The organism is Enterobacter cloacae complex sp. 402C9, from assembly GCF_050030745.1.
Lineage (GTDB): Bacteria > Pseudomonadota > Gammaproteobacteria > Enterobacterales > Enterobacteriaceae > Enterobacter > Enterobacter intestinihominis.
Genome location: NZ_JBLGUW010000001.1, coordinates 1,325,139 through 1,382,809, shown reverse-complemented (window position 1 = coordinate 1,382,809; position 57,671 = coordinate 1,325,139). Strand labels below are relative to the sequence as shown.

At 54.5% G+C, this 57,671-nt stretch carries 52 protein-coding genes and 7 tRNA genes (2 of these 59 cut by a window edge); 41 read left to right on the top strand and 18 right to left on the bottom strand.

Going from position 1 to position 57,671, the window contains the following annotated elements; genetic code table 11:
* The 3 genes from chiP to nagE all read right to left on the bottom strand — a co-directional run.
* On the bottom strand, positions 1 to 868 hold the 5' portion of the coding sequence (gene chiP, locus ACQG1K_RS06580) for a chitoporin ChiP (RefSeq protein WP_367075664.1). 530 nt of this gene lie to the left of the window's left edge; 868 of the gene's 1,398 nt are visible here — the first part of the coding sequence; its start codon is at positions 866 to 868; its stop codon lies off the left edge, out of view.
* 447 nt (positions 869 to 1,315) lie between these two features.
* On the bottom strand, positions 1,316 to 2,983 hold the full coding sequence (gene glnS / locus ACQG1K_RS06575) for a glutamine--tRNA ligase (protein ID WP_015571127.1): 1,668 nt from the start codon (positions 2,981 to 2,983) through the stop codon (positions 1,316 to 1,318).
* A gap of 169 nt (positions 2,984 to 3,152) precedes the next feature.
* A complete protein-coding gene (nagE, locus tag ACQG1K_RS06570; RefSeq protein ID WP_367075666.1) occupies positions 3,153 to 5,102 on the bottom strand; it encodes a PTS N-acetyl glucosamine transporter subunit IIABC in 1,950 nt (649 codons plus the stop codon).
* 325 nt (positions 5,103 to 5,427) lie between these two features.
* On the opposite strand from nagE, the gene nagB reads away from it, so the two are divergent.
* The 12 genes from nagB to ACQG1K_RS06510 all read left to right on the top strand — a co-directional run bounded on the left by nagB (position 5,428) and on the right by ACQG1K_RS06510 (position 12,292).
* Complete coding sequence (gene nagB, locus ACQG1K_RS06565; RefSeq protein ID WP_003858663.1) at positions 5,428 to 6,228, top strand: glucosamine-6-phosphate deaminase; 801 nt, start codon at positions 5,428 to 5,430, stop codon at positions 6,226 to 6,228.
* A 54-nt stretch (positions 6,229 to 6,282) separates the two neighbouring features.
* Positions 6,283 to 7,431, top strand: coding sequence for an N-acetylglucosamine-6-phosphate deacetylase (gene nagA / locus ACQG1K_RS06560; RefSeq protein WP_003858664.1), 1,149 nt, complete (start codon positions 6,283 to 6,285; stop codon positions 7,429 to 7,431).
* Positions 7,432 to 7,439: 8 nt separating this feature from the next.
* On the top strand, positions 7,440 to 8,660 hold the full coding sequence (gene nagC / locus ACQG1K_RS06555) for a DNA-binding transcriptional regulator NagC (protein WP_022647442.1): 1,221 nt from the start codon (positions 7,440 to 7,442) through the stop codon (positions 8,658 to 8,660).
* Between the two features lie 45 nt (positions 8,661 to 8,705).
* A complete protein-coding gene (nagD, locus tag ACQG1K_RS06550; protein WP_003858667.1) occupies positions 8,706 to 9,458 on the top strand; it encodes a ribonucleotide monophosphatase NagD in 753 nt (250 codons plus the stop codon).
* A 250-nt stretch (positions 9,459 to 9,708) separates the two neighbouring features.
* Positions 9,709 to 11,373, top strand: coding sequence for an asparagine synthase B (gene asnB / locus ACQG1K_RS06545; protein ID WP_015571128.1), 1,665 nt, complete (start codon positions 9,709 to 9,711; stop codon positions 11,371 to 11,373).
* A gap of 225 nt (positions 11,374 to 11,598) precedes the next feature.
* Positions 11,599 to 11,675, top strand: a tRNA-Met gene (locus ACQG1K_RS06540).
* Between the two features lie 8 nt (positions 11,676 to 11,683).
* Positions 11,684 to 11,768: transfer RNA gene (locus tag ACQG1K_RS06535), tRNA-Leu, on the top strand.
* A gap of 23 nt (positions 11,769 to 11,791) precedes the next feature.
* A tRNA-Gln gene (locus ACQG1K_RS06530) sits at positions 11,792 to 11,866 on the top strand.
* Between the two features lie 32 nt (positions 11,867 to 11,898).
* Positions 11,899 to 11,973 (top strand) — tRNA-Gln (locus ACQG1K_RS06525).
* A gap of 17 nt (positions 11,974 to 11,990) precedes the next feature.
* A tRNA-Met gene (locus ACQG1K_RS06520) sits at positions 11,991 to 12,067 on the top strand.
* Between the two features lie 41 nt (positions 12,068 to 12,108).
* Positions 12,109 to 12,183 (top strand) — tRNA-Gln (locus ACQG1K_RS06515).
* A 34-nt stretch (positions 12,184 to 12,217) separates the two neighbouring features.
* Positions 12,218 to 12,292 (top strand) — tRNA-Gln (locus tag ACQG1K_RS06510).
* Between the two features lie 546 nt (positions 12,293 to 12,838).
* Here ACQG1K_RS06510 and ubiF read toward each other — a convergent pair.
* The gene (ubiF, locus tag ACQG1K_RS06505) at positions 12,839 to 14,014 is read right to left on the bottom strand and encodes a 3-demethoxyubiquinol 3-hydroxylase (protein WP_032624659.1); all 1,176 of its coding nucleotides are present in this window, start codon (positions 14,012 to 14,014) and stop codon (positions 12,839 to 12,841) included.
* Positions 14,015 to 14,149: 135 nt separating this feature from the next.
* On the opposite strand from ubiF, the gene miaB reads away from it, so the two are divergent.
* The 10 genes from miaB (at position 14,150) to rihA (ending at position 24,400) form a co-directional block, all read left to right on the top strand.
* Positions 14,150 to 15,574, top strand: coding sequence for a tRNA (N6-isopentenyl adenosine(37)-C2)-methylthiotransferase MiaB (miaB, locus tag ACQG1K_RS06500; protein WP_003858672.1), 1,425 nt, complete (start codon positions 14,150 to 14,152; stop codon positions 15,572 to 15,574).
* A gap of 163 nt (positions 15,575 to 15,737) precedes the next feature.
* On the top strand, positions 15,738 to 16,784 hold the full coding sequence (locus ACQG1K_RS06495) for a PhoH family protein (protein ID WP_022647440.1): 1,047 nt from the start codon (positions 15,738 to 15,740) through the stop codon (positions 16,782 to 16,784).
* Positions 16,781 to 17,248: an rRNA maturation RNase YbeY gene (ybeY, locus tag ACQG1K_RS06490; RefSeq protein ID WP_003858677.1), complete on the top strand. Its 468-nt coding sequence runs from the start codon at positions 16,781 to 16,783 to the stop codon at positions 17,246 to 17,248. The genes ACQG1K_RS06495 and ybeY overlap by 4 nt, the downstream gene beginning before the upstream one ends.
* 84 nt (positions 17,249 to 17,332) lie before the next feature.
* Positions 17,333 to 18,211: a CNNM family magnesium/cobalt transport protein CorC gene (gene corC, locus ACQG1K_RS06485; RefSeq protein WP_003858679.1), complete on the top strand. Its 879-nt coding sequence runs from the start codon at positions 17,333 to 17,335 to the stop codon at positions 18,209 to 18,211.
* Positions 18,212 to 18,216: 5 nt separating this feature from the next.
* The gene (gene lnt / locus ACQG1K_RS06480) at positions 18,217 to 19,755 is read left to right on the top strand and encodes an apolipoprotein N-acyltransferase (RefSeq protein WP_367075671.1); all 1,539 of its coding nucleotides are present in this window, start codon (positions 18,217 to 18,219) and stop codon (positions 19,753 to 19,755) included.
* A gap of 383 nt (positions 19,756 to 20,138) precedes the next feature.
* Entirely contained in the window at positions 20,139 to 21,044 is a 906-nt protein-coding gene (locus ACQG1K_RS06475) for an amino acid ABC transporter substrate-binding protein (RefSeq protein ID WP_022647438.1), read from the top strand.
* Between the two features lie 155 nt (positions 21,045 to 21,199).
* Complete coding sequence (gene gltJ / locus ACQG1K_RS06470; protein WP_015571133.1) at positions 21,200 to 21,940, top strand: glutamate/aspartate ABC transporter permease GltJ; 741 nt, start codon at positions 21,200 to 21,202, stop codon at positions 21,938 to 21,940.
* Positions 21,940 to 22,614 carry a glutamate/aspartate ABC transporter permease GltK gene (gltK, locus tag ACQG1K_RS06465; RefSeq protein WP_022647437.1) on the top strand — a complete coding sequence of 225 codons (675 nt, stop codon included), beginning with the start codon at positions 21,940 to 21,942 and terminating at the stop codon, positions 22,612 to 22,614. Before gltJ ends, gltK begins: the two co-directional genes overlap by 1 nt.
* The gene (locus tag ACQG1K_RS06460) at positions 22,614 to 23,339 is read left to right on the top strand and encodes an amino acid ABC transporter ATP-binding protein (protein WP_006809622.1); all 726 of its coding nucleotides are present in this window, start codon (positions 22,614 to 22,616) and stop codon (positions 23,337 to 23,339) included. The genes gltK and ACQG1K_RS06460 overlap by 1 nt, the downstream gene beginning before the upstream one ends.
* A 119-nt stretch (positions 23,340 to 23,458) precedes the next feature.
* The gene (gene rihA / locus ACQG1K_RS06455; RefSeq protein ID WP_063201377.1) at positions 23,459 to 24,400 is read left to right on the top strand and encodes a pyrimidine-specific ribonucleoside hydrolase RihA; all 942 of its coding nucleotides are present in this window, start codon (positions 23,459 to 23,461) and stop codon (positions 24,398 to 24,400) included.
* A 67-nt stretch (positions 24,401 to 24,467) separates the two neighbouring features.
* Here rihA and ACQG1K_RS06450 read toward each other — a convergent pair whose 3' ends face one another.
* Positions 24,468 to 24,950 (bottom strand): zinc ribbon-containing protein, encoded by a 483-nt coding sequence (locus ACQG1K_RS06450; protein ID WP_032621827.1) that lies wholly within the window; start codon positions 24,948 to 24,950, stop codon positions 24,468 to 24,470.
* 214 nt (positions 24,951 to 25,164) lie between these two features.
* Between ACQG1K_RS06450 and leuS the strand changes: the two genes are divergently transcribed.
* From leuS to lipA, 14 genes are all read left to right on the top strand, one after another.
* On the top strand, positions 25,165 to 27,747 hold the full coding sequence (leuS, locus tag ACQG1K_RS06445) for a leucine--tRNA ligase (RefSeq protein ID WP_015571136.1): 2,583 nt from the start codon (positions 25,165 to 25,167) through the stop codon (positions 27,745 to 27,747).
* A gap of 14 nt (positions 27,748 to 27,761) precedes the next feature.
* On the top strand, positions 27,762 to 28,331 hold the full coding sequence (gene lptE / locus ACQG1K_RS06440) for an LPS assembly lipoprotein LptE (RefSeq protein WP_022647432.1): 570 nt from the start codon (positions 27,762 to 27,764) through the stop codon (positions 28,329 to 28,331).
* Positions 28,331 to 29,362, top strand: a complete 1,032-nt coding sequence (holA, locus tag ACQG1K_RS06435) for a DNA polymerase III subunit delta (protein WP_063138041.1) — start codon at positions 28,331 to 28,333, stop codon at positions 29,360 to 29,362. Before lptE ends, holA begins: the two co-directional genes overlap by 1 nt.
* Complete coding sequence (gene nadD / locus ACQG1K_RS06430) at positions 29,355 to 30,020, top strand: nicotinate-nucleotide adenylyltransferase (RefSeq protein ID WP_063853988.1); 666 nt, start codon at positions 29,355 to 29,357, stop codon at positions 30,018 to 30,020. Before holA ends, nadD begins: the two co-directional genes overlap by 8 nt.
* A 268-nt stretch (positions 30,021 to 30,288) precedes the next feature.
* The gene (gene rsfS, locus ACQG1K_RS06425; RefSeq protein WP_003858696.1) at positions 30,289 to 30,606 is read left to right on the top strand and encodes a ribosome silencing factor; all 318 of its coding nucleotides are present in this window, start codon (positions 30,289 to 30,291) and stop codon (positions 30,604 to 30,606) included.
* A gap of 3 nt (positions 30,607 to 30,609) precedes the next feature.
* The gene (rlmH, locus tag ACQG1K_RS06420) at positions 30,610 to 31,077 is read left to right on the top strand and encodes a 23S rRNA (pseudouridine(1915)-N(3))-methyltransferase RlmH (RefSeq protein WP_003858701.1); all 468 of its coding nucleotides are present in this window, start codon (positions 30,610 to 30,612) and stop codon (positions 31,075 to 31,077) included.
* Positions 31,078 to 31,105: 28 nt separating this feature from the next.
* Complete coding sequence (gene mrdA, locus ACQG1K_RS06415; protein WP_015571138.1) at positions 31,106 to 33,007, top strand: peptidoglycan DD-transpeptidase MrdA; 1,902 nt, start codon at positions 31,106 to 31,108, stop codon at positions 33,005 to 33,007.
* 2 nt (positions 33,008 to 33,009) lie between these two features.
* Positions 33,010 to 34,122, top strand: coding sequence for a peptidoglycan glycosyltransferase MrdB (mrdB, locus tag ACQG1K_RS06410; protein WP_022647428.1), 1,113 nt, complete (start codon positions 33,010 to 33,012; stop codon positions 34,120 to 34,122).
* Positions 34,123 to 34,138: 16 nt separating this feature from the next.
* Positions 34,139 to 35,245 carry an endolytic peptidoglycan transglycosylase RlpA gene (gene rlpA, locus ACQG1K_RS06405; protein ID WP_367075677.1) on the top strand — a complete coding sequence of 369 codons (1,107 nt, stop codon included), beginning with the start codon at positions 34,139 to 34,141 and terminating at the stop codon, positions 35,243 to 35,245.
* A 139-nt stretch (positions 35,246 to 35,384) separates the two neighbouring features.
* Entirely contained in the window at positions 35,385 to 36,596 is a 1,212-nt protein-coding gene (gene dacA / locus ACQG1K_RS06400) for a D-alanyl-D-alanine carboxypeptidase DacA (RefSeq protein ID WP_003858714.1), read from the top strand.
* Positions 36,597 to 36,703: 107 nt separating this feature from the next.
* Positions 36,704 to 36,967, top strand: a complete 264-nt coding sequence (ybeD, locus tag ACQG1K_RS06395) for a DUF493 family protein YbeD (RefSeq protein WP_003858718.1) — start codon at positions 36,704 to 36,706, stop codon at positions 36,965 to 36,967.
* A 94-nt stretch (positions 36,968 to 37,061) separates the two neighbouring features.
* Positions 37,062 to 37,703 (top strand): lipoyl(octanoyl) transferase LipB, encoded by a 642-nt coding sequence (lipB, locus tag ACQG1K_RS06390; RefSeq protein ID WP_367075679.1) that lies wholly within the window; start codon positions 37,062 to 37,064, stop codon positions 37,701 to 37,703.
* 291 nt (positions 37,704 to 37,994) lie between these two features.
* Positions 37,995 to 38,948 carry a YbeF family transcriptional regulator gene (locus tag ACQG1K_RS06385; protein WP_022647425.1) on the top strand — a complete coding sequence of 318 codons (954 nt, stop codon included), beginning with the start codon at positions 37,995 to 37,997 and terminating at the stop codon, positions 38,946 to 38,948.
* Positions 38,949 to 39,154: 206 nt separating this feature from the next.
* Positions 39,155 to 40,120, top strand: a complete 966-nt coding sequence (gene lipA, locus ACQG1K_RS06380) for a lipoyl synthase (RefSeq protein ID WP_006809637.1) — start codon at positions 39,155 to 39,157, stop codon at positions 40,118 to 40,120.
* 80 nt (positions 40,121 to 40,200) lie between these two features.
* Here the strand turns inward: lipA and tatE are convergent, their stop codons facing one another.
* Together tatE and ACQG1K_RS06370 are read right to left on the bottom strand one after the other, a co-directional pair.
* Positions 40,201 to 40,404: a twin-arginine translocase subunit TatE gene (tatE, locus tag ACQG1K_RS06375; protein ID WP_022647424.1), complete on the bottom strand. Its 204-nt coding sequence runs from the start codon at positions 40,402 to 40,404 to the stop codon at positions 40,201 to 40,203.
* A gap of 128 nt (positions 40,405 to 40,532) precedes the next feature.
* Entirely contained in the window at positions 40,533 to 41,321 is a 789-nt protein-coding gene (locus tag ACQG1K_RS06370) for a deaminated glutathione amidase (RefSeq protein WP_022647423.1), read from the bottom strand.
* 67 nt (positions 41,322 to 41,388) lie between these two features.
* Between ACQG1K_RS06370 and crcB the strand changes: the two genes are divergently transcribed.
* The gene (crcB, locus tag ACQG1K_RS06365) at positions 41,389 to 41,772 is read left to right on the top strand and encodes a fluoride efflux transporter CrcB (protein ID WP_017382474.1); all 384 of its coding nucleotides are present in this window, start codon (positions 41,389 to 41,391) and stop codon (positions 41,770 to 41,772) included.
* A gap of 219 nt (positions 41,773 to 41,991) precedes the next feature.
* Here crcB and cspE read toward each other — a convergent pair whose 3' ends face one another.
* The 7 genes from cspE to ACQG1K_RS06330 all read right to left on the bottom strand — a co-directional run bounded on the left by cspE (position 41,992) and on the right by ACQG1K_RS06330 (position 49,454).
* Positions 41,992 to 42,201, bottom strand: a complete 210-nt coding sequence (gene cspE, locus ACQG1K_RS06360; RefSeq protein ID WP_002439184.1) for a transcription antiterminator/RNA stability regulator CspE — start codon at positions 42,199 to 42,201, stop codon at positions 41,992 to 41,994.
* 190 nt (positions 42,202 to 42,391) lie between these two features.
* Positions 42,392 to 42,967: a lipid IV(A) palmitoyltransferase PagP gene (gene pagP / locus ACQG1K_RS06355; RefSeq protein ID WP_367075682.1), complete on the bottom strand. Its 576-nt coding sequence runs from the start codon at positions 42,965 to 42,967 to the stop codon at positions 42,392 to 42,394.
* A gap of 161 nt (positions 42,968 to 43,128) precedes the next feature.
* Positions 43,129 to 46,245, bottom strand: coding sequence for an efflux RND transporter permease subunit (locus ACQG1K_RS06350; RefSeq protein ID WP_126292018.1), 3,117 nt, complete (start codon positions 46,243 to 46,245; stop codon positions 43,129 to 43,131).
* A complete protein-coding gene (locus tag ACQG1K_RS06345) occupies positions 46,242 to 47,441 on the bottom strand; it encodes an efflux RND transporter periplasmic adaptor subunit (RefSeq protein WP_199126047.1) in 1,200 nt (399 codons plus the stop codon). Before ACQG1K_RS06345 ends, ACQG1K_RS06350 begins: the two co-directional genes overlap by 4 nt.
* The gene (locus ACQG1K_RS06340) at positions 47,438 to 48,694 is read right to left on the bottom strand and encodes a TolC family protein (protein WP_426760313.1); all 1,257 of its coding nucleotides are present in this window, start codon (positions 48,692 to 48,694) and stop codon (positions 47,438 to 47,440) included. The genes ACQG1K_RS06345 and ACQG1K_RS06340 overlap by 4 nt, the downstream gene beginning before the upstream one ends.
* A gap of 11 nt (positions 48,695 to 48,705) precedes the next feature.
* Complete coding sequence (locus ACQG1K_RS06335; RefSeq protein ID WP_023299583.1) at positions 48,706 to 48,999, bottom strand: copper-binding protein; 294 nt, start codon at positions 48,997 to 48,999, stop codon at positions 48,706 to 48,708.
* 53 nt (positions 49,000 to 49,052) lie between these two features.
* A complete protein-coding gene (locus ACQG1K_RS06330; RefSeq protein WP_063201394.1) occupies positions 49,053 to 49,454 on the bottom strand; it encodes a hypothetical protein in 402 nt (133 codons plus the stop codon).
* Positions 49,455 to 49,794: 340 nt separating this feature from the next.
* On the opposite strand from ACQG1K_RS06330, the gene dcuC reads away from it, so the two are divergent.
* Positions 49,795 to 51,162 carry an anaerobic C4-dicarboxylate transporter DcuC gene (gene dcuC, locus ACQG1K_RS06325; RefSeq protein WP_017382481.1) on the top strand — a complete coding sequence of 456 codons (1,368 nt, stop codon included), beginning with the start codon at positions 49,795 to 49,797 and terminating at the stop codon, positions 51,160 to 51,162.
* Between the two features lie 94 nt (positions 51,163 to 51,256).
* Positions 51,257 to 52,066: a ribonuclease I gene (rna, locus tag ACQG1K_RS06320; RefSeq protein ID WP_023299580.1), complete on the top strand. Its 810-nt coding sequence runs from the start codon at positions 51,257 to 51,259 to the stop codon at positions 52,064 to 52,066.
* Here the strand turns inward: rna and ACQG1K_RS06315 are convergent.
* Positions 52,060 to 52,686 carry a flavin reductase family protein gene (locus tag ACQG1K_RS06315; protein WP_426720898.1) on the bottom strand — a complete coding sequence of 209 codons (627 nt, stop codon included), beginning with the start codon at positions 52,684 to 52,686 and terminating at the stop codon, positions 52,060 to 52,062. The two genes, rna and ACQG1K_RS06315, sit on opposite strands and share 7 nt — an antisense overlap.
* 262 nt (positions 52,687 to 52,948) lie before the next feature.
* Between ACQG1K_RS06315 and rnk the strand changes: the two genes are divergently transcribed.
* Positions 52,949 to 53,359, top strand: a complete 411-nt coding sequence (rnk, locus tag ACQG1K_RS06310) for a nucleoside diphosphate kinase regulator (protein WP_022647414.1) — start codon at positions 52,949 to 52,951, stop codon at positions 53,357 to 53,359.
* A gap of 139 nt (positions 53,360 to 53,498) precedes the next feature.
* Here the strand turns inward: rnk and ACQG1K_RS06305 are convergent, their stop codons facing one another.
* A complete protein-coding gene (locus ACQG1K_RS06305) occupies positions 53,499 to 54,737 on the bottom strand; it encodes a zinc-dependent alcohol dehydrogenase (protein WP_015571156.1) in 1,239 nt (412 codons plus the stop codon).
* A 179-nt stretch (positions 54,738 to 54,916) separates the two neighbouring features.
* On the opposite strand from ACQG1K_RS06305, the gene uspG reads away from it, so the two are divergent.
* Complete coding sequence (gene uspG / locus ACQG1K_RS06300; protein ID WP_022647413.1) at positions 54,917 to 55,345, top strand: universal stress protein UspG; 429 nt, start codon at positions 54,917 to 54,919, stop codon at positions 55,343 to 55,345.
* Positions 55,346 to 55,404: 59 nt separating this feature from the next.
* Here uspG and ahpF read toward each other — a convergent pair whose 3' ends face one another.
* Together ahpF and ahpC are read right to left on the bottom strand one after the other, a co-directional pair.
* Entirely contained in the window at positions 55,405 to 56,970 is a 1,566-nt protein-coding gene (gene ahpF, locus ACQG1K_RS06295; RefSeq protein ID WP_048965630.1) for an alkyl hydroperoxide reductase subunit F, read from the bottom strand.
* Positions 56,971 to 57,157: 187 nt separating this feature from the next.
* Positions 57,158 to 57,671: the 3' portion of an alkyl hydroperoxide reductase subunit C gene (gene ahpC / locus ACQG1K_RS06290; protein ID WP_014882974.1), read on the bottom strand. It continues 50 nt past the right edge of the window; the window shows 514 of its 564 coding nt (coding positions 51–564); its start codon lies beyond the right edge, outside the window; its stop codon occupies positions 57,158 to 57,160.

Genomic DNA, 57,671 nt, shown 5'->3' with positions numbered 1-57,671 from the left:
CGGTGCCGTCATAAATATCATTTACGCTGCCATCGCTGACCTTGTCGCGCGTACCGTAGAACTGATAGCTGGTGCTCAGCGGGCTACCTGCGATATCAAATTTGTAGCTGGCTTTAGCAAAGTACTGATCAATATAACCTTCAGCCTGACCAAAAGCCGCTTCCAGCACCAGATCGTTTTTGAAGTCGTACTTCGCCCCCAGCGAGTGGAGATAATCAACTTTGGTTTTTTTATCGTTTTGATAGAACTTGTCCATCTCAATGTGCCACGGCGCTTTGTACTCGTTGGTCCACATATAGGAGAAGCTCAACGCCCCCGCATCGCCGTTGTCAAAATTAGCACCGGCTTCCGCGCCCTGATAGGTACCTGGCATAAAGCTCCAGTGCGGCGCTAACAGCGTCTGACCGGTTGGCTGGATATAACCACCACGCGCCCAGACCGGGCCATATTTGAATTTTGCAGCCGCTTTATACAGGCTGATTCCGCTTTTATCGCCGGACCAGTCTTCGTCGTAAGCTTTATTGCTGGAGGAGAACGCAATTTCGTTCGGATGGCCGCTGTCGCCATTTTCGGCCATTTCAATTGCGGTGAACGCTGCAATATCGATCCCGAACATATCGGCGGCATATCCCGACTGGAAATCCAGGTTGGCGTTCCAGGTCGAGTGAGAGAGGTTAGTTTTGTATTTATCTTCAGTGACGTCTTTACGGTCACGCTCACGTTGCCAGTAATAAATACCGCCCGTAAGGGTGGAATCTTCAATGAAACCTGCTGCTTTTGCCTCTGGCGCAACCACCAGGCCCGACATTGCTGTCACACCGGCGATAGCCAGCGCCAGCGCACTACGTTTGCCACTGAACGTACGCATAGATTATTCCTCTTTGACGAATTAAAACGCCTTAAACGGCGAAAAACAGAAAAGACCAAATGGTCAGGGGTAGTCAGAAATACCCTCGAATTAACTACCGTCTTTAGGTTATTTTTCGCGACGCGAATTATCAATGCTTTTAATCAGGCAAAAGTCAGGATTATGACGAAGAGCACATATTTCGTAGTGCTTTGTAACATTTACCGTGAAGCGAGTACTGGCGGGGGAATACGCTAATTTTCAGTAAGTAACATTGAGATTGACAATATATTTTTCAGCGTTTCTGTTTTTGGAAAACAACAAACTTTTTTTAAATAAAATAAGTAGCACCACATTGACCTGGAATGTTGGCTTTAAAAGATTATCCCGATGCTTAACGACATGATCGTTAAATAAAAAAACGCCGCATTACGCGGCGTTTGTTTCTCATTGACCAGAGCAGCGTTATTATTCGCCGATCTTAGTCCAGGTATCACGCAGACCCACGGTACGGTTAAATACCGGTTTTTCTGCCGTGCTGTAACGGCTGTCCAGGCAGAAATAACCCTCACGTTCGAACTGGAACGCTTTACCGGCTTCAGCGGCTTTCAGAGACGGCTCGGCATACCCCTGCTTGATAATCAGAGACTCAGGGTTAATAACCGCCAGGAAGTCTTCCGCTGCGCCTGGGTTAGGCACGCTGAACAGACGGTCGTAGAGACGGATCTCAACCGGCAGCGCATGCTGCGCGCTCACCCAGTGGATTACGCCTTTCACTTTACGGCCATCCGCCGGATCTTTGCTCAGCGTCTCTGCGTCGTACGTACAGAAGATGGTCGTGATGTTACCTTCCGCATCTTTCTCTACGCGCTCGGCTTTGATTACATAGGCGTTACGCAGACGTACTTCTTTGCCCAGCACCAGACGCTTGTACTGCTTGTTCGCTTCTTCGCGGAAGTCGGCACGATCGATCCAGATTTCACCGCTGAACGGCACGTCGCGGGTGCCCATTTCCGGTTTGTTCGGATGATTAGGCATAGAGACCAGTTCGCTCCCGCCCTGCGGATAGTTTTCGATAACCAGTTTCACTGGATCGATCACCGCCATCGCGCGCGGCGCGTTTTCGTTCAGGTCTTCACGAATGCAGGATTCCAGAGACGCCATTTCGATGGTGTTGTCCTGCTTGGTGACGCCGATACGTTTGCAGAACTCACGAATGGAGGCGGAGGTGTAGCCACGACGACGCAGGCCAGAAATGGTCGGCATACGTGGGTCGTCCCAGCCTTCAACGTGCTTGTCAGTGACCAGCAGGTTCAGCTTACGCTTGGACATCACGGTGTATTCCAGGTTCAGACGAGAGAACTCGTACTGACGCGGATGCACAGGAATGGTGATGTTATCCAGCACCCAGTCGTACAGACGACGGTTGTCCTGGAATTCCAGCGTGCACAGAGAGTGCGTAATGCCTTCCAGCGCATCGCTGATGCAGTGGGTGAAGTCGTACATCGGGTAGATGCACCACTTGTTACCGGTCTGGTGGTGTTCTGCGAACTTAATGCGGTACAGCACCGGATCGCGCATCACGATGAACGGAGACGCCATATCGATTTTGGCACGCAGACACGCTTTACCTTCTTCAAAGCCACCGGCACGCATTTTTTCAAACAGCGCCAGGTTCTCTTCCACGCTACGATCGCGGAACGGACTGTTCTTACCGGGCTGAGTCAGCGTACCGCGGTATTCACGGATTTCGTCAGCAGAGAGCTCGTCGACGTATGCCAGACCCTTGTTAATCAGTTCAACCGCATAGGCATACAGCTGATCGAAATAGTCTGAGGAGTAGCAGATATCGCCTGACCAGTTGAAGCCCAGCCATTGCACGTCGTTTTTAATCGACTCAACGTATTCGATGTCTTCTTTTACTGGGTTGGTGTCATCGAAACGCAGGTTGCACTGCCCCTGGTAGTCTTGCGCAATACCAAAGTTCAGGCAGATCGATTTGGCGTGACCAATGTGCAGGTAGCCATTTGGCTCCGGCGGGAAACGCGTGTGGACTGTGGTGTGCTTACCACTGGCCAGATCTTCATCGATGATCTGACGAATAAAGTTACTCGGGCGGGCTTCTGCCTCACTCATCGTGGATTCCTCAAAGCGTAAACAACGTATAACGGCATATGATCTTATAAGCCGGACGTAGTGACAACCCTTAAAACGTCCCGGAAGAAAATAATGGGGGCAATTGCTGCAAAAAAAAGCGGCGGAGGATATCCCCCGCCGCTAAAGGCATAACTCTACTCAGGAGCGATTACTTGCCTTTAATCTCATACAGTTGCGTTTGGCCTGCAACTACCTGCCCCTGCGCCTGGATCACCAGACCGCTGAAGTCGTCGATGTTGCTGCACACTACCGGGCTTATCATGGAGCGCGCGTTGGCGTTCAGGAACTCCAGATCCATTTCCAGAATCGGCTGGCCTGCCGCCACTTCAGCGCCCTCTTCCACCAGGCGAGTAAAGCCCTGACCGTTCAGCGCAACGGTATCGATACCCATATGGACAACGATCTCCGCGCCTTTTTCCGTTTCCAGGCAGAACGCGTGGTTGGTGTTGAAGATTTTCACGATAGTACCGGCTGCCGGAGAGACCACGGTTTTGTCCGTTGGTTTCACCGCCACGCCATCACCAACCGCTTTGCTGGCGAATGCTTCGTCAGGCACCTGCTCAAGCGCAACAACGTCACCTGTCACCGGAGAAACCAGCGCAGCGATGGTCACCGCATTTGGCACAGCCTGCGGTTTTGCAACCGGCGTGTCAGCCACTGGCGCGTTATCCGTTGAGGCGGCAGCGACCGGCCCACGGGCAACCACTTTTTTCATTTCATCGCCGATAGATTCGGCTTTCGCACCCACGATAACCTGGATGGTTTGTTTGTTCAGCTTCACCACACCAGACGCACCAAGGCGTTTGCACATTGCATCGCTCACGCGCGCGGAGTCGCCCACGGTCAGACGCAGACGGGTAATACAGGCATCGATCGCTTTCAGGTTGTCGGTGCCACCCACAGCGGCAATATAGCTAGTTGCCAGCTGGGTTAAACCCTCTTCGGTATTGCTGTTGGCTTCACTGGTCACAACATCATCTTTCGTATCTTCGCGGCCCGGCGTCTTCAGGTTAAACATACGAATAACCGCGCTGAACAGAACGAAGTAGATAACGAAGAAGATCAGGCCCATCACCACCAGCATCCAGACGTTGCTGCTTGCCGCCGGCAGGTTGTACATCAACACATAGTCGATAGCGCCTGCGGAGAAGGAGAAGCCTGCATGGATACCCAGAAGGGTGGCAACGAACAGGCTGATACCGGTCAGGATCGCGTGCATCAGATACAGCAGCGGAGCCAGGAACATGAACAGGAATTCCAGTGGCTCGGTCACGCCGGTCAGGAAGGCGGTGATCGCAACGGACAGCAGCATCCCGCCAACCATTGGGCGACGCGCTTTCGGCGCAGCCAGGTACATTGCCAGCGCGGCGCCAGGCAGACCAAACATCATGATTGGGAAGAAGCCGGACATGAACATGCCCGCGGTGCCGTCGCCTGCGTAGAAGCGGTTGATATCACCGTGGAATACCGCGCCAGCCGCGTTGGTGAACTCACCAATCTGGAACCAGGCGATGGTGTTCAGTACCTGATGCAGACCGGTTGGGATCAGCAGACGGTTAATGAAACCGAAGATGCCCGCGCCCATTGCGCCCGCAGACACGATCCACTCGCCACCCGCATGGATAGCATGCTGAACCGGTGGCCAAACGTAGCCAAAGATGGCGGCGAGGATCAGACAGAAAAAGCCCGTCGCAATCGGCACAAAACGTTTACCGCCGAAGAAGCTCAGGAAGTCAGGCAGTTTGATACCCGCCCAGCGGTTGTACACGGCGCCACCGACCAGACCGGTAATGATACCCGCCAGTACACCCATGTTGATTTCCGGGTTGATGGTTACCATCGCTTTCGTGAGGATGAAGTAACCTACCGCCCCTGCCAGTGCCGCAGCACCGGCGCTGTCTTTTGACCAGCTTGACGCCACGCCGATGGCGAAAATCAGCGCAAGGTTGTCAAAAATGGCGCCGCCTGCCTGGGCAATAAACGGCACATTAAGAAGATCGGGTTGCCCGAATCGCAGCAGCAATGCTGCAACCGGTAGCACGGCGATAGGGAGCTGCAAAGCCCTACCGAGGCGCTGGAAAAAACCTAAAATATTCATCCTATTCCCCCTACGAGACCCTTTGTTAAGACTCGCGCATAAACTATGTTTTTATTGTGTCACGAACGATAGATACTGTTGATGATTCACTGGCAGTGTGAGTGTGTGAAAAATTAATTCGTATCGCAAATTAAACACCTATTTTTTGTGATTATTGTCACCAAATATCGTATTAAACCCTCCCTTTCACTGGCTAACCACGAAAACTTATTTTATCATTCAAAAAATCAAGACGGATTGATCCGGCCTGAAAGGTTCCAGGTTACGCTTAGTTCAGGTTGCACTAATCATCCGCCCACTTTTACTTAAACTTTAGAGGTGAATAATGAGACTGATTCCCCTGGCAACAGCTGAACAAGTCGGAAAATGGGCTGCTCGTCATATCGTTAACCGCATCAACGCGTTCAAACCAACAGCCGATCGTCCTTTCGTACTCGGTCTTCCAACCGGTGGTACTCCCCTGACCGCGTATAAGGCTTTGGTTGAAATGCACAAAGCGGGCCAGGTTAGCTTTAAACATGTTGTGACCTTCAACATGGACGAATATGTCGGCCTGCCAAAGGAACATCCGGAAAGTTACCACAGCTTTATGCACCGTAATTTCTTCGATCACGTTGATATTCCGGCTGAAAACATTAACCTGCTGAATGGAAACGCGCCTGATATTGACGCAGAATGCCGTCAGTATGAAGAAAAAATCCGTTCCTACGGTAAAATCCACCTGTTTATGGGCGGCGTAGGCAACGATGGTCATATCGCGTTCAACGAACCGGCATCTTCACTGGCTTCCCGTACCCGTATTAAAACGTTGACCCATGACACGCGTGTGGCTAACTCCCGCTTCTTTGACGGCGACGTCAATCAGGTGCCGAAATATGCGCTGACCGTGGGTGTGGGTACACTGCTGGATGCCGAAGAAGTGATGATTCTGGTGCTGGGCGCAGTGAAAGCGCAAGCGCTTCAGGCTGCCGTTGAAGGCAACGTGAACCATATGTGGACGATCAGCTGCTTACAGTTGCATCCAAAAGCGGTTGTCGTGTGTGACGAACCGTCCACCATGGAGCTGAAAGTGAAAACGCTGAAATACTTCAACGAGCTGGAAGCTGAGAACATTAAAGGTCTGTAATTGAATAACCGCCTCTTTTATCAGGGGCGGTCGCTTTTTTAACCGGGGGTCGATATGTACGCTTTAACCCACGGTCGGATTTATACCGGCCATGAAATTCTGGATGACCATGCGATTGTAATCGCCAATGGCCTGATTGAACGTGTTTGCCCGCTGGCGGAACTGCCGCCGGAGATCGAACAACGTTCCCTCAATGGAGCAGTAATCTCCCCCGGTTTCATCGACGTACAGCTTAACGGCTGCGGCGGTGTCCAGTTTAACGATACCGCAGAGGCGGTAACGGTTGAAACGCTGGAAATCATGCAAAAAGCCAACGAGAAATCGGGCTGCACCAGCTATCTGCCAACGCTGATTACCAGCAGCGATGACCTGATGAAACAGGGTATCCGCGTCATGCGCGAATACCTGGCAAAACATCCGAATCAGGCGCTGGGTCTGCACCTGGAAGGACCATGGCTGAATATGGTCAAGAAAGGCACCCATAACCCGAACTACGTGCGCAAACCGGATGCCGAGCTGGTGGATTACATGTGCGCCAATGCCGATGTGATCACCAAAGTGACGCTGGCACCGGAAATGACCGGCACGGACGTTATCAGCAAACTGGCCGCCGCCGGGATTGTGGTATCTGCGGGCCATTCGAACGCGACGCTTAAAGAGGCGAAGGCCGGTTTCCGCGCAGGCATTACATTTGCCACACACCTTTATAACGCGATGCCGTATATTACCGGTCGCGAACCGGGACTCGTTGGCGCAATTCTGGATGAACCAGACGTCTACTGCGGCATTATCGCCGACGGCTTGCATGTCGATTACACCAACATCCGCAACGCCAAGCGCCTTAAAGGCGACAAGCTCTGCCTGGTCACGGATGCTACCGCTCCGGCAGGAGCGAATATTGACCAGTTCATTTTTGCTGGTAAAACAATATACTACCGGAATGGACTGTGTGTGGATGAGAACGGCACGCTGAGCGGTTCTTCTCTGACGATGATCGAAGGGGTACGTAACCTCGTTGAACATTGCGGCATTGCGCTTGAGGAAGTGCTGCGCATGGCCACGCTTTATCCGGCGCGCGCTATTGGCGTCGATAAACAGCTCGGCGGTATTGCGCCAGGTATGGTTGCAAACCTGACGGCGTTCACACACGATTATAAAATTATTAAGACCATCGTTAATGGTAACGAGGTCGTCACTGAGTAAGTAAAAGTATGACACCAGGCGGACAAGCTCAAATCGGTAATGTCGATCTCGTTAAACAACTTAACAGCGCGGCAGTTTATCGCCTGATTGACCAGCACGGGCCAATCTCACGCATTCAGATAGCCGAACAAAGCCAGCTTGCTCCCGCCAGCGTGACAAAAATTACACGTCAGCTTATTGAGCGCGGCCTGATCAAAGAAGTGGATCAGCAGGCCTCCACCGGCGGCCGCCGCGCGATTTCCATCGTCACTGAAACCCGCAATTTTCAGGCCATTGGCGTTCGCTTAGGACGTCATGACACCACGCTTACGCTCTACGATCTGAGCAGCAAGGCCATTGCCGAAGAGCATTACCCCCTTCCTGAGCGCACGCAGGAGACGCTCGAACACGCGTTACTGAATACCATTGCGCAGTTTATCGAAAGCTGTCAGCGCAAGATCCGTGAACTCATCGCCATCTCGGTGATTTTACCCGGTCTGGTTGACCCGGAAAGCGGCGTTATTCGCTACATGCCGCACATTAAGGTAGAGAACTGGGGGCTGGTTGAGGCGCTGGAAAAACGCTTCAAGCTGACCTGCTTTGTTGGTCACGATATCCGCTCGCTGGCGCTGGCGGAGCACTACTTTGGTGCGAGCCAGGACTGCGAAGACTCTATTCTGGTGCGCGTTCACCGTGGTACAGGTGCGGGTATCATCTCGAATGGCCGCATTTTTATTGGTCGTAACGGTAACGTAGGCGAGATCGGTCATATCCAGGTGGAACCGCTTGGCGAGCGCTGCCACTGCGGTAACTTTGGCTGTCTTGAAACCGTTGCCGCCAATGCCGCCATTGAACATCGCGTCCGCCACCTGCTGGAGCAGGGTTATCAGAGCCGCGTCACGCTGGGCGACTGTAAGATCGGTGCCATCTGCAAAGCGGCAAACAAAGGCGATGCGCTGGCCTGCGAAGTGATCGAACAGGTAGGACGCCACCTGGGTAAGACCATCGCCATTGCCATCAACCTGTTTAATCCGCAAAAAGTGGTGATTGCCGGCGAGATCGTTGAAGCCGAAAAAGTATTACTGCCTGCCATTGAAGGCTGCATCAATACCCAGGCGCTGAAGGCATTTCGCCAGAATTTGCCGGTGGTGCGATCTACGCTCGATCACCGCTCGGCAATTGGCGCATTCGCCCTGGTAAAACGTGCCATGCTCAACGGGATCCTGCTGCAACATTTGCTGGAATCCTGATCGGACCTTATAGTAACGCCTTCTTTTTTTGATGTCGGATTGTCCATGACCATTAAGAATGTAATTTGTGATATCGACGGCGTGCTGATGCACGACAACGTTGCCGTGCCAGGTGCTGCGGAGTTTCTTCACCGCATCATCGACAAAGGAATGCCACTGGTTCTTCTCACGAACTACCCTTCACAGACTGGTCAGGATCTGGCAAATCGCTTTGCTACCGCGGGTGTCAACGTCCCGGACAGCGTGTTTTATACCTCTGCGATGGCGACCGCGGATTTCCTGAAGCGTCAGGAAGGCAAAAAAGCCTACGTGGTTGGCGAAGGCGCGCTGATCCACGAGCTGTATAAAGCGGGCTTCACCATCACCGACGTGAATCCGGACTTTGTCATCGTGGGCGAAACGCGCTCCTTTAACTGGGAGATGATGCATAAAGCAGCCTACTTTGTCGCCAATGGTGCACGTTTTATCGCCACTAACCCGGATACGCATGGTCGTGGTTTTTATCCCGCCTGCGGTGCGCTGTGCGCCGGTATCGAAAAAATCTCGGGTCGTAAGCCGTTTGTTGTCGGTAAACCGAGCCCGTGGATCATCCGCGCCGCACTGAATACGATGCAGGCACACTCAGAAGAAACCGTCATCGTGGGCGACAACCTGCGTACCGATATTCTGGCTGGCTTCCAGGCGGGGCTTGAAACCATCCTGGTGCTTTCTGGCGTTTCACAGCTTGATGACATTGATACGATGCCGTTCCGGCCAAGCTGGATTTACCCCTCTGTCGACGAAATCGACGTTATTTGATTCAGAACCACGCCCCAGGGCGTGGTTTTTCATTTCTGCCGCCTGAAAATATCACTTCATCTAACGAAATCAGCTCTTCATTGAGAAATCATCAATAGAATGGCTTAATGCATACTCTTTTTTTAAGATTCGGCAATTGCCATTGCACTTTTTACGTTTTCATCGGTAAAACGCTTGCGCCCCCTCCCCTTTTTGCGGCATTTTCATAAGCAAGCAACATCACAACGCAACAGGGTTAACGGAGAAGGTTATGTGTTCTATTTTTGGCGTACTGGATATTAAAACTGACGCGGGCGAACTGCGTAAAAAAGCACTCGAATTGTCCCGCCTGATGCGCCATCGCGGTCCGGACTGGTCAGGCGTTTACGCCAGCGATAAAGCGATTCTGGCTCACGAACGTCTTTCCATTGTTGATGTCAACGCTGGCGCACAGCCGCTGTATAACGAGAAAAAAACGCACGCGCTGGCTGTTAACGGTGAAATTTACAACCATCAGGCGCTGCGCGCTGAGTACGGCGATCGCTACGCGTTTCAGACCGGCTCAGACTGCGAAGTGATCCTGGCGCTGTATCAGGAGAAAGGCCCGGAGTTCCTCGACGACCTGCAAGGTATGTTCGCCTTCGCGCTGTACGACAGCGAAAAAGACGCTTACCTGATTGGCCGCGACCATATTGGTATTATCCCGCTGTACATGGGACACGATGAACACGGTAACTTCTACGTTGCCTCAGAGATGAAAGCCCTGGTACCGGTGTGCCGCACCATCAAAGAGTTCCCGGCAGGTAGCTACCTGTGGAGTAAAGACGGCGAGATCCGCCCGTACTATCAGCGCGACTGGTTTGATTATGAAGCGGTGAAAGACAACGTGACGGACAAAGCCGAACTGCGTCAGGCCCTGGAAGAGTCAGTGAAAAGCCACCTGATGTCAGACGTACCTTATGGCGTACTGCTCTCCGGCGGTCTGGACTCCTCCGTGATCTCCGCGATTACCAAGAAATTCGCCGCACGTCGCGTGGAAGATCAGGAGCGCTCTGAAGCCTGGTGGCCGCAGCTGCACTCCTTTGCCGTGGGTCTGGAAGGGGCACCTGACCTGAAAGCCGCCCAGGAAGTGGCGAACCATCTCGGCACGGTGCACCATGAAATTCACTTCACCGTACAGGAAGGTCTGGATGCGATCCGCGATGTGATCTATCACATTGAAACCTATGATGTGACCACCATTCGCGCCTCCACGCCGATGTATTTGATGTCGCGGAAGATCAAAGCGATGGGCATCAAGATGGTGCTCTCCGGCGAAGGTTCTGACGAAGTGTTTGGCGGTTATCTCTATTTCCACAAAGCGCCAAACGCCAAAGAGCTGCATGAAGAAACGGTGCGTAAGCTACAGGCGCTGCACATGTTTGACTGCGCGCGCGCCAACAAAGCGATGTCCGCCTGGGGTGTGGAAGCCCGCGTGCCGTTCCTCGATAAGAAATTCCTCGATGTGGCGATGCGCATCAACCCGCAGGACAAAATGTGCGGCAACGGCAAAATGGAGAAACATATCCTGCGTGAATGTTTTGAATCCTACCTGCCGGCGAGCGTGGCGTGGCGTCAGAAAGAGCAGTTCTCCGATGGCGTAGGTTACAGCTGGATCGACACCTTGAAAGAGGTGGCGGCAAAACAGGTTTCTGATCAACAACTGGAAACTGCGAGCTTCCGCTTCCCGTACAACACGCCAGCCTCGAAAGAAGCGTATTTGTACCGTGAGATCTTTGAGGAGCTGTTCCCGGTTCCAAGTGCAGCCGAGTGCGTACCGGGTGGTCCATCGGTCGCCTGCTCTTCTGCTAAAGCCATTGAATGGGATGAATCATTCAAAGCCATGAACGATCCGTCAGGACGCGCGGTGGGCGTTCACCAGTCTGCCTATAAATAATGTTCAGAGTATCATCAGGCCCTCCGGGGCCTGATTTTTTTGCCTCTCTTTTCTCCGCATAAAATCGATTAATAACCAATAATTGTCGAATATTCGGCCTCGCTGTTCGCAACCTAACCAAACAGTCACATTCCGGCTATTTTCATTGAAAAAGGTGTTGACGCTGCAAGGGTCTATACGCATAATGCGCCCCGCAACGCCGATAAGGTAACGCGAAAAAAAGATGGCTACGTAGCTCAGTTGGTTAGAGCACATCACTCATAATGATGGGGTCACAGGTTCGAATCCCGTCGTAGCCACCATCTTTTTTGCGGGAGTGGCGAAATTGGTAGACGCACCAGATTTAGGTTCTGGCGCCGCAAGGTGTGCGAGTTCAAGTCTCGCCTCCCGCACCATTCCCAGGTAAGCGTTGCACGGATGGGGTATCGCCAAGCGGTAAGGCACCGGTTTTTGATACCGGCATTCCCTGGTTCGAATCCAGGTACCCCAGCCATATTTCTTCGATCATGCGGTTCTCCGCGGTATTGGGGTATCGCCAAGCGGTAAGGCACCGGTTTTTGATACCGGCATTCCCTGGTTCGAATCCAGGTACCCCAGCCATCGAAGATTGCAGTACTGGCTACGTAGCTCAGTTGGTTAGAGCACATCACTCATAATGATGGGGTCACAGGTTCGAATCCCGTCGTAGCCACCATATTTATGTTATCGAATACGATTCGGTAAACTGAACATTGTTGGGGTATCGCCAAGCGGTAAGGCACCGGATTCTGATTCCGGCATTCCGAGGTTCGAATCCTCGTACCCCAGCCACTTTAAAGTCGTTAAGCAGTTTGTTTAACGCAATTGGGGTGTCGCCAAGCGGTAAGGCTCTGGTTTCTGATACCAGCATTCCGGGGTTCGAATCCCTGCACCCCAGCCACTTAAAACAAACAAGCCCGCTCTGCGGGCTTTTTTGTTTTTGTTGCTCAGAATAGTGCGGCCTGATGCCCTCACCCTAACCCTCTCCCACGGGGCTGAGGGATCCCCAGTAATTTTTTTATGCAGAAGCAATAAAGTTGCTTTCTAAATGACTGAGGGCTGTCAGCGATGCCCTGGTCCGGCTGTAAATCGCTGAGGCGTTTGCCTTCCGGCCGGGGCGAGGCGCAGGGATGCGCCGAGAGGGCGGCTTTACAGGGACGTTGCCTCCGCCCGTACCCGATAAGCCGGAAGGAATAAGCCGAGGGCACCGCGAAGCGGCGATTTACCGCCGGGAGCCCGGGTCGCCAGGGTGGTGGCGACTGAGCCACCCTGGCACGTTCACCGGTCATGTCGTTACAGAGTAGTAAGGAACATAAAGTGAACGGAATGACCACCACCGCCGTATATTCCCCTCACCCTAACCCTCTCCCCGGAGGGGCGAGGGGATTGCTCAGTGCTCGCATTAATTTGTGGGGAACCCTCAGCCCACGGGGAGAGGGAATAAAGATTAGAGTCCGAGGGCGTATTTCAGTGCCTGACGCTTCAGACCACCGGCACGTTCCGCTGCCATCAATCCAATATTGCGCAATATCCGCACCGGGCCAACATCATTGCTGAACCCGGCATAGAACAGATCCATCCCCGACTGCATAATGAAGTTATCCGCCATACGGCGCGTCTGGTAGCGCTTCAGTACCTCATGGCTGGCCCAGGCTTCCGCGTGGGCGCGAGCGTTACCCAGCACATCCAGTAACGCATCGACGTCACGGTATCCCAGGTTAACCCCCTGCCCCGCCAGCGGATGAATGGTGTGCGCCGCGTCTCCCACCAGGGCCAGCCCTTCACGGGCATACTGCAACGCATGGCGTCGCATCAGCGGGAATGCGCCAGCGGCAACCGGGGTCACGTTACCCAGACGGCGCGGGAAGTGCTGGCGGATTTCGCGCTGCAACTGATCCATGGACAGCCCCTGCAACTGTCGAATGCGCGCCGGCTTGTCGTACCACACCAGCGAAGCCCAGTTATCAAACAACGGTAAGAATGCATGCGGGCCGTTCGGCGTAAAATGCTGCCAGGTGCTTTCGCCCGGCGCGTTTTCTGACTGCACGGTGATCAGCATGCAGGATTGCTGATACTGCCAGGCATGGATCCCAATGCCTGCCATCTGCCTGACCTGCGAGTTCGCGCCATCCGCCCCCACCACCAGCTTCACGGCTAGCTCATCGTCGTTATCCAGCGTCAGGAGATATCCACCTTCATGACGATGCAGGGCTTTCAGCGAGTCCGGAACACGCAGCGTCACCTTCGGGTGCGCCTCCAGCGCCTGCCAGAGCGCCTGCTGGAGCACGTTGTTTTCCACCATATAGCCCAGACGCGGCAGTTTCAGCTCGGCGGCGTCAAACGAGACGTGAGCATTTTCCCACTCCCAGGTTTCAAGACGGCTGTAAGGGTGCGCGCGCATCGCCAGCACCGCCTCCCAGACGCCCAGCCCGCGAAGCAGATCAACAGAGGACGCGCTGATGGCGGAAATACGCACGTCCGGTTGGCTGGCAGGATCGAATGCCGGCGGAGCCGCCTGTTCAATAACGGTTACGTCAAATCCCTGCTGCGCCAGCCCCAGCGCCAGTGCGCCGCCGACCATACCGCCGCCAACAACGGCAACTTCGGTGTTCAGGAGTGTCATGGTCACTATTCCTTATTGGAGAATACCTTAAGTTTACCGGATTTTTGCGGCCCTGAGGTTGACAACCTTCATACTGGTCACAACCGCACCAAAGCATTACAATACGCGGCTTGCAATCCTGAGCTGAGCAAGTCGATGACTAAAAAACTCCATATAAAAACCTGGGGCTGTCAGATGAACGAATACGATTCATCGAAGATGGCCGATCTGCTGGATACCACCCACGGATACCAGCTGACTGAAAATGCGAAAGAAGCCGATGTGCTGCTGCTGAACACCTGTTCAATTCGTGAAAAAGCACAGGAAAAAGTCTTTCATGTGTTAGGCCGCTGGAAGCTTCTCAAACGGAAAAATCCGGACCTGATCATTGGCGTGGGTGGCTGCGTCGCATCGCAGGAAGGTAAGCTGATCCGCCAGAGAGCCCCCTATGTGGATATCGTTTTTGGCCCTCAGACCCTTCACCGCCTGCCAGAGATGATTAATCAGGTTCGCGGCAGCCGTAGCCCGGTGGTTGACGTGAGTTTCCCGGAGATCGAGAAATTTGACCGTCTGCCAGAGCCGCGCGCTGATGGCCCGACCGCCTTTGTCTCCATCATGGAAGGCTGCAACAAATACTGTACTTACTGCGTGGTACCTTACACCCGCGGTGAAGAAGTGAGCCGCCCGGCAGACGATATCCTGTTTGAAATCGCGCAGCTTGCCGCACAGGGCGTTCGCGAAGTGAACCTGCTGGGCCAGAATGTGAACGCCTGGCGCGGGGAAAACTACGACGGCACCACTGGCAGCTTTGCTGAACTGCTGCGTCTGGTGGCGGCGATTGACGGCATTGACCGCATTCGCTTTACCACCAGCCATCCGATGGAATTTACCGACGACATTATTGACGTCTATCGCGATACGCCAGAGCTGGTGAGCTTCCTGCACCTGCCGATCCAGTGCGGCTCTGACCGCGTGCTGAACCTGATGGGTCGTCCACATACGGTGCTGGAGTATAAGTCCACCATCCGCAAGCTGCGTGAAGCGCGCCCGGATATCCAGATTAGCTCCGACTTTATCGTCGGCTTCCCTGGCGAAACCGCTGATGACTTCGAGCGCACCATGAAGCTCATCGGCGAGGTGAATTTCGACGTCAGCTACAGCTTCATCTTCTCAGCACGCCCGGGCACCCCAGCGGCCGATATGGTTGACGATGTGCCGGAAGAAGAGAAAAAGCAGCGTCTGTATATTTTGCAGGAGCGTATCAACCAGCAGGCCAACGCCTGGAGCCGTCGAATGCTCGGCACTGTCCAGCGTATTCTGGTGGAAGGCACTTCCCGTAAGAGCATCATGGAACTGTCTGGTCGAACCGAAAATAACCGCGTGGTGAATTTTGAAGGCACCCCGGACATGATTGGTAAGTTTGTGGACGTCGAGATTGTCGAAGTGCTCACGAACTCGCTGCGCGGGAAGGTGGTACGCACTGAGGACGAAATGGGTCTGCGTATTGCACAGACTCCGGAATCCGTTATCTCTCGCACCCGTAAAGTCAACGATTCTGGCGTAGGTATTTACCAGCCCTGATCCCTCTGGCCTGCCTGTCCGGCAGGCCTTGTATTTCCTCTCATCACCCCCAATATCTACCGCAACGCTTGCGCCTTTATTCTATGGCGTGAATAATTTCGGTAATGACCGTTTTATTACGCCGTGTGGCCACGGGTCAGTTAACCAAATAAAGAGGAACAGTTTGAACATAGATACGCGTGAAATTAGCCTTGAGCCCGCAGACAACGCTCGCCTGCTGAGCCTGTGCGGGCCGTTTGATGACAACATCAAACAACTGGAGCGACGTCTGGGTATCGAAATCAATCGTCGCGATAACCATTTCAAACTCACCGGACGCCCAATCTGCGTCAACGCCGCGGCAGATATTCTCCGCAGCCTGTATGTTGATACCGCCCCGATGCGCGGTGAGATCCAGGATATTGAACCTGAACAGATCCACCTGGCCATCAAAGAGGCGCGCGTGCTTGAGCAGAGCGCGGAAAGCGTGCCGGACTATGGCAAAGCCATCAACATCAAAACCAAACGCGGCGTGATTAAGCCTCGTACCCCGAACCAGGCACAGTACATCGCCAACATTCTCGACCATGACATCACCTTTGGCGTGGGTCCGGCGGGTACGGGTAAAACCTATCTGGCCGTTGCTGCTGCTGTCGATGCGCTTGAGCGTCAGGAGATCCGCCGTATCCTGCTGACCCGCCCTGCTGTAGAAGCCGGTGAGAAACTCGGCTTCCTGCCGGGCGATTTAAGTCAGAAAGTGGACCCCTACCTGCGCCCGCTGTACGACGCGCTGTTCGAAATGCTCGGCTTCGAGAAAGTTGAAAAGCTCATCGAGCGTAACGTGATTGAAGTGGCTCCGCTGGCCTACATGCGTGGGCGTACACTTAACGACGCGTTCATCATTCTGGATGAGAGCCAGAACACCACCATTGAACAGATGAAGATGTTCCTGACGCGTATTGGCTTTAACTCGAAAGCGGTTATTACCGGTGACGTCACCCAGATTGACCTGCCGCGTAACACCAAATCGGGTCTGCGTCACGCCATCGAAGTGCTGGCCGAGGTAGACGAAATCAGCTTTAACTTCTTCCACAGTGAAGATGTGGTACGCCACCCGGTGGTCGCGCGTATCGTTAACGCTTATGAGGCCTGGGAAGAGGCAGATCAGAAGCGCAGGGCCGAGCTGGCCGCAGAACGTAAGCGCGAAGCGCAGGAGCATGAACAGAAATGAGTCAGGTGATCCTCGATTTACAGCTGGCCTGTGAAGATAATTCCGGCATGCCAGAAGAGGCACAGTTTCAGAAATGGCTGGATGCCGTTATCCCCCAGTTTCAGGAAGAATCAGAGGTCACGATTCGCCTGGTGGATGAAGCAGAAAGCCATGAGCTCAACCTGACCTATCGCGGGAAAGATAAGCCGACCAATGTGCTCTCTTTCCCGTTCGAAGCCCCTCCGGGCATTGAGATGCCGCTGCTGGGCGATCTGATCATCTGCCGTCAGGTGGTTGAGCAGGAAGCCAAAGAGCAGCAAAAGCCGCTGGAAGCGCACTGGGCACACATGGTGGTGCACGGTAGCCTGCATCTTCTGGGTTACGACCATATTGAAGATGACGAAGCGGAAGAGATGGAATCCCTCGAGACAGAGATAATGCTTGCTCTGGGCTATGAGGATCCGTACATTGCCGAGAAAGAATAGTCAGTCACTGACTACCATGCCGCCGCGCAGGGACATAGCGCGGCGGTTAACGTTGAACTAACAAGAGAACCCTTAACAAACGCCATGAGCGACGACAATTCACACAGTAGCGACACGACAACCACTAAAAAGGGATTTTTCTCCCTCATCCTGAACCAGCTTTTCCACGGCGAACCGAAAAACCGTGACGAACTGCTGGAGCTGATTCGTGATTCCGGGCAGAACGACCTTATCGACGAAGATACGCGCGAAATGCTCGAAGGGGTGATGGACATCGCCGACCAGCGCGTCCGCGACATCATGATCCCCCGCTCGCAGATGATTACCCTGAAACGCAACCAGACGCTGGACGAGTGCCTCGATGTGATTATCGAATCGGCTCACTCACGTTTCCCGGTCATCAGCGAAGACAAAGATCACATCGAAGGGATTTTGATGGCGAAAGATCTGCTGCCGTTTATGCGCAGCGATGCCGAAGCCTTCAGTATGGAAAAAGTGTTACGCCCGGCCGTGGTTGTGCCGGAAAGTAAGCGTGTGGATCGGATGCTGAAGGAGTTTCGCTCCCAGCGCTATCACATGGCGATTGTTATTGATGAATTTGGTGGCGTTTCCGGTCTGGTCACAATCGAAGACATCCTTGAGCTGATCGTGGGCGAAATCGAAGATGAGTATGACGAAGAAGAGGATATCGACTTCCGTCAGCTGAGCCGCCACACCTGGACCGTGCGCGCGCTGGCCTCCATTGAAGACTTCAATGACACCTTTGGCACCAGCTTCAGCGATGAAGAAGTGGACACCATTGGTGGTCTGGTGATGCAGGCCTTCGGCCATCTTCCGGCCCGCGGTGAAACCGTTGACATCGATGGTTACCAGTTCAAGGTCGCAATGGCTGACAGCCGACGTATTATTCAGGTTCATGTCAGAATGCCGGACGACTCACCGGTGCCAAAACTGGAAGATTAATGTAAATGGCATTTGCCCCACTCTTTGAACGCCAGCGCGTCCGTTTGCTGCTGGCGCTGTTACTCGGAGCCAGCGGTACGCTGGCTTTTTCTCCTTACGATATCTGGCCAGCCGCTATTCTCTCCCTGATGGGGCTACAGGGTCTTACCCTGAATCGTCGTCCGGTACAGGCCGCGGCCATAGGCTACTTCTGGGGGCTGGGGCTGTTTGGCTCTGGTATCAACTGGGTCTACGTCAGTATCGCGCAATTTGGCGGAATGCCGGGGCCGGTTAACGTCTTCCTGGTTGTGCTGCTCGCCGCCTATCTTTCGCTCTACACTGGCCTGTTCGCCGGTATTCTATCTCGTCTGTGGCCTAAAACGACCTGGCTGCGCGTCGCGATAGCGGCTCCCGTTGTCTGGCAAATCACCGAATTTCTGCGCGGCTGGGTACTGACCGGCTTCCCGTGGTTGCAGTTCGGCTATAGCCAGGTGGACGGCCCGCTGAAAGGTCTGGCTCCCGTCATGGGCGTGGAGGCGATTAACTTCCTGCTCATGGCGGTCAGCGGCCTGCTGGTGCTGGCTCTGGTGACACGTAACTGGAAGCCGCTGGTTGCCGCGTTAATCCTGTTTGCCCTGCCTTTCCCACTGCGTTATATCCAGTGGTTCACGCTGGAGCCCGCGCGCGCCACGCAGGTATCGTTGATACAGGGCGATATCCCGCAGTCATTGAAATGGGATGAGAATCAGCTGCTGAACACGCTGAAAATCTACGCCAACGCCACTGAAAAGGTGATGGGCAAATCGCAGCTCATCATCTGGCCTGAGTCTGCGATCCCGGATCTGGAGATCAATCAGCAGCCCTTCCTGAAGATGATGGACGATCTGCTGCGCGCGCGCGGCAGTACGCTGATTACCGGAATTGTGGATGCGCGTCTCAATCAGCAGAACCGCTATGACACGTACAACACGATCATTACGCTCGGTAAGGACAGCGAATACAGCTATACCTCCACCAATCGTTACAACAAAAATCACCTTGTACCGTTTGGCGAGTTTGTTCCGCTGGAGTCTATTCTGCGCCCACTGGCACCGTTCTTTGACCTGCCGATGTCCTCATTCAGCCGGGGCCCTTACGTTCAGCCGCAGCTGCATGCGCACGGGTTTGCCCTGACGGCCGCTATTTGCTACGAGATTATCCTCGGCGAGCAGGTGCGCGATAACTTCCGCCCGGACACCGACTATCTGCTGACCATCTCAAACGATGCGTGGTTCGGTAAATCGATCGGCCCGTGGCAGCACTTCCAGATGGCACGAATGCGTTCTCTGGAGCTGGCACGTCCGCTGTTGCGCAGCACCAATAACGGCATCACCGCCGTGATTGGCCCGCAGGGTGAAATCCAGGCCATGATCCCGCAGTTCACCCGTGAGGTGCTGACCACGAAAGTGACGCCAGCTACGGGCCTGACGCCTTATGCGCGCACCGGGAACTGGGCGCTGTGGATCCTGACCACGCTGTTCGGTTTTGCCGCCGTAGTGATGAGCCTGCGTCAGCGTCGTAGATAACCTGGCCTTCTGTTGCCGGGTGGCGGCTACGCCTTACCCGGCCTACTCTCCGGCGCAGCCGCCACCCGACAATTTCCTCCTAAAATTCAATTCTGGCACGCCTGTTGCTTTGTTTAATTACGCAAACGCTGTCTGGCTTAACGTGCAACCTTGTCGCACCAGCATGGATCTCCGGTAGCACCGAAACGGTGCAACGAGAGATTATTGCCTCTGAATGGTGCGGCGTGCTTCGCAAAAATAAACAATAACGCAGCAAAATCTTTACATTAAGCCAGACTAAATGTTAACAAGCTTGTATAACACTGCACTCGCATTGCGCGAGATATAACAACATCACAATGGGTATCAAAGCGTCACTGGCGCTGATAAGAAAGGAGTTGGGTATGCAATTACGTAAACTGGCCACAGCAATGCTGGTTATGGGAATGTCTGCGGGCATCGTTCACGCTGAAGACGCTCCGGCAGCAGGAAGCACTCTCGACAAGATTGCCAAAAACGGCGTGATCGTGGTCGGCCACCGTGAATCTTCTGTCCCGTTCTCTTACTACGACAACACGCAAAAAGTCGTGGGCTATTCACAGGATTACTCCAACGCCATCGTTGAAGCCGTGAAGAAAAAGCTGAACAAACCTGACCTGCAAGTGAAGCTGATCCCCATCACTTCACAGAACCGTATTCCTCTGCTGCAAAACGGCACATTTGATTTTGAATGTGGCTCAACCACCAACAACCTTGAGCGTCAGAAACAGGCCGCTTTCTCGGACACCATCTTCGTTGTAGGCACCCGCCTGCTGACGAAGAAAGGCGGCGATATCAAAGATTTTGCTGACCTGAAAGGCAAAGCGGTTGTCGTGACCTCCGGTACCACGTCCGAAGTGCTGCTGCACAAGCTGAACGACGAGAAGAAAATGGACATGCGCATCATCAGCGCGAAAGATCACGGCGACTCCTTCCGTACCCTGGAAAGCGGTCGTGCCGTTGCGTTTATGATGGATGACGCTCTGCTGGCAGGCGAGCGCGCCAAGGCGAAGAAACCAGACAACTGGGAAATCGTCGGGACTGCGCAGTCGAAAGAAGCTTACGGCTGTATGCTGCGTAAAGGCGATGAAGGCTTCAAAAAGCTGATCGATGACACCATCGCTCAAGCGCAAACCTCTGGCGAAGCGGCAAAATGGTTCGACAAATGGTTCAAGAACCCAATTCCACCAAAAAACCTGAACATGAACTTTGAACTGTCTGACGACATGAAAGCGCTGTTCAAATCACCAAACGACAAAGCTCTTAACTAACTAGAACGACAGGGGCGGGATCTCCTGCCCTCTCGATTGTCGGGAAGCATGGACAGACTATACGTTGAGTGGTCGTTCCCCACTCAGCGCAAAAATTGAGCTTCTCACCAATCTTCGAGGGTAGCGCTGCTACCCTCTTTTTTCTGGAGTTTACTATGTCAATTGACTGGAACTGGGGCATCTTTCTGCAACAAGCCCCGTTCGGCAACACCACCTATCTCGGCTGGCTGTGGAGCGGCTTTCAGGTTACCGTTGCGTTATCGATAACGGCGTGGATTATCGCGTTTCTTGTCGGTTCGCTGTTCGGTATTCTGCGTACCGTCCCTAACCGTTTTCTCTCTTCGATTGGCACGCTCTATGTGGAACTGTTCCGTAACGTTCCGCTGATCGTGCAGTTCTTTACCTGGTATCTGGTGATCCCGGAACTGCTGCCGGAAGATCTCGGCATGTGGTTCAAGGCCGAGCTGGATCCTAACGTACAATTCTTTGTCTCCTCCATGCTGTGTCTGGGACTGTTCACCGCTGCGCGCGTCTGCGAGCAGGTGCGTGCCGCCATACAGTCACTGCCACGCGGACAAAAGAATGCGGCACTGGCGATGGGCCTGACCCTGCCACAAGCCTACCGTTACGTACTGCTGCCTAACGCTTACCGCGTCATCGTTCCGCCGATGACCTCCGAGATGATGAACCTGGTAAAAAACTCGGCCATCGCCTCAACCATTGGTCTGGTAGATATGGCGGCGCAGGCGGGCAAACTGCTGGATTACTCCGCTCACGCATGGGAATCCTTCACGGCAATCACGCTCGCCTATGTTCTGATTAACGCTTTCATCATGCTGGTGATGAACCTGGTTGAACGCAAAGTACGCCTGCCGGGCAATCTGGGGGGCAAATAATGTACGAATTTGACTGGAGTTCCATTGTTCCCTCCATGCCTTATCTGCTGGATGGCCTGGCGATCACCTTAAAGATCACCGTAATCGCCATTATCGTCGGTATTGTCTGGGGCACCCTGCTGGCAGTGATGCGCCTGTCGAGCTTTAAACCGCTCGCCTGGTTTGCTACGGCTTACGTTAACGTGTTCCGCTCCATTCCACTGGTCATGGTGCTGTTGTGGTTTTACCTGATTGTTCCCGGCTTTTTACAGAACGTGCTGGGACTGTCGCCGAAAACCGATATCCGCCTGATCTCTGCCATGGTGGCATTCTCCATGTTTGAAGCCGCCTACTACTCCGAGATCATCCGCGCAGGTATTCAGAGTATCTCGCGCGGGCAGTCCAGCGCTGCGCTGGCGCTCGGTATGACGCACTGGCAGTCCATGAAGCTCATTATTCTGCCGCAGGCGTTTCGCGCCATGGTTCCGCTGTTGCTGACGCAGGGCATCGTCCTGTTCCAGGATACCTCCCTGGTCTACGTGCTGAGCCTGGCAGACTTCTTCCGTACCGCCTCCACCATTGGCGAACGTGACGGAACGCAGGTTGAGATGATCCTCTTCGCGGGCGGGGTCTATTTTGTGATTAGTTTAAGCGCATCGCTGTTGGTCAGCTGGCTGAAGAAAAGGACCGTATAATGATTTCCCTGAAAAATGTTTCTAAATGGTATGGGCACTTTCAGGTGCTGACCGACTGCTCAACAGAAGTGAAAAAAGGCGATGTGGTGGTGGTATGTGGCCCGTCCGGCTCCGGTAAGTCGACGCTTATCAAAACCGTTAATGGGCTGGAACCTGTCCAGCAGGGCGAGATTGTCGTTAACGGCACCAAAGTGAATGACCGCAAAACCAACCTTGCCCAGCTTCGCTCCCACGTTGGGATGGTGTTCCAGCATTTTGAGCTGTTTCCTCACCTCTCCATCATTGAGAACCTGACGCTGGCGCAGGTGAAAGTGCTGAAGCGCGACAAAAAAGCGGCGCGTGAAAAGGGACTGAAGTTGCTGGAACGCGTCGGGCTGTCTGCACATGCGGATAAGTTCCCGGCGCAGCTTTCAGGTGGCCAACAGCAGCGCGTGGCAATCGCGCGTGCGCTGTGCATGGATCCGGTGGCGATGCTGTTTGATGAGCCGACGTCCGCGCTCGATCCTGAGATGATCAACGAAGTGCTGGACGTTATGGTGGAACTGGCGCACGAAGGGATGACCATGATGGTGGTGACGCACGAAATGGGCTTCGCCCGTAAAGTGGCCAACCGTGTGATCTTCATGGATGAAGGGAAAATTGTTGAAGACTCACCGAAAGAAGAGTTCTTCGCAAATCCTAAATCTGAACGTGCAAAAGACTTCCTCGCCAAAATCCTGCATTAATCTTTTTAGTGCGCAATCTGTGGATTGCGCACTGCTTCACGCTTTAGATCTCTTTTTCTATTCGGCGTCACATCGCAGCGTTAACCTTGTCACAAATAATGCTAAGAATGGAGAACGCCATGGCACAGCCTATTATTCTCGACTGCGATCCTGGTCATGATGACGCAATCGCACTCGTCCTTGCTCTTGCCTCCCCTGAACTGGACGTAAAAGCTGTCACCTCCTCTGCAGGGAACCAGACGCCGGATAAAACCCTGCGAAACGTGTTGCGCATGTTAACGCTGCTAAAACGCACCGATATTCCGGTCGCAGGTGGCGCCATTAAGCCGCTAATGCGCGAGCTGATCATTGCGGATAACGTTCACGGTGAAAGTGGGCTGGATGGCCCGGCGCTGCCGGAGCCGGGTTTCGCACCACAAAACTGCACTGCCGTCGAGCTCATGGCGAAAGTTCTGCGTGAAAGCGCAGAGCCCGTGACGCTGGTGGCGACCGGCCCACAGACCAACGTAGCGCTGCTGCTGAACAGCCATCCTGAACTGCACAGCAATATCGCCCGTATCGTCATCATGGGCGGGGCAATGGGGCTGGGGAACTGGACGCCAGCCGCGGAGTTCAACATCTTTGTTGACCCGGAAGCCTCAGAAATCGTCTTCCAGTCGGGCCTGCCGATTGTGATGGCGGGGCTGGACGTTACCCACCGCGCACAAATTATGGCGCAGGACATCGAACGATTTCGTACTGTGGGTAACCCGGTTGCAACAACCGTGGCAGAGCTGCTCGATTTCTTTATGGTGTATCACAAAGCCGAGAAGTGGGGATTCCACGGCGCCCCGTTGCATGACCCATGCACCATCGCCTGGCTACTGAAGCCGGAAATGTTTACCACGGTCGAGCGTTGGGTTGGTGTGGAAACACAGGGGAAATATACCCAGGGAATGACGGTGGTGGACTATTACTCGCTGACGGGAAACAAGCCGAATACCACAGTGATGGTGGATATCGATCGGAAAGCGTTTGTGGATTTGCTGGCGGAGAGGCTGGCTTATTATTCTGCGGCCTGATGCCCTCACCCACAGGGAGAGGGAGCAGACACTAAAAACGGCAACGACGTTGCCGTTTTGCTTTTACCTACGGCTCAAACGGCCGACGCTGGAACTGGTCGTGCCCGCATTTCGGACACAGCGACAGCACCTCCGGCGTATAAACGGCGATATGGTGGTGGCACTTCTCACACACCAGGTTCCCCAGCCCCACCACTTCGCCGCTGTGATAGACACCGTGGTGGTTTAAATCCTGGAATACCTCGCGCCACTCCAGTTGGGTTTTATCGGTAATATCCGCCAGCTCCTGCCACAGGCTCTCTTTAATTACCCGCATAAAAACACTGTCGGCGATTTCGTCCTGGCTCTCTTCATAGCTTCGCGCAAACTCTTCCAGGTCGCGGCGCACGGCGCGCGTCACCTCTTCCACTTCGGTTCGCGATAACTCACCCGTTTGCGTCACGCGTGCGCGTGCCTGTTCGACCAACGCGTCGATATCACGCTCGCCGTTACGCAGCCTTTCCGTCAGAGTCGCTACCAGTTCACGGTAAAATTGAGCAACCTTGTTCATCATTTTGCCTCCCGGGTAAGTAACTGTCTCTAATAATAGACCTTATTTCGTCGCCGCTTTGTCAGGTGAAGCACAGACCCGGTAAATTCCTGCAAAGTGCATTTGCGTGAAAGGCTGTTTTGACGCGGGCGTTTGGGCTATGCTATGCGGATCTGAATTACCACATCCATTGGCTACATTTGTAGCTGTATTGAACACAGGACCACTGGCTGCCATGCAAGAGCAATACCGCCCGGAAGAGATAGAATCAAAAGTCCAGCAACACTGGGACGAGAAGCGCACCTTTGAAGTAACCGAAGACGAGAGCAAAGAGAAGTATTACTGCCTGTCGATGCTTCCCTATCCTTCTGGTCGACTACACATGGGCCACGTGCGTAACTACACCATCGGTGACGTGATTGCACGCTACCAGCGTATGCTGGGCAAAAACGTACTTCAGCCTATCGGCTGGGATGCGTTCGGCCTGCCTGCTGAAGGCGCGGCGGTGAAAAACAACACGGCACCGGCTCCGTGGACGTACGACAACATCGCGTACATGAAAAACCAGCTGAAAATGCTGGGCTTTGGCTATGACTGGAGCCGCGAGCTGGCAACCTGTACCCCGGAATACTACCGCTGGGAGCAGAAGTTCTTCACCGAGCTGTATAAAAAAGGCCTGGTCTACAAGAAAACGTCCGCCGTTAACTGGTGCCCGAACGACCAGACCGTTCTCGCGAACGAGCAGGTTATCGATGGCTGCTGCTGGCGCTGTGACACCAAAGTAGAACGTAAAGAGATCCCGCAGTGGTTTATCAAAATCACCGCCTACGCTGACGAACTGCTGAACGATCTGGATAATCTGGATCACTGGCCTGACACCGTTAAGACCATGCAGCGCAACTGGATCGGCCGTTCCGAAGGTGTGGAAATTACCTTTAACGTAGAAAACTACGACCAGACGCTGACCGTCTACACCACCCGTCCGGACACCTTCATGGGCGCGACCTACCTGGCCGTGGCCGCAGGTCATCCGCTGGCGCAAAAAGCGGCGGAAAACAATCCGGAGCTGGCGACCTTTATCGACGAATGCCGCAACACGAAAGTGGCCGAAGCCGACATGGCGACGATGGAGAAAAAAGGCGTTGATACCGGCTTCAAAGCGATCCACCCGCTGACGGGCGAAGCGATACCTGTCTGGGCCGCCAACTTCGTACTGATGGAATACGGCACAGGCGCCGTGATGGCCGTGCCGGGTCACGATCAGCGCGACTACGAATTTGCCACCAAATACGGCCTGACCATCAAGCCTGTTATTCTTGCTGCTGACGGCTCTGAACCCGATCTCTCTGAGCAAGCGCTGACTGAAAAAGGCACCCTGTTTAACTCCGGTGAGTTCAGCGGCCTGAGCTTCGAAGAGGGCTTCAACGCCATTGCCGACAAACTGGCATCCCTGGGCGTGGGCGAGCGTAAAGTGAACTACCGTCTGCGCGACTGGGGCGTTTCCCGTCAGCGTTACTGGGGTGCGCCAATCCCAATGGTGACCCTGGAAGACGGCACCGTGATGCCAACGCCGGAAGATCAACTGCCGGTGATCCTGCCGGAAGACGTGGTCATGGACGGCATCACCAGCCCGATCAAAGCCGATCCTGAGTGGGCAAAAACCACCGTCAACGGTCAGCCAGCGCTGCGTGAAACCGACACCTTTGACACCTTTATGGAATCCTCCTGGTACTATGCGCGCTACACCTGCCCGCAGTACAAAGAAGGCATGCTGGATTCCGATGCTGCAAACTACTGGCTGCCGGTAGACATCTATATCGGTGGCATTGAACACGCCATCATGCACCTGCTCTACTTCCGCTTCTTCCACAAACTGATGCGTGACGCAGGCCTGGTCAACTCCGACGAACCGGCAAAACAGCTGCTGTGTCAGGGTATGGTGCTGGCAGATGCGTTCTACTACGTTGGCGCGAACGGTGAACGTAACTGGGTTTCTCCGGTTGATGCGATTGTGGAGCGCGACGAGAAAGGCCGTATCGTGAAGGCGAAAGACGCCGAAGGTCATGAACTGGTTTATACCGGCATGAGCAAGATGTCCAAGTCTAAAAATAACGGTATCGACCCGCAGGTGATGGTTGAGCGTTACGGCGCTGACACCGTGCGTCTGTTCATGATGTTCGCCTCCCCGGCAGATATGACGCTGGAATGGCAGGAATCCGGCGTTGAAGGGGCAAACCGCTTCCTGAAACGCGTCTGGAAACTGGTTTACGAGCACACCTCACAAGGTGATGCGCCAGCGCTGAACGTGGCTGCACTGAGCGAAGATCAGCAGGCGCTGCGTCGTGATGTTCATAAAACCATTGCGAAAGTCACCGATGATATTGGTCGTCGTCAGACCTTCAATACCGCAATTGCGGCTATTATGGAACTGATGAACAAGCTGGCAAAAGCCCCGCAGGACGGCGAGCAGGATCGCGCGTTAATGCGCGAAGCGCTGCTGGCGGTCGTTCGCATGCTGAACCCGTTCACGCCGCACGTTAGCTTCACCCTGTGGCAGGAGCTGAAAGGCGAAGGGGATATCGACAACGCGCCGTGGCCAGTGGCGGATGAATCCGCTATGGTGGAAAACACCACGCTGGTTGTGGTGCAGGTTAACGGTAAAGTGCGCGGTAAAATTACCGTCGCGGTCGACGCAACCGAAGAACAGGTTCGCGAGCGCGCAGGCCAGGAGCATCTGGTCGCGAAATACCTTGAGGGCGTTACCGTACGTAAAGTGATCTACGTACCCGGTAAACTGCTGAATCTGGTCGTTGGCTAAGCGCGGGAGGAAACGTGCGACACCTGGCAACAATACTCTTATCTCTGGCGGTGCTGGTCACCGCTGGCTGCGGCTGGCACCTGCGCAATACCACGGCAGTGCCGGCTCAGATGAAAACAATGATCTTCGACTCATCCGATCCGAATGGACCGCTGAGCCGGGCCATTCGTAACCAGCTGCGTTTGAACGATGTTGAGCTGATCGAGAAGGGAACCCTGCGTCAGGATGTTCCTTCGCTCCGCGTCCTGAAATCAACGCTGTCACAAGATACGGCATCGATCTTCCAGGATGGACGAACCGCGGAATATCAAATGGTGCTTACCGTTGATGCGGCCGTTTTAATGCCAGGTAAAGATATTTACCCTATCAATACCAAAGTCTACCGCTCGTTCTTCGATAACCCGCAGACGGCCCTGGCAAAAGACGCCGAACAGCAGATTATCATCAAGGAAATGTATGATAAGGCCGCGGAGCAACTGATCCGCAGACTGCCTGCCATTGCCGCGTCGACGAAAAAAGGCGCTGACGTTATCGAAACACCGGATGCGAGCACGCCGGATATGCCAACGTCGCTGGGTAACTGATGATCAGGTTGTATCCTGAACAACTCCGCGCGCAGCTCAACGAAGGGCTGCGCGCGGCCTATCTGCTACTCGGCAATGACCCCCTGTTACTTCAGGAAAGCCTTGATGCGGTTCGCCATGCGGCAGCCGCGCAGGGTTTCGATGAGCATCATACGTTCCAGATCGATAACAGTACCGACTGGAACGCTATCTTCTCGCTTTGTCAGGCCATGAGCCTGTTTGCCTCTCGTCAGACAATCCAGATCGTGCTGCCAGAGAATGGTCCTAACGCGGCCATCAATGAACAGCTGACCATGCTGGTGAGTTTATTACACGGCGATCTGCTGCTTATCGTACGCGGTAACAAGTTCACGAAAGCGCAGGAAAACGCGACCTGGTTTACCCAGCTTGCTACCAATGCGGTACTGGTCACCTGCCAGACGCCAGAACAGGCGCATCTGCCAAAATGGGTTGCCGCGCGCGCAAAGCTGCACAATCTGCAACTGGATGATGCCGCCAGCCAGCTCCTTTGCTATTGCTATGAAGGCAACCTTCTGGCACTGGCGCAGGCGCTGGACAGGCTCGCCCTGCTGTGGCCCGATGGCAAGCTGACGCTACCGCGCGTGGAACAGGCGGTGAATGATGCCGCGCACTTTACTCCCTTCCACTGGGTTGATGCGCTGCTGTCGGCGAAAAGTAAGCGAGCCCTGCACATACTGCAACAGCTGCGCCTGGAAGGGAGTGAGCCGGTCATTCTGCTCCGCACGCTCCAGCGCGAATTACTGCTGCTGAACAACCTTAAACGTCAGTCGGCACATACGCCCCTGCGCGCCTTATTCGATAAGCATCGCGTCTGGCAGAACCGTCGGGCGATGACCACGGAGGCGATAAACCGCCTGAGCCAGGAGCAGTTGCGTCAGGCAGTGCAACTTCTGATGCGCGCCGAACTGACGTTAAAACAGGACTACGGCCAGTCTGTCTGGGCGGAGCTGGAGAGTCTCTCTTTGCTGCTCTGCCATAAGGCGCTGGCAGACGTATTTATCGATGGGTGATATGCATTCTTTACAGGCAATGTATGGCGGGACCTTCGACCCGGTACACTATGGGCATCTTAAGCCGGTAGAAATCCTCGCGAATTTGATTGGGTTGCAGCGGGTAATCATCATGCCCAACAATGTTCCTCCGCATCGTCCTCAGCCAGAAGCAACCAGCGAGCAGCGCAAAGCGATGCTCGCGCTGGCTATCGCAGATAAGCCTCTCTTCACGCTGGATGAGCGCGAATTGCGCAGGGATACCCCTTCCTGGACATCGCAAACGCTGCGGGAGTGGCGCGCTGAGCAGGGGCCCATGCAACCGCTGGCGTTTATCATCGGCCAGGATTCCTTGCTCAACTTTCCCAGCTGGTACCAGTACGAAACCATTCTGGAAAACAGTCATCTGCTGGTCTGCCGCCGTCCGGGCTACCCGTTGACCATGCGCGACGCGCAGCATCAGCAGTGGCTTGACACGCATCTGACGGACAATATAGAAGACCTGCACAGTCTACCCGCCGGGAAAATTTACCTCGCTGAAACGCCGTGGTTTGATATTTCCGCGACCCTCATCCGCGAGCGTCTTCAGCAGGGTTTAGACTGTGACGCTCTCCTGCCCTCGCCCGTGCTGGCCTATATCCACGCACACGGTTTGTATCAGAAAAGTACAGATGCCTGATCATCACCGGCGAAATTGTCTGTTAATGTTTATCCTGCCTTGACAGGCTAAGCCATACTGATATCCTCCGCTGCCAGACTTTCCCGCCGATCGCTGCTTTACAGAAATTGTTTTACAAAAATGGCGATGCAATCTCAGGCGGAGGGTGGGATGATACCCGCCTTCAAAAGCCGGGCGGTGACATTTGTCCCGCGACTGGCGTCAGTTCAGGTATACTGACTGGCCACGAATTCATAGTTGTACAATCTCATTCACCCAGGGGGAAAACTTGCAGGGTAAAGCACTCCAGGATTTTGTTATCGACAAAATTGATGACCTGAAAGGTCAGGACATCATCGCTATCGACGTTAAGGGTAAATCCAGCATCACCGACTGCATGATCATCTGCACCGGGACCTCAACTCGTCACGTTGTTTCGATTGCTGACCATGTTGTTCAGGAATCGCGCGCGGCAGGGCTGCTTCCGCTGGGCGTTGAAGGTGAAGCGACCGCTGACTGGGTGGTTGTCGATCTCGGCGATGTGATTGTCCACGTCATGCAGGAAGAGAGCCGTCGCCTGTATGAGCTGGAAAAACTCTGGGGTTAATGCGTGAAGTTGCAACTGGTCGCCGTCGGCACCAAAATGCCGGATTGGGTACAAACCGGTTTTACTGAGTATCTGCGTCGTTTCCCAAAAGATATGCCGTTCGAACTGGTGGAAATCCCAGCAGGAAAGCGCGGCAAGAACGCAGATATCAAACGTATTCTCGATAAAGAGGGAGAGCTGATGCTGGCTGCCGCAGGCAAAAACCGCATCGTGACCCTCGATATCCCGGGAAAACCCTGGGATACGCCGCAGCTGGCGCACGAACTGGAGCGCTGGAAGCAGGATGGTCGTGATGTCAGTCTGTTGATTGGCGGACCAGAGGGGTTATCTCCCGCCTGCAAAGCGGCAGCAGAACAAAGTTGGTCACTCTCGGCGCTGACGTTGCCCCACCCGCTTGTGCGGGTTCTCGTGGCAGAAAGTTTGTATCGCGCATGGAGCATCACTACCAACCACCCTTATCACCGCGAGTAATGACTGACCAGGGTAATTTAAGCAGCGGATGAAACTACAGAATTCTTTTCGCGACTATACGGCTGAGTCCGCGCTGTTTGTGCGCCGGGCGCTGGTCGCCTTTACGGGGATTTTGCTGCTTACCGGCGTGCTGATCGCCAACCTCTATAATCTGCAAATTGTCCGCTATACCGATTACCAGACCCGCTCAAACGAAAACCGTATCAAGCTGGTGCCCATCGCGCCCAGCCGCGGCATTATCTACGATCGTAACGGCACCCCGCTGGCGCTAAACCGCACCATCTACCAGATAGAGATGATGCCGGAGAAAGTGGATAACGTGCAGGATACGCTGAACGCGCTGAGAAGCGTTGTCGACCTGACTGATGACGACATCGCTGCGTTCAAAAAAGAGCGCGCACGTTCTCACCGCTTCACCTCTATTCCGGTAAAAACCAACCTGACGGAAGTGCAGGTCGCCCGTTTTGCCGTTAACCAGTACCGTTTCCCCGGTGTGGAAGTCAAAGGCTATAAACGTCGCTACTATCCTTACGGCTCCGCGCTGACGCACGTCATAGGCTACGTCTCCAAAATTAACGATAAAGACGTCGAACGCCTTGATAAAGACGGCAAGCTGGCTAACTACGCCGCAACCCATGATATTGGCAAGCTTGGGATTGAACGTTATTACGAAGATGTCCTGCACGGTCAGACCGGGTATGAAGAGGTTGAAGTTAACAACCGTGGCCGCGTGATCCGTCAGCTCAAAGAGGTTCCCCCACAGGCGGGACATGACGTTTATCTGACGCTCGACCTGAAGCTACAGCAGTATATCGAAACGCTGCTGGCGGGTAGCCGGGCCGCCGTGATCGTGACCGACCCACGTACCGGCGGTATTCTGGCGATGGTTTCTATGCCAAGCTACGATCCGAACCTCTTCGTGGATGGCATCTCCAGCAAGGATTACTCCGGCCTGCTCAACGATCCAAACACCCCGCTGGTGAACCGCGCCACGCAGGGGGTTTATCCTCCAGCCTCAACGGTAAAACCGTATGTCGCCGTTTCTGCGCTGAGCGCGGGCGTCATTACTCGTAATACCAGTCTGTTTGACCCTGGCTGGTGGCAGTTGCCTGGCTCTGAAAAACGCTACCGTGACTGGAAAAAATGGGGTCACGGCCATCTGAACGTGACCAAATCACTGGAGGAGTCGGCGGATACCTTCTTCTATCAGGTCGCCTACGACATGGGTATTGATCGTCTGTCTGAATGGATGAGCAAATTCGGCTACGGACATTACACCGGTATAGATTTGGCGGAAGAACGTTCCGGCAACATGCCAACCCGCGAATGGAAGCTGAAGCGCTTTAAAAAACCCTGGTATCAGGGTGATACCATTCCGGTGGGGATCGGCCAGGGCTACTGGACGGCAACGCCGCTGCAAATGAACAAGGCGATGATGATCCTCATCAACGATGGCGTTGTGAAAGTACCGCACCTGCTGCAAAGCACCGTAGAAGACGGCAAAAAAGTGCCGTGGATACAGCCGCACGAGCCGCCGGTGGGTGACATTCATTCCGGGTACTGGGAAATCGCGAAAGACGGGATGTATGGCGTAGCCAACCGCCCTAACGGGACGGCGCACAAATATTTCGCTGGCGCACCGTATAAGGTTGCCGCGAAATCAGGTACGGCTCAGGTCTTCGGTCTGAAAGCGAATGAAACCTATAACGCACATAAAATTGCTGAACGTCTGCGTGACCACAAGCTCATGACGGCGTTTGCCCCTTATGATAACCCGCAAGTTGCGGTGGCGATGATTCTTGAGAACGGCGGCGCAGGCCCGGCGGTGGGTACCATCATGCGTCAAATCCTCGACCACATCATGCTGGGTGATAACAACACCGAACTGCCAGCTGAAAACCCGGCAGCCGCTGCGGCGGAGGACCAATAATCATGACGGATAATCCGAATAAAAAATCGCTGTGGGACAAGATCCACATCGACCCTGCCATGCTGCTGATCCTGCTGGCTCTGCTGGTGTACAGCGCCCTCGTTATCTGGAGCGCCAGCGGCCAGGATATCGGCATGATGGAGCGTAAAGTTGGCCAGATCGCCATGGGTCTGGTCATTATGGTGGTGATGGCGCAAATACCACCGCGCGTGTATGAGGGCTGGGCGCCCTATCTCTATATTTTCTGTATCATTTTGCTGGTGGCAGTAGATGCGTTCGGTGCTATCTCGAAGGGGGCGCAACGCTGGCTGGATCTGGGAATTGTCCGCTTCCAGCCGTCAGAAATCGCCAAAATCGCCGTTCCGCTGATGGTGGCGCGCTTCATTAACCGCGACGTCTGCCCGCCGTCGTTGAAGAATACCGCCATTGCGCTGGTGCTGATTTTCCTGCCGACGCTGCTCGTGGCCGCACAGCCTGACCTCGGTACCTCGATTCTCATCGCCCTCTCCGGCCTGTTCGTCCTGTTCCTGTCCGGCCTGAGCTGGCGTCTGATCGGCATCGCGGTGGTCCTGCTGGCTGCCTTTATTCCTATTCTCTGGTTCTTCCTGATGCATGATTACCAGCGCCAGCGCGTGATGATGCTGCTCGATCCCGAGACCGATCCGCTGGGCGCAGGCTATCATATTATTCAGTCGAAGATTGCGATTGGCTCCGGCGGCCTGCGCGGAAAAGGCTGGCTGCACGGGACACAGTCGCAGCTCGAATTTTTACCGGAACGCCACACCGACTTTATCTTTGCCGTTCTGGCTGAGGAGTTAGGGCTGGTTGGCATTCTGGTGCTGCTTGCACTCTACGTGCTGTTGATCATGCGTGGGCTCTACATTGCCGCACGCGCGCAGACCACCTTTGGCCGGGTTATGGCGGGTGGATTAATGTTGATTTTGTTCGTTTATGTCTTCGTAAATATTGGTATGGTGAGTGGTATTCTGCCGGTTGTTGGCGTACCGCTGCCGCTGGTGAGTTACGGGGGCTCGGCACTGATCGTGTTGATGGCCGGGTTTGGTATCGTCATGTCGATCCATACCCACAGGAAAATGTTGTCCAAAAGCGTATAAAAATAAGGGGATCGCAATGCGTAAGCAGTGGCTGGGGATCTGCATCGCAGCAAGTTTACTTGCCGCCTGTACAAGTGATGATGGTCAGCAACAGGCAACCGTCGCGCCGCCGCAGCCTGCGGTCTGTAATGGCCCGATTGTTGAAATTAGCGGTGCCGATCCCGTTTATGAACCGCTGAACGCCAGCGTGAATCAGGATTATCAGCGCGACGGTAAAAGCTATAAAATCGTTCAGGATCCTTCCCGTTTCAGCCAGGCCGGCTTTGCTGCCATCTATGACGCTGAGCCAGGCAGCAATCTGACCGCGTCAGGTGAAACCTTCGATCCGATGCAGATCACGGCGGCACACCCGACACTGCCTATTCCAAGCTATGCGCGCATCACTAACCTGGCGAATGGCCGGATGATCGTGGTACGTATCAACGATCGTGGCCCTTACGGCAACGATCGCGTGATCTCCCTGTCACGCGCGGCAGCCGACCGTCTGAATACCTCAAATAATACAAAAGTGCGTATCGACCCGATTATCGTGGCGCAGGATGGTTCGCTGTCTGGCCCGGGCACGGCCTGTACCACGGTCGCGAAACAGACCTACGCCCTGCCCGCACGCCCGGATCTAAGCGGAGGTATGGGGGGCGCTTCAATGCCAGCAGAGCCCGCGCAGCCGCAGGGTGAAGTGCACGCCATCAGCAACGATACGCTACAAAGTGAAGATGCGACAGGCGCCCCGGTGAAAAGCAGTGGTTTCCTTGGTGCACCCACCACGTTAGCGCCGGGCGTGATTGAATCAAATGAACCTGCCCCAGCGCCTGTGCCCGTTGTTGCTGCACCCGCTGCACAACCCGCTCCGGTAACCGCACCTGCTGCTACGCAGACTGCGGCGCCTGCGACGGCGAGCGGCAGCTACGTGGTTCAGGTTGGCGCCGTCAGCGATCGGACCCGTGCAGAGCAATATCAGCAGCGTTTAAGCAAGCAGTTTGGCGTGCCAGGCCGCGTTGAGCAAAACGGTGCGGTATGGCGCATCCAGATGGGTCCGTTTGCCAGCAAATCGCAGGCAGCATCCCTGCAACAGCGTTTGCAGAGCGAGGCGCAGCTCCAGTCGTTTATCGCTGTTGCGAAGTAATTAATCGGTGGTATCCGAAATGTCAGTTTGTGTAAACCACGTTAACACTCTCATGATGAAAGTCGGATGCCTGCCCGTATAGCATTTGCTATAGTAAGGCACTTTTTTTAATTCCATCACGGATGTCGTAGTTCTGACCATGAAGACCACTTTTTCTGCTCGTTTTGTGCAGCGCATGGCGCTGACCACGGCCCTTTGCGCTGCTGCGTTCTCCGCAGCTCACGCGGATGACCTGAACATCAAGACCATGATCCCTGGCGTTCCGCAGATCGACGCGGAATCCTACATCCTGATTGATTACAACTCCGGCAAAGTTCTGGCAGAACAGAACGCCGATGCCCGCCGCGACCCGGCCAGCCTGACCAAAATGATGACCAGCTATGTTATCGGCCAGGCCATGAAAGCGGGTAAATTTAAAGAAACCGATCTGGTGACTATCGGTAACGATGCGTGGGCAACCGGCAACCCGGTGTTCAAAGGTTCATCGCTGATGTTCCTGAAGCCAGGCATGCAGGTTCCGGTCTCTCAGCTTATCCGTGGCATCAACTTGCAGTCCGGTAACGACGCCTGCGTGGCAATGGCCGATTTTGCAGCGGGCAGCCAGGACGCGTTTGTGGGCCTGATGAACAGCTACGTCTCTGCGCTGGGCCTGAAAAACAGCCACTTCCAGACCGTTCACGGCCTGGACGCCGAAGGTCAGTACAGCTCCGCGCGTGACATGGCGCTGATCGGTCAGGCGCTGATCCGCGATGTGCCAAACGAGTACTCTATCTACAAAGAGAAAGAGTTCACCTTCAACGGCATTCGTCAGACCAACCGTAACGGCCTGCTGTGGGACAATAGCCTGAACGTCGACGGCATCAAAACTGGTCACACCGACAAAGCCGGCTATAACCTGGTGGCTTCTGCCACTGAAGGCCAGATGCGTCTGATCTCTGCCGTGATGGGGGGCCGCACGTTTAAAGGACGCGAAACGGAAAGTAAAAAACTGCTGACCTGGGGCTTCCGCTTCTTCGAAACCGTGAATCCGCTGAAAGCCGGTAAAGAATTTGCCTCTGAACCTGTCTGGTTTGGCGATAACGACCGTGCTTCCCTGGGTGTGGACAAAGATCTCTATCTGACGATCCCACGCGGTCGTATGAAAGATCTGAAAGCCAGCTACGTGCTGAATACCACCGAGCTGCACGCCCCGCTGCAAAAGAATCAGGTCGTGGGTACCATCAACTTCCAGCTGGATGGAAAAACCATCGATCAGCGCCCGCTGGTGGTGCTGGAGGAAATTCCTGAAGGCAATTTCTTCGGCAAAATCATTGATTACATTAAGCTGATGTTCCATCACTGGTTTGGTTAAAAATTGAACACTTGAAAGTGTGATTTTGATCCCCATATACTACGTATCAGTAAAACTCCCGCCCCGTGGCGGGAGTTATTATTTTTTATACACACGCCGGAGCTGACATGAAAACCAAACTTAACGAACTGCTTGAATTCCCTACCCCTTTTACTTACAAAGTAATGGGTCTGGCGAAACCTGAGCTGGTTGATCAGGTGGTTGAAGTGGTACAGCGCCATGCGCCGGGCGACTACTCTCCATCAGTCAAACCGAGCAGCAAAGGTAACTACCACTCGGTCTCAATCACCATCACTGCGACACACATTGAGCAGGTTGAGACGCTGTACGAAGAGCTCGGCAATATTGAAATTGTTCGTATGGTGCTGTAGTCCTTCTGCGGTTACCCGGTTTGCCGGGTAACCCACTTTCCCGCTGTGATATACTCCCCGTTACCTATTCTCCCTTGTCTTCGGAGACATCCTTTTGTACCAGGATAAAATTCTTGTCCGCCATCTTGGGCTACAGCCTTACGAGCCAGTCTCTCAGGCTATGCATGACTTTACCGATATGCGCGATGACACCACCCCTGATGAAATCTGGCTGGTTGAACACTTGCCGGTGTTTACTCAAGGCCAGGCAGGAAAAGCCGAACATTTATTGATGACGGGTGATATCCCGGTGATCCAGAGCGATCGCGGTGGACAGGTGACCTACCACGGCCCGGGCCAGCAGGTGATGTATGTTCTGCTTAACCTGAAACGCAGAAAGCTGGGCGTGCGTGAGCTCGTGACCTTACTGGAGCAAACCGTGGTGAATACGCTGGCTGAGTACGATATTGACGCTCACCCTCGCGCCGATGCCCCGGGCGTTTATGTGGGAGAGATGAAGATCTGTTCGCTGGGGCTGCGTATCCGCAAAGGCTGCTCGTTCCACGGGCTGGCGCTGAATATCAATATGGATTTGGCCCCCTTCCAGCGCATCAACCCATGTGGGTATGCCGGTATGGAAATGACGCAAATGCGCCAGTGGGTCGATACCGCCACGCCTGACAATATCCGGCCCGTGCTTCTGAAGAACTTTTTAGCACTGCTTAACAATCCCACCTACGAATATATTGCTGCTTAACTCACCTCGGGCAGTGGCTCAATTATTTGACCAGCCACTGCTTAATTACCGCATTTACGCTTTACAATAAACCGCATATTCTATATTTTCGAGTCGCCCATATATTAGCGTCACATATTAATTAGAACCTTAATAGAACCATCGCCGGGTTTCGTGTAACGTGCGTGACAATCACCCAACTGCTTGTTTTCGATAAATAATGGAAACTTACTAAACACTTTACGAATCTCTGCAAGCATAATAAATAAATTCAACTATCATTCATATTGTGAATGGATACGGAGTAAGAGCGTGGAGCCTACTAATTTACCAGCCAAACGCCTGAATGAAACCAGCGGCGAAGATAAGCCGCAAATTTTTCGGACTTTACGTAATATTGATCTCAATTTATTGACTATTTTTGAGGCGGTATATGTCCATAAAGGTATCGTTAATGCTGCGAAAATTCTTAATCTCACGCCCTCTGCTATTAGCCAGTCAATTCAAAAATTGCGCGCGATATTTCCCGATCCGTTATTTATTCGTAAAGGCCAGGGCGTAACCCCAACTGCGTACGCCACCCATCTGCACGAGTACATCAGCCAGGGTCTGGAATCAATACTGGGCGCGCTGGATCTCACCGGCAGTTATGATAAGCAACGAACTATCACCATAGGCACCTCTCCCTCAGTGGGCGTTCTGGTCATGCCGGCCATCTATCAGGCGGTGAAACAGCATGCGCCACAGTTGCTTATCCGCAACGTGCCCGTCACCGATCCGGAAACACAGCTGGCGCAATTCCAGACGGACCTGATCATCGACGGCAATAGCTTTACGGCCAGAGCGTTAGGGCATAACGTACTTTATACCGACACTCTGGCGCTCGTTTGTCGTCAGGCTCACCCTGCGTTGAGCGCACCTTTGACGCCAGAAAATTTGCGCCATTACGAACATGCGACATTTATGTCCGAAGGACAGGGTCAGGATCCGCTGCGACAACGTATTGACGAACTCTTCCCGGATCGTCCGATCAGCTTTAGCAGTTACAATATGTTTACCCTCGCGGCCCTGATTGGCAGCAGCGACTTGCTCTGTATCATGCCTGTGCGTCTCTTCACTTTGCTTCAAAAGTGCTGGCCACTGGAGAGCATTCCATTAAGTCAACTTACGACGGAATCTATTGAAATCTCACTGCATTACAACAAGCTAAGCCTGCGCGATCCGGTGCTGGAAAACGTCATCAATGTGATCCGCCAGACTTTTTGATCCGCCTTTCAGCGTAAGGCCCTGCCGCATGCGGGGCAAAAGGCACAAAACAACAACTATTTTACAAATTGGCGACCTGGCAGGCTGCTTTACCGCCCCTTTAAATGATATACTGCCTGTCGTTCGTTCAAAAATAGTTGATAATTACAACATTCCCTTGAATTGAAACGCTTTCCTTCGATATTCGCAACTGGAACACGCACGCTATGAGTAAACCCATTGTGATGGAACGCGGTGTTAAATACCGCGATGCCGATAAAATGGCCCTTATCCCGGTTAAAAACGTGGCTACAGAGCGCGAGGCGCTGTTAAGAAAACCGGAATGGATGAAAATTAAACTTCCGGCTGACTCTTCGCGTATTCAGGGGATCAAAGCGGCGATGCGCAAAAATGGCCTCCACTCTGTCTGTGAAGAGGCCTCCTGCCCTAACCTTGCTGAATGTTTCAATCACGGTACCGCGACGTTTATGATTCTGGGTGCCATCTGCACCCGCCGCTGCCCGTTCTGTGACGTTGCCCATGGCCGTCCTGTTGCGCCTGACGCTAACGAACCGCAAAAACTGGCGCAGACCATTGCCGATATGGCGCTGCGTTATGTTGTTATCACCTCCGTTGACCGTGACGATCTGCGCGATGGCGGTGCTCAGCATTTCGCTGACTGCATTACCGCCATCCGCGAAAAAAGCCCGAACATTAAGATTGAGACGCTGGTGCCGGACTTCCGTGGCCGTATGGACCGCGCGCTCGATATCCTGACCGCGACGCCACCAGACGTGTTCAACCACAACCTGGAGAACGTACCGCGTATCTACCGTCAGGTGCGTCCAGGTGCAGATTACAACTGGTCGCTGAAGCTGCTGGAGCGCTTTAAAGAAGCCCATCCGCATATTCCTACCAAGTCTGGCCTGATGGTGGGACTGGGTGAAACCAACGCTGAGATCATTGAAGTGATGCGCGATCTGCGCCGCCACGGCGTCACCATGCTGACGCTGGGGCAGTATCTACAGCCAAGCCGTCACCACCTGCCTGTACAGCGTTACGTGAGTCCGGATGAGTTCGATGAAATGAAAGCCGAAGCGATGGCGATGGGCTTTACCCACGCTGCGTGCGGTCCGTTTGTTCGCTCCTCTTATCACGCCGATATGCAGGCGAAGGGCGAAGAAGTGAAATAAAGCTGTAAAACTTATTTACAGTAAAACAAAAAACCGGCCTCGTGAGCCGGTTTTTTTATGCAAGCCTTGCAGCATTGCCATTACTCTTTGTGTGAAAGCTTCTGTGCTGCGATGTCATCTTCGGCACTTTTCTTCGCTGCCGCGTCGTCATCGTTCATTGCTTTCTTAAAGCCCTTAATGGCAGCACCCAGGTCTCCACCCAGCGTGCGTAACTTCTTGGTACCGAACAGCAGGACGACCAGTGCGGCAACCACCAGCAGTTTGGTAATACTAATCTCACCCATAAATACCTTCTTTACATGAAACAGGCTGCATTCAGCGCCAAAGAAACCTGAACGTATTAACGGTCATCAGGCGCGCGCACACAATAGCAATCTGTAACAAGGTGAATCAAGCATTGTTGAAAAAAACATCATATTAATTGCGGTGGCGCAAACCTGCGGTTGCGCAGAACAGGTAATTGCTGACGCGCAAGCGTTATTCGTGCTGACGTTATCTCCGTCAGCAGTAAAGCAGGCGCTTCCGCCGCCGCGGCTACGGTCACTCCCAGCGGATCGACAACCCTGCTCTGCCCGATATTTTTATTGCCACATTCACCCGCAGCCACTACATAGCAGGTGGTGTCCAGCGCGCGTGCGGCCAGTAGCGTTACCCAGTGATGCTCCTTAAGCGGTCCTCTGACCCACGCGGCGGGCAGAACCAGCACCTCGGCCCCCTGTAGTGCCAGGTTCAGCGCCAGCTCCGGAAAGCGGATATCGTAGCAGGTCATCAGGCCAACCTTAAAACCCTCCACCTCAATCAGCGGAGGAATTACACTCCCCGGATCGACCAGTCGCGACTCCTGGACGCTGAACGCATCATACAGATGAAGTTTGGCGTAGCTTGCGACAATAGCGCCTTCACGTATCGCCACCAGCGTGTTCACCGCCCGCCCCGGTGTGGAGGGAACATGGATAGTCAAAATGGTGGTGAGCGCGTTACCGACGCTTTCGGCCAGCAGTCGTTTCAGAAACGCCCCTTCCAGCATTTGCGCAGACTTTACCGACAGGTCCGGATCGCCATCATCGCGCGCCAGTAACGCTTCAGGAAGCACCAGCAGCGCCGCCCCTTTTTGCTTCGCCTGGTTCATCAGGGAGATGCACTTGTCCGCGTTTTCATTCCAGTCCGGCGTCACCGCAAACTGCCCTACTGCAACATACATAATTGTCTCCCGGTTAAAAACAGCGTTACACTCGACGCACTTACACAGCAAATAGCAGGTATTGACAGTGTTACAACTACTTATAGCCGTTTTTATTGGTGGGGGCACGGGTAGCGTTGCGCGCTGGCTCTTAAGCATGCGGTTTAACCCGCTGCATCAGGCCATTCCGATGGGGACACTGGCGGCAAACCTGATCGGGGCATTTATTATCGGGATGGGGCTGGCGTGGTTTAATCGCATGACCAACATCGACCCTATGTGGAAGGTACTGATTACGACCGGTTTCTGCGGCGGTTTAACGACGTTTTCCACCTTCTCTGCGGAGGTGGTGTTTCTGTTTCAGGAAGGCCGGATGGGCTGGGCGCTGACGAACATTGCCGTTAACATGCTTGGCTCGTTTGCGATGACTGCGATCGCATTCTGGTTATTTTCCTCCGCCAGCGGACATTAAGCGCGACAACCTTAATGTTGGCTTAATTTTTCGCTGTCATTCTTGGCTCAATATTGAACGAGGGTGATAGCATGAGAGAGAATCTGTCAGGCGTGGGTATGGTATTGCTAAGCGTCGCGATCGTCGCCAGCTTTCTGAAGATCTATCTTTTTGGTTGATTCATAATGAAAAAAACCCGCTCATTGAGCGGGTTTTGAAATTCTTGCTGACGCGTCTGAATTACAGAGCGATTACGTTAGCAGCAGAAGGGCCTTTGGCACCGTTAGTGATTTCGAACTCTACGCGCTGACCTTCAGCCAGAGTTTTGAAACCATTAGACTGGATTGCAGAGAAGTGTACGAACACGTCTTTGCTGCCATCTTCAGGAGTAATGAAACCGAATCCTTTGGACTCATTAAACCACTTAACGTTACCTTTAATCTTAGACATCAAAATTACCTTTACATTAAAAAACGACACAAATGCTGTGTCGGGTATCAGTACAACAATTGTGAGGCGTTTTGTCCAGCGGATCTTTGATAAAAAGTGACAAAAGTCGCGTTAATTTTCGCTGTCCGATTTTTATCCTTTACATTTCAATGTCTGTGCGTTTTTTGGCCGATTTACCAGACAAATTCAGTTAAAACTGAAACCGCATCCAGGCAAAGTAAACGTTACCGTTGTTATACGTACCCGGTATGTAGGTCATCTGAAACGTTGCTGGACCATAGCCGATGGAGGCAAGCGGCAACAGTACCGGAACAGGAATGTATTTCCAGTTATCACGCGCCGTGAACCCTGCCGTATAGCCCAGCCCAAGACGGAAGTTGTCGTCTGATAACGGACGCCAGGTTTTTTCCCAGCCGTAGCCACCAATAGGCTCCCATTTATTGTAGGAGTCCTTAAACGCCATCAGGTACAGGCCATGCCAGTTACCTTTTTCATCCCAGCGAGACTGACCGAAACCAGCCCCCCACGGACGCTCGTTATAACGGTCTGTTTTTTCTTTATCGTAGGCAAAACGTGCATGCCACGTAATGGCCGGAATATAGAGATCGTAATGTTCAGGTTCGTTCCATGTTTGCGCAACGTTATCCGTGAAGGTGGTAAACCAGCTTTTATCCGCTGTATTGCTCTGTGCATTAACAGCAGACGCAAATGATAACTGCGCAATAATAAACAATAAAATCAGGGGGAATTTAATTCGTACAAACACAATGCCATTACCATATTTAGTATTCGGTGCAGACCTTAGCACAGAATACTTGAATGAACGCTTAACAGCATGGGGGTTATTCCTAATTACCATCCCGTTCCTGAGAATAGTCTGAGGATACATAAACTGCATGCCTGAATAAGCACATGCAGTTGACATTTTTAACGTTGATGTAACAATTTGTAGAGTGCGGGAATAACTAACATCGACAATAACGGTGCAGTAACCATGCCACCAATCATCGGTGCAGCAATACGTTGCATCACCTCCGAGCCACTCCCATTGCCCCACATGATGGGCAGCAGTCCCGCCATAATCGTGGCGACCGTCATCACCTTCGGACGCACGCGCAGCACGGCACCTTCGTGGATCGCACGCAATAGCACCGTATTTCCCCCTTCTGGCTCAAGCCTGTGATATTTATCAAGCGCATGATTCAAATATAGAACCATAATTACGCCGAATTCTGCTGCCACCCCGGAAAGGGCGATAAAGCCAACGGCCCCCGCCACAGACAAATTATATTCAAGCAGCCATAATAACCACACCCCACCAATAAGCGCGAAAGGCAATGTCCCCATTATTATCAGGACATTTGATATCCGCCTGAAGGTTAACCATAAAAGGATGAATATAATCATCAGCGTGACAGGTAAGACTATTTTAAGCGTCGCGGTCGCCCGTTCCAGATATTCAAACTGCCCGGACCAGGAGAGAGATACGCCCTGCGGCAATACCACCTTCTCCTCCACCCGTTTTTGCATTTCATCTACGGCGGACTTCAGATCGCGCCCGCGTAAGTCCACGTAGATCCAGCTGGAAAGGCGCGCATTTTCACTTTTTAGCATCGGTGGGCCTTCCGTCACGACGATATCGGCCAGTTCCCCCAGCGCCACCTGGCTACCGCTGGCGGTTACTACCGGCAACACCCGCAACGTGTCGACGTTATCACGCAAATCGCGGGGATAACGCAGGTTGATGGGGTACCGCTCGCGTCCCTGGATCACCTCACCAATGTTATCGCCCCCGACCAGCGTGGAGACCAGGCTTTGCAGTTCATCGACGGAAACGCCGTAGCGCGCGGCTTTTTGCCGGTCGATACGAATATCCACGTAGCGCCCGCCTTCCAGTCGCTCCGCCAGCGCCGAGGAGACGCCAGGAACGTCCTTCACCACCTGCTCAATCTGCCGGGCCACGCGCTCAATGTCGGCAATATTATTGCCGTTCACCTTAATGCCGACCGGGCTTTTGATTCCGGTTGCCAGCATGTCCAGACGGTTACGGACAGGGGGCACCCACACATTGGCAATGCCCGGCAGCGACACGGTTTTATCGAGTTCCTCCACCAGCTTTTGCGGCGTCATTCCAGGCCGCCACTGCTCGCGGGGCTTAAAGTGGATAGTTGTTTCCAGCATGGTTAATGGCGCGGGATCGGTTGCCGACTCCGCCCGACCAGCTTTGCCAAACACGCTCGCCACCTCCGGTACGCTTTTGATCAAGCGGTCCGTCTGCTGAAGCAGCCGCGATGCCTCGCGAGCAGAGATCCCCGGCAGCGTGGAGGGCATATAGAGTAAATCCCCTTCATCCAGCGGCGGCATAAACTCACTGCCCAGGCGGCTCAGCGGCCAGAGCGTGGCGATCAGCAGCAGACATGCCAGTGCCAGCGTCGTTTTCGGGAAGGTCAGTACCTTATCAAGCAACGGCTCATACAGGCGGATCAGGAGGCGGTTTATCGGGTTTGCCTTCTCATCCGGGATTTTCCCGCGAATAAAGAAGCCCATTAGCACCGGCACCAGAGTGATCCCAAGCCCGGCGGCCACGGCCATCGACCAGGTTTTGGTGAACGCCAGCGGCGAGAACATTCGCCCCTCCTGCGCTTCCAGCGAAAATACCGGTATAAATGACAGCGTGATGATTAACAGGCTGCAAAACAGCGCCGGTCCCACTTCAACCGCCGCCTTTTCCGCCAGACGCCAGTACTCTCCCGACGCAGGCTCCTTGCCCGGATTATCATGCCGCCACTGCTCCAGCACCTTGTGCATGTTTTCAATCATGACAATTGCCGCATCCACCATCGCTCCGATGGCAATGGCGATCCCGCCGAGCGACATCATATTCGCGTTAATGCCCTGATAGTGCATCACCACAAAAGCCCCGAGGATCCCCAGCGGCAGAGAAACCATCGCCACCAGCGCGGAACGCAGGTGGAACAGGAACAGCGCGCACACCAGTACCACCACGGCAAACTCTTCGAGCAGCTTGTGCGTCAGCGTTTTGACCGACTCCTCAATCAGCGTGGAGCGATCGTAGACCGGAACAATCTCGACGCCCTGCGGCAGCGTTTTTTGCAGCTCGCTCAGTTTCGCTTTTACCGCGCGAAGGGTTTCCAGCGCGTTCTGCCCGTAGCGCATCACGATTACGCCGCCAGCAACCTCCCCTTCACCGTTAAGCTCCGCCACGCCCCGGCGGATCTCCGGGCCAATGCCAATGGTGGCGACATCTTTCAGCAGGACAGGTACGCCATCGCGGGTGGCGATCACCACATTGCGAAAATCCTCCAGCGAGCGCAAATAGCCCGTTGTCCGCACCATATACTCCGCTTCGCCCATCTCCAGCAGGGCGCCGCCGCTCTCTTTATTGGCGGCCTGCACCGCGCCGGATAGCTGGCTGTGGGTAATATTCAGCGCGCGCATTTTCGCCGGGTCCGCCACGATCTGATACTGACGCACCATTCCGCCAATGCTTGCCACTTCAGATACATTCGGTACCGTCTTAAGCTCGAACTTAAGCGTCCAGTCCTGAAGGGCCCGCAGATCTGCCAGGCTGTGTTTTCCACTAGGGTCGATCAGCGCATATTCGTAGATCCAGCCCACGCCCGTCGCATCCGGCCCCAGCGACACCTTCACGCCCGGCGGAAACTGCGCCTGTACCTGGCTTAAATATTCCAGCACCCGGGATCGCGCCCAGTAGAGATCGGTGCCATCCTCAAACAGCACATACACATAAGCGTCACCAAACATTGAAAAACCGCGCACGGTTTTGGCGCCCGGCACAGACAACATGGAGGTTGTCAGCGGCCAGGTCACCTGATCTTCAATCACCTGCGGCGCTTTCCCGGGGTAACTCGCTTTGATAATGACCTGCACATCAGACAGATCGGGCAACGCGTCCAGCGGCGCGCGCTGCACCGCCCACCAGCCCCAGCTGGCCATCATCAGCGCGGCAAGGATCACCAGCAGGCGGTTACGCAACGAGGCGCGAATCACAGCGGCAATCATGGCGTCACCTCCGGCATCACGCTACGCAGGCTGGCTTCGGAATCAATCAGGAATTGCCCGGACGTCACCACCTTATCGCCCTCTTTGACCCCGGACAGGATCGCCGTCCAGCCCTGCGCCGTCAGGCCGGTTTTCACCGTCACAGGCTGGAAATAACCGTCCCCGGTAGCCAGCAGCAGACGCGCAGACTCTCCGCTGTTAATCACCGCTTCTTCCGGCACCGCCAGCACCGGCGGGCCTTTCAGCTCTTCCGCACGCCTGACGGAGAGGTACATGCCCGGCTTCAGCTTATATGCGGAATTTTCCAGCACGATACGGGCTTTCAGGGTTCGCGTGGCCGCCTCCATCTGCGGCAGCAATTCGCTGACCGTGCCGTGGAACTGCTCCCCCGGCCAGCTTTCTGAGGTTGCTACCACCTTGCTGCCCACCGCCAGAGACTGCGCCTGCGTTTGCGGGTAGTCGACCACCAGCCAGACCGGATCGAGGCTGGCGATCTCAAACAGCGGCGCCGTTGCGGTGATTTGCGCCCCTTCCCGCACGTCCAGCTTCACCACATAGCCCGCCCGGTCGGTGCGCAGAATGAGCGTGGTCTGCGGCTTACCGCTACGCTCCAGCAAACGAATGACCTCTTCTGGCATAAACTGCAACGCCAGCCGCTCGCGAGCGGCGCGGGTCAATGCGGCATCGCCAAGCTGACGAACCGCGAGATACTCCTGCTGGGCGGCGGTCCACTGCGGGATCCACAGTTGCGCGAGCGCCTCTCCGGCTTTTACCTGCTGCTGCGGCGCATTAACAAACAATTTTGACACCACGCCATTGGCCGGGGCTGACAACACCGAGACGTTACGTTCATCCGTTGCAACCGTGGCAAAGGCCGAGAACGGCGAAACCAGCTGGCGCATCTCAACGTTGGCGGTTTTCATCCCCAGGTTTTGCTGCTGTTGAGTGCTGATGGCCACGCCTGACGCCGCCTGCGCTTCATCGGCGTAGCGTGGGACCAGATCCATATCCATAAAGGGGGATTTACCCGGCTTATCGAAGCGCTGACCGGGCACCATGGGGTCGTACCAGTAAAGCACCTTGCGTTCTGAGGGTTGTGAAGCCGCATCCGGCTGATGCGTCTGCTTCTGTCCGACAAAATAGCCGCCAACGGCAGCTATCGCGATGGCAATCGCCATTAACGTTGTTTTTTTCATTGCGCCAGCTCCTGCGGGATCAGCCAGTTCACGGCAGCCCAGGTTCGCGCCATTTCGCGCTCCGCCTGGTTCACCGCCAGTTCCGTATCCAGTACGCCACGACGCACCTCCAGCAGGGCCGGAAGCGCCGACTGTCCAGAACGATATTGCGCCGTCAGCACCGCCAGCCGTTGTCGCTGCAACGGTAGTACCTCATCCCGCTGACGCTGCCACGCCGTTTGCGCAGCCTGATACTGCGCCACCAGCGTTTGCACCTGGGCAATGTGTTCGCGTTTGAGCAGCGTCAGTTGATCCACCGCCTGCATTGAGCGGGAAACATCGGCGGCGTAATCCTTGTCCTGACGTTTTGACTGGAACAAAGGCAGATCCACGCTGAACATCACGCCAGCCATATCGTCATAGCCTTCGGCGCGGTGGGCGTAATAGACCTCCACATCCACATCGGGTATCGCTGCCACGGCAGATTGCGCTGAACGCGCTTTCGCGGTCTCTGCTTCACGTCGCGCGGCCTCCACTTCCGGGTGTCTGGCAATCCCCTCCTGCAACGTTTTTTCATCGGCAGGAAGGCGCTGATAGCGCGGCAGCGGACCGCGAACCGCCGTAATAGCGTGCCCTGTTAGCTCCAGCAGACGGCTTTGCGCCAGCTGCACATCCCGCTGCGCCAGCGTCTCTTTGTCGCGCATGGCGCTGAGGATCATTTGCAGGGCCAGTACGCTGTCCGGCGTTGCGCCTCCCGCCCCGACGCTCGCCTTCTGCACGCCCCGCTGGCGTTTCGTTTCACGGACCAGCGTTCTGGCCGTTTTCAGCGCCTGCTGTGCCAGCGCCAGATCCAGCCAGGCCTGGGCGGTATCACGCTGAAGCGCGGCACGTACGGCCTCGGATTTTGCCAGCACGCTTCGCGCCTGCGCCTGAAAAGTCTGTGCTTTACGTTCCCGCTTCTCTGAGCTGACGTAGCTTTGCATGATGCCAACCTTCTGCATGGTCATCCCTTCGCGCGTAAGCCGCCGATCGTTGCTGCCCTGTACCGGCACGTTTTCAATACCGAATTTCAATTTTGGATCAGGTAATTGCGTGGCGGAATCCGCCATCGCATCCAGCGCCTGCGCTTCGTTACGGCTGGCGGAGAGTTCTGCCGAGTAGCGCTGGGCTTCGGTCAGGGTGTGTTCGAGCGTCCACGGCTCCGCCTGCGCGGCGGAGGTTAACAGGCCGAACAACACCCCACCGAGCCACAGGCTCAGTGAGTGTTGTTTCATGGTGACCTCGCTTAGCGCGCTGGCGTCAGCGAGATAATCTGGAAACCGTCACCCGCACGCTCAAGCGTGAAGGTCACCTCATCCCCCGGTTTGGCGCCATTCAGCGTGGCGCCGGCAGATAAAGTAAACGGCATGGTCATCGCTGGCCATTTTAGTTCCGGTATGGCCTCGTGACGGAGCATGACGGCATTGTCAGAGATCGACTGAACCACGCCGCGGCCCTGCCAGGTCTGGTTTGCCTGAACGGTATAAGAAGCGAAAGAGATGGACGCGCCAACCAGCGCGGAAAGGAATAGGGTACGCATGATAAAACTCCTGTTAAACGTTAAGTAAATAAAATCAACGAATTAACAGGTTTTTACTCCCGAAACCGGCAATAGCGGATCGTTGCCGGCGGCCCCACAGCAGGAGGTGTAACAGACCACGCAGAATGGCTTGCAGATGAACACTCTGGCGTCGTTAAGGTCAGCGTCATGGCGGCAGGCAGCGCCACCAGATGCGGCTGGGCAGGTTCTTTTTGTACCTGATCCGGCACACAATGTTTTTCACACAGCGGTGAAGCACCGGCAGCATAATGCGGCCCCGGTTCCGCCATCATATCCATATGCTGGATGGTGGCCACCTCACCGCGCAAATCCATTGAACATTGATGGGAGGCGACGGCCACCTGACTCTGGATCAACAGCCAGCCAAACGCCAGCAAAAACATCAGCAGATGTTTTTTGATAAAGCGCAGGCGATATGTCCAGCTGGCGTGCATATTCAGATCGTCGGATAGGGTAAAAGTGAACCGAGTATAAGCAGGCAAAAGAATGAAAGAGAAGTGGTTTTAAAGAGATTTACGTTTTAAATCGATTGTCGGCAAGTAATACTCAAAACCTTAACACTTCACCATCATTTTAATGACATATAATATCTATTCATCAGGTCAATAACGTCTTAATATAAATGACGCAGGGTTAGCAAAAATATCGTCATCAGTGCCTTTAGTAGTCTCTTTCTTGATTTTAATCAGCAAGGACTGGACATTTATTCGGCACATTTCAGCTTCTTTTTTATTGATTATTTGTCTCTCGGGCAGCAAGGATACAGGGGAAATCATGCTTACTTTTCTCGAACTCCTCATTGGAGTCGTGGTCATTGTTGGTGTAGCACGCTACATCATTAAAGGTTACTCAGCCACCGGCGTGCTATTTGTCGGCGGCCTGACGCTGCTGATCATTAGCGCGCTAATGGGTCATCAGGTTTTACCCGCCAGCGAAGCCAGTACCGGATATACCGCTACCGATATTGTGGAATATATAAAAATTCTGCTGATGAGCCGCGGCGGCGATCTGGGCATGATGATCATGATGCTCTGCGGATTTGCTGCCTATATGACCCATATCGGCGCGAATGATATGGTGGTGAAGCTGGCTTCTAAGCCGCTGCAATATATTAACTCCCCCTATCTGCTGATGGTCGCGGCTTATTTCCTGGCCTGTCTGATGTCATTAGCCGTTTCCTCAGCAACGGGCCTTGGCGTGCTGTTAATGGCGACGTTATTCCCGGTAATGGTTAACGTCGGGATCAGCCGTGGCGCAGCGGCGGCTATTTGCGCCTCTCCGGCGGCGATTATTCTCTCCCCTACTTCCGGTGACGTGGTGCTGGCCGCGAAAGCCGCGGAAATGTCGCTGATTGACTTCGCCTTCAAAACCACACTGCCAATCTCCATCACCGCTATTCTCGGCATGGGCGTGGCGCATTTCTTCTGGCAACGCTACCTCGATAAGAAAGAGAACGTCAGCCATGAGATGATGGACGTCAGTGAAATCACCACTACCGCCCCGGCGTTTTATTCCATCCTGCCCTTCACGCCGATTATTGGCGTGCTTATTTTTGACGGCAAATGGGGCCCTCAGCTGCACATCATCACTATCCTGGTGATCTGTATGCTGCTGGCGGCCATCCTGGAATTTGTTCGTGGCTTTAATACCCAGAAGGTGTTCACGGGTCTTGAAGTCGCCTTCCGCGGTATGGCGGATGCCTTCGCGGGCGTGGTGATGCTGCTGGTTGCCGCGGGGGTGTTTGCTCAGGGGCTGAGCACAATCGGCTTTATCCAGAGCCTGATCTCTATCGCCACCTCGTTCGGCTCGGCCAGCATTATCCTGATGCTGGTGCTGGTGGTACTGACCATGCTGGCGGCGATGACTACCGGCTCCGGTAACGCGCCCTTCTATGCGTTTGTTGAGATGATCCCTAAGCTGGCACACTCCTCCGGCATCAACCCGGCTTACCTGTCCATTCCGATGCTCCAGGCCTCCAACCTGGGTCGTACCATTTCTCCGGTATCGGGCGTGGTGGTTGCGGTTGCAGGGATGGCAAAAATCTCTCCGTTTGAAGTGGTAAAACGCACGTCAGTGCCGGTGCTGGTTGGCCTGATTATCGTTATTATCGCCACCGAAGTGCTGGTTCCCGGCGCTGCCTAAGCGAAATTCCTGCTTTCCAAAAAGCGCCTGCGGGCGCTTTTTGTGCTTTAATAACCTCCAGAAATTAATCGCGCCCAACCAATCAGGAAAGCAAATGTTCAGGAAGGATATCGTTATCCCGTCTGGCGCAGTAGCGCTTGCACTCTGTGTCTTCTCAATTCAGGCAGATCCGCTTAAGCCAACCCAGTACGGCGATTTCGATCGCTACGTTCTGGCTCTTTCCTGGCAAACGGGATTTTGCCAGAGTATGGTCGAACGCAACCGTGACGAACCGGAAGAGTGTCGCCTGCAAAAAGAGAGCAGCAACAAAACCGATTTTCTGACCGTCCACGGCTTATGGCCAGCACTGCCGAAATCTATTGCCGCTCGCGGAGTGGATGAACGCCGCTGGATGCGCTTCGGCTGTGCCACTCGTCCGGTTCCGAATTTGCCGGAAGCAAAAGCCAGCCGCAAATGTGACGCCGCAGAGACCGGACTATCGCTAACGGGCGCGGCGAAGCTGAACAGCGTGATGCCCGGCGCGGGCGGCAACTCCTGCCTTGAACGTTATGAATACGCGAAACACGGCGTCTGCTTTGGTTTTGATCCCGACGCTTACTTCGGCACCATGGTGCGCATGAACCAGGAAGTGAAAAATAGTGCGGTTGGGGAATTTCTGGCGGAAAACTATGGCAAGACCGTCCGCCGTAGCGACTTTGATGCAGCCGTGGCCAAAAGCTGGGGGAAACAGAACGTAAAAGCGTTCAAGCTTACCTGCCATGGCAATCCGGCTTATCTGACCGAGATGCAGATCTCGCTAAAATCCAGCACCATTAACAACTCGCTCTCAGCCAGCACCTTTGCGCCACAGCCGCATCCGGGCAACTGCGGCAAACAGTTTGTTATCGATAAAGCTGGTTACTGATTGTTCCTGCGCGCATCCGGGCGTACCAGATCGAAGCGATGGCTGTCGCTGATGCCGTAGTAGGCGGACGGTCCACCCGCACGCAGAATGGGCTGCGCTTTCGCGGTCTGGTAAATCCCCTCTTCCAGCAAACTCTCAGCGATATGGACGCCCACCACTTCGCCGAGCACCAGCCAGGTATCAATCGGTGTCCCATCCGCGCCGGTCAACTGAATGCACTGTGACAATCGACACTCAAAATTCACCGGGCTTTCCGCCACGCGCGGCGAGCTAACAAGCTGGCTGGCTACGGGAGTCAGGCCGGCAAAGGTAAATTCATCCTCGCCATGAGGGAGCGTGGCGGAGGTTTCATTCATCGCCTCAGCCAGATCGCGCGTTGCGAGGTTCCAGACAAACTCTCCCGTTTCGGTAATATTCCGTACGCTATCCTTCCAGCCGTTGCTGGAAAAACCAATGATCGGTGGGCGATAGTTAAAGCAGTTAAAGAAGCTGTACGGGGCAAGGTTCAGTTGACCGGCCTTATCACAGGATGAAATCCAGCCAATCGGACGTGGACCGATACTGGCGTTCAGCGGGTCGTGCGGCAGGCCGTGCCCCTGAGACGGTTGGTAAAAGTACATATCGCTCTCTCTACACTGGGGCTGCAACGCGCATTGCCCGGTTTAAGTTTTACCAGCGTAACGAAATTTCCGTTCAGCGTGAATCGGGATGGCGGGTTTATTGCCAAAAATTCATATGGCGCACGAATGTGACCTTCATCACTTCAAACTTAGGGTTTCAGACAGTATCATCAGATAAGTTAAACCCTCGCTGCCAGACGGCGAGGGTTTTCTTTTGGATTGGTTTCTGCGTTACACGCAGCATTAACGACATGGAGTAAAAATGTCCAGACCTACGATTATCATCAATGAACTCGACGCAGAACGTATTGACCGACTGTTGGAGAAACCAGAATTCGCCTCGCTGCCGGTAGCCGATGCGCTGAACGAAGAGCTAGACCGGGCGCAGATGTGTACGCCTGAGACCATGCCGCATGATGTGGTCACCATGAACAGCCAGGTGAAGTTCCGCAACCTGACCACCGGGGAGGAACTCACCCGTACGCTGGTCTATCCGGCGCAGATGACCGACAGCAGCATGCAGCTTTCGGTGCTGGCACCCGTGGGCGCGGCGCTGCTTGGACTGCGCACGGGCGATACTATCCACTGGGAACTCCCGGGCGGCGCCTCAGCCCATCTGGAAGTGCTTGAGCTGCTCTACCAGCCCGAAGCCGCTGGCGATTACCTGCGTTAATCCCTTCTGAACAAGCGACCCCGCTTTGCACAGAGGATGCACCTGCATCCTCTTTCCGCAAATTCACCCGATTGTGTTATATCGGACAAAAACCGCTTAATCCATGTTTACTCTGTCGTAGTGCCGTGGGGACGAAACCTCACACAACGCCGCCGGGGAAGGCATTCACCAGTCCCTTCACTTTCTGCTGCGCAGCCTCCGGGGTGTCTGCGCCAGGCACCAGGATCACCTTGCGGCACTCCTCCTCCCGTTTTTCGAAGATCTTATAGGCGCGCTCCGCATCAGCCAGCGGAAGATAGTGGGTCACAATATCTTCCGGTGTAAGCAACCCTTTTTCGATAAGCGGCAGCAGCTCTCCCAGCCAGGCGTGGACGTGCGTCTGCCCCATCTTAAAGCTCAGCCCTTTATCGAAGGCATCGCCAAACAGGAAGCCATGGATGAAACCGGCGTACACGCCCGGCACGCTGACCACGCCGCCGCGTCGCACCGCAGCAATGCACTGGCGCAGGGCTTTGCCGCTGCTGCCTTCAATTTTCAGGTTACTGAGGATCGTTTCCGTCGTGCTGCCTTTGGCCTCAAACCCGACGGCATCAATCACCGCATCCACCCCGCGCTGCCCGGCCGTTTGCTCAATGATTTTCTCCGCCGCGTCGTTATCGTCATCAAAGTTAATCGGGATCGCGCCGTAGCGCTCCTGGGCAAACCGCAGTCGATAGGGATGATGGTCAACCACAAAAATCTGCTCTGCGCCGAGAAGCCGCGCGCAGGCAATGGTCAGCAACCCCACCGGCCCGGCCCCGAATACGGCGACGCTGGAGCCTTTCTGGATCTGCGCATTTTTCGCCGCCTGCCAGGCGGTAGGCAGAATATCTGACAGGAAAAGCGCTTTGTCGTCTGACAGCAGCTGAGGCACTTTAAACGGCCCTACGTTGCCTTTCGGCACGCGCACATACTCCGCCTGTCCGCCCGGCACGCCGCCGTAAAGATGGCTGTAGCCAAACAGCGCGGCAGGGGCGGGAATTTGCTTTTTGTTCAGCGCCGCGCCCTGCCCGCGGTTCGTGTTTTCGCAGGCCGCGTACTGTTGCATCTGGCAAAAGAAACAGTCACCGCAGGCAATCACAAACGGGATCACCACCCGGTCACCTTTCTGCACGTTCTTCACTTCGCTCCCGCACTCCACCACCTCGCCCATAAATTCATGACCAAAGATATCGCCGTGCTGGACCTTGGGAATTTTTCCGCGATAAAGATGCAAATCAGAACCACAGATCGCCGTGGCCGTTACGCGCAGGATGATATCGTCAGGCTGTTCGATGCCCGGATCGGGGACATTATCGACCCGAACATGATGTGGACCGTGATAGGTGAGAGCTTTCATGCAACCTCCGAAAGGGTGTGGGTAAGCTTATAAAAGGGTAGCTACCTCTCGGGATATGCCCCGGAATCCGGCTGTTTTGAGATTTATCCTGGCGAGATAAAAGTGCTGTCGGGATTACAGAAACCATTTATATTTTGTGGTTGAATGATTGCAGCGTTTATAAACAAGGAGAAACGGGTATGTATCAAACAATCATTATGCCGGTTGATGTTTTCGAAATGGAACTGAGTGATAAGGCTGTACGTCACGCGGAATTTCTCGCGCAGCAGGACGGAGTTATTCATCTTCTGCATGTTTTACCGGGCTCTGCCAGCCTGAGCCTGCATCGTTTCGCTGCTGATGTGCGTCGTTTTGAAGAGCATTTACAGCATGAAGCCGAGACGCGCCTGCAAACCATGGTCGGGCACTTCAGCATCGATCCTTCCCGCATAAAAACCCACGTCCGGTTCGGTAGCGTGCGTGACGCCGTTAATGAACTGGCCGCGGAGCTGAACGCAGACGTGGTGGTGATTGGTTCGCGCAACCCGTCTATTACCACGCACCTGCTGGGGTCGAACGCCTCCAGCGTGATCCGCCACACCCACATTCCGGTGATGGTCGTCAGATAAAAAAAGAGGCCACCTTTTGGTGGCCTCTTGTATTGCAGGTGTCGTCTTGCTTTCTTTTATTATGCAGTTTTGGTGCGGATCAGGTAATCAAACGAGCTCAGCGACGCTTTCGCCCCTTCGCCAGTGGCGATGATGATCTGTTTGTACGGCACGGTGGTGCAGTCGCCCGCCGCAAATACGCCCTTCACGCTGGTTTCGCATTTCGCATCGATGATGATCTCGCCCATGCGGTTGCGCTCAATTGCGCCTTCCAGCCAGGTAGTGTTTGGCAGCAGGCCAATCTGAACGAAGATCCCCGCCAGCGCTACGCTGTGGATATCGCCACTCACGCGGTCACGGTATTCCAGACCGGTCACTTTGCTGCCGTCGCCTTTCACTTCTGTCGTCTGGGCATTGAGCACAATGTCGACGTTATTCAGGCTACGTACTTTATCCTGTAACACCTGGTCCGCTTTCATCTCAGGGGCGAACTCCAGCAGGGTAACGTGTTCAACAATCCCCGCCAGGTCGATAGCCGCTTCCACGCCGGAGTTACCGCCGCCGATCACCGCTACGCGTTTACCTTTGAACAGCGGGCCGTCACAGTGCGGGCAATAGGTCACGCCTTTGGTGCGATACTGATCTTCGCCCGGCACGTTCATGTTGCGCCATTTCGCGCCAGTGGCAATGATCACGCTGCGCGCCTTCAGCACCGCGCCGGACGCCGTTTCAATCTGGTGCAAACCACCCTCGACCGCGGCCGGAACCAGTTTGCTGGCGCTTTGGCTGTCAATGACATCCACGTCGTAGTCGCTGACGTGCGCTTTCAACGCCCCGGCCAGCTTCTGGCCTTCGGTTTTCGGCACGGAAATGTAGTTTTCAATGTCTACGGTATCCAGAACCTGACCACCGAAACGCTCGCCCATCAGACCGGTACGGATCCCTTTACGTGCGGAGTAAACCGCTGCCGCCGCGCCCGCCGGGCCGGAGCCAACAATCAGCACGTCGTACGCATCACGTTGGTTCAACTCTTCCGCCGCACGTTTTTCTGCGCCGGTATCCACTTTGGCGATGATTTCGGTCAGCGTCATACGCCCCTGGCCGAACTCCTGACCATTCAGGTAAACCGCCGGAACGCCCATCACGTTGCGCTCGGTGATTTCGTTCTGGAACGTACCGCCGTCAATCGCCGTGTGCTTAATGCGTGGGTTGAGCACTGACATCAGGTTCAGCGCCTGCACCACGTCCGGGCAGTTGTGGCAGGAGAGCGAGTAATAGGTTTCAAACTCAAAATCACCGTCGATATCGCGGATCTGCTCCAGCAGCGCCTGCGCTTCTTTTGACGGATGACCACCGGTCCACAGCAGCGCCAGCACCAGGGACGTAAATTCGTGCCCCAGCGGAGAACCCGCGAAACGCGGCCCCTGGTCAGACCCTGGGTTGGCGATCAGGAAAGAAGGCTTACGGACTGCCAGCGTGTTGTCTTCTTTGAAGGTCACTTTCGGCGACAGCTCAGCAATCTCTGTCAGCAGCGCTTTGATTTCTGCCGATTTCGCGCTGTCGTCCAGCGTGGCAATCAGCTCAACAGGTTTGGTCAGTTTCTCAAGGTAGGCCTTGAGCTGGGTTTTCATGTTAGTGTCGAGCATTATTCTTCCCTCTCTTAAAACGTCATCATGCAAGCCGCCTTATACGGGCTGCCTGAATGCAACTTGCATCATGGTGCTGGAATGAAATGGGCGCGGGTGCGCCCATTGATTGCCGGGTGGCACTTCGTTTACCCGGCCTACGATACTGTAGGCCTGTGCAAGCGTAGCGCCGCCAGGCTTTACAGACTTAGATCTTGCCGACCAGGTCCAGAGATGGCGCCAGCGTCGCTTCGCCTTCTTTCCATTTCGCCGGGCACACTTCGCCTGGGTGAGAAGCAACGTACTGAGCCGCCTTCACTTTGCGCAGCAGGTCAGATGCATCACGGCCGATACCTTCAGCGGTAACTTCGATAGCCTGGATAATGCCCTGCGGGTCAACAACGAAGGTCGCACGGTCAGCCAGGCCTTCATCTTCACGCATGTTGTCGAAGTTACGGGTCAGGGCGCCAGTCGGGTCGCCGATCATCGCGTATTTGATTTTCGCGATAGTTTCAGAGCTGCTGTGCCACGCTTTGTGGGTGAAGTGGGTATCGGTAGAAACAGAGTAAACGTCTACGCCCAGCTTTTGCAGTTCTTCGTAGTGGTCTGCAACGTCACCCAGTTCGGTCGGGCAAACGAAGGTGAAGTCAGCCGGATAGAAGAAGAACACGCTCCAGCGGCCTTCGGTATCTTTCTCAGTAACTTCGATGAACTCACCGTTT

Excerpts from the sequence above, each read along its gene's own strand:
- ubiF (WP_032624659.1), bottom strand. The coding sequence starts at position 14,014 with ATGACACTCCTGAACACCGAAGTTGCCGTTGTTGGCGGCGGTATGGTC.
- ACQG1K_RS06305 (WP_015571156.1), bottom strand. The coding sequence starts at position 54,737 with ATGAAAGCTCTCACCTATCACGGTCCACATCATGTTCGGGTCGATAAT.
- ACQG1K_RS06370 (WP_022647423.1), bottom strand. The coding sequence starts at position 41,321 with ATGTATGTTGCAGTAGGGCAGTTTGCGGTGACGCCGGACTGGAATGAA.
- nagD (WP_003858667.1), top strand. The coding sequence starts at position 8,706 with ATGACCATTAAGAATGTAATTTGTGATATCGACGGCGTGCTGATGCAC.
- ybeY (WP_003858677.1), top strand. The coding sequence starts at position 16,781 with ATGAGTCAGGTGATCCTCGATTTACAGCTGGCCTGTGAAGATAATTCC.
- ACQG1K_RS06450 (WP_032621827.1), bottom strand. The coding sequence starts at position 24,950 with ATGAACAAGGTTGCTCAATTTTACCGTGAACTGGTAGCGACTCTGACG.
- ACQG1K_RS06315 (WP_426720898.1), bottom strand. The coding sequence starts at position 52,686 with ATGTACTTTTACCAACCGTCTCAGGGGCACGGCCTGCCGCACGACCCG.
- miaB (WP_003858672.1), top strand. The coding sequence starts at position 14,150 with ATGACTAAAAAACTCCATATAAAAACCTGGGGCTGTCAGATGAACGAA.
- nagA (WP_003858664.1), top strand. The coding sequence starts at position 6,283 with ATGTACGCTTTAACCCACGGTCGGATTTATACCGGCCATGAAATTCTG.
- ACQG1K_RS06330 (WP_063201394.1), bottom strand. The coding sequence starts at position 49,454 with ATGCACGCCAGCTGGACATATCGCCTGCGCTTTATCAAAAAACATCTG.
- gltK (WP_022647437.1), top strand. The coding sequence starts at position 21,940 with ATGTACGAATTTGACTGGAGTTCCATTGTTCCCTCCATGCCTTATCTG.
- ACQG1K_RS06345 (WP_199126047.1), bottom strand. The coding sequence starts at position 47,441 with ATGAAAAAAACAACGTTAATGGCGATTGCCATCGCGATAGCTGCCGTT.
- ACQG1K_RS06460 (WP_006809622.1), top strand. The coding sequence starts at position 22,614 with ATGATTTCCCTGAAAAATGTTTCTAAATGGTATGGGCACTTTCAGGTG.
- rihA (WP_063201377.1), top strand. The coding sequence starts at position 23,459 with ATGGCACAGCCTATTATTCTCGACTGCGATCCTGGTCATGATGACGCA.
- ACQG1K_RS06350 (WP_126292018.1), bottom strand. The coding sequence starts at position 46,245 with ATGATTGCCGCTGTGATTCGCGCCTCGTTGCGTAACCGCCTGCTGGTG.
- tatE (WP_022647424.1), bottom strand. The coding sequence starts at position 40,404 with ATGGGTGAGATTAGTATTACCAAACTGCTGGTGGTTGCCGCACTGGTC.
- rlpA (WP_367075677.1), top strand. The coding sequence starts at position 34,139 with ATGCGTAAGCAGTGGCTGGGGATCTGCATCGCAGCAAGTTTACTTGCC.
- ACQG1K_RS06340 (WP_426760313.1), bottom strand. The coding sequence starts at position 48,694 with ATGAAACAACACTCACTGAGCCTGTGGCTCGGTGGGGTGTTGTTCGGC.
- holA (WP_063138041.1), top strand. The coding sequence starts at position 28,331 with ATGATCAGGTTGTATCCTGAACAACTCCGCGCGCAGCTCAACGAAGGG.
- cspE (WP_002439184.1), bottom strand. The coding sequence starts at position 42,201 with ATGTCTAAGATTAAAGGTAACGTTAAGTGGTTTAATGAGTCCAAAGGA.
- lnt (WP_367075671.1), top strand. The coding sequence starts at position 18,217 with ATGGCATTTGCCCCACTCTTTGAACGCCAGCGCGTCCGTTTGCTGCTG.
- dacA (WP_003858714.1), top strand. The coding sequence starts at position 35,385 with ATGAAGACCACTTTTTCTGCTCGTTTTGTGCAGCGCATGGCGCTGACC.
- mrdA (WP_015571138.1), top strand. The coding sequence starts at position 31,106 with ATGAAACTACAGAATTCTTTTCGCGACTATACGGCTGAGTCCGCGCTG.
- glnS (WP_015571127.1), bottom strand. The coding sequence starts at position 2,983 with ATGAGTGAGGCAGAAGCCCGCCCGAGTAACTTTATTCGTCAGATCATC.
- nagC (WP_022647442.1), top strand. The coding sequence starts at position 7,440 with ATGACACCAGGCGGACAAGCTCAAATCGGTAATGTCGATCTCGTTAAA.
- asnB (WP_015571128.1), top strand. The coding sequence starts at position 9,709 with ATGTGTTCTATTTTTGGCGTACTGGATATTAAAACTGACGCGGGCGAA.
- mrdB (WP_022647428.1), top strand. The coding sequence starts at position 33,010 with ATGACGGATAATCCGAATAAAAAATCGCTGTGGGACAAGATCCACATC.
- leuS (WP_015571136.1), top strand. The coding sequence starts at position 25,165 with ATGCAAGAGCAATACCGCCCGGAAGAGATAGAATCAAAAGTCCAGCAA.
- nadD (WP_063853988.1), top strand. The coding sequence starts at position 29,355 with ATGGGTGATATGCATTCTTTACAGGCAATGTATGGCGGGACCTTCGAC.
- ACQG1K_RS06475 (WP_022647438.1), top strand. The coding sequence starts at position 20,139 with ATGCAATTACGTAAACTGGCCACAGCAATGCTGGTTATGGGAATGTCT.
- rna (WP_023299580.1), top strand. The coding sequence starts at position 51,257 with ATGTTCAGGAAGGATATCGTTATCCCGTCTGGCGCAGTAGCGCTTGCA.
- dcuC (WP_017382481.1), top strand. The coding sequence starts at position 49,795 with ATGCTTACTTTTCTCGAACTCCTCATTGGAGTCGTGGTCATTGTTGGT.
- ahpF (WP_048965630.1), bottom strand. The coding sequence starts at position 56,970 with ATGCTCGACACTAACATGAAAACCCAGCTCAAGGCCTACCTTGAGAAA.
- ACQG1K_RS06335 (WP_023299583.1), bottom strand. The coding sequence starts at position 48,999 with ATGCGTACCCTATTCCTTTCCGCGCTGGTTGGCGCGTCCATCTCTTTC.
- uspG (WP_022647413.1), top strand. The coding sequence starts at position 54,917 with ATGTATCAAACAATCATTATGCCGGTTGATGTTTTCGAAATGGAACTG.
- nagB (WP_003858663.1), top strand. The coding sequence starts at position 5,428 with ATGAGACTGATTCCCCTGGCAACAGCTGAACAAGTCGGAAAATGGGCT.
- gltJ (WP_015571133.1), top strand. The coding sequence starts at position 21,200 with ATGTCAATTGACTGGAACTGGGGCATCTTTCTGCAACAAGCCCCGTTC.
- ybeD (WP_003858718.1), top strand. The coding sequence starts at position 36,704 with ATGAAAACCAAACTTAACGAACTGCTTGAATTCCCTACCCCTTTTACT.
- nagE (WP_367075666.1), bottom strand. The coding sequence starts at position 5,102 with ATGAATATTTTAGGTTTTTTCCAGCGCCTCGGTAGGGCTTTGCAGCTC.
- lipA (WP_006809637.1), top strand. The coding sequence starts at position 39,155 with ATGAGTAAACCCATTGTGATGGAACGCGGTGTTAAATACCGCGATGCC.
- rnk (WP_022647414.1), top strand. The coding sequence starts at position 52,949 with ATGTCCAGACCTACGATTATCATCAATGAACTCGACGCAGAACGTATT.
- corC (WP_003858679.1), top strand. The coding sequence starts at position 17,333 with ATGAGCGACGACAATTCACACAGTAGCGACACGACAACCACTAAAAAG.